Source organism: Acinetobacter sp. GFQ9D191M, assembly GCF_011174875.1.
In the GTDB taxonomy this organism is placed as follows: domain Bacteria; phylum Pseudomonadota; class Gammaproteobacteria; order Pseudomonadales; family Moraxellaceae; genus Acinetobacter.
In genome coordinates this window covers 57,672-103,858 of record NZ_JAALGV010000059.1, presented here as the reverse complement: position 1 = coordinate 103,858, position 46,187 = coordinate 57,672, and the positions used below count along the sequence as shown (strand labels likewise).

General features: G+C 42.1%; 48 protein-coding genes and 2 tRNA genes (1 of these 50 only partly in view). 25 read left to right on the top strand and 25 right to left on the bottom strand.

The window, feature by feature from the left end; genetic code table 11:
• Positions 1-132 precede the first annotated feature (132 nt).
• Together G5T77_RS09335 and lon are read left to right on the top strand one after the other, a co-directional pair.
• Positions 133-714 carry a 5-formyltetrahydrofolate cyclo-ligase gene (locus G5T77_RS09335; RefSeq protein WP_166137055.1) on the top strand — a complete coding sequence of 194 codons (582 nt, stop codon included), beginning with the start codon at positions 133-135 and terminating at the stop codon, positions 712-714.
• 147 nt (positions 715-861) lie between these two features.
• Complete coding sequence (lon, locus tag G5T77_RS09330) at positions 862-3,288, top strand: endopeptidase La (RefSeq protein WP_034703702.1); 2,427 nt, start codon at positions 862-864, stop codon at positions 3,286-3,288.
• 65 nt (positions 3,289-3,353) lie between these two features.
• On the opposite strand, the gene G5T77_RS09325 is transcribed toward lon, so the two are convergent.
• Entirely contained in the window at positions 3,354-4,313 is a 960-nt protein-coding gene (locus tag G5T77_RS09325) for a M28 family peptidase (RefSeq protein WP_166136915.1), read from the bottom strand.
• 155 nt (positions 4,314-4,468) lie between these two features.
• On the opposite strand from G5T77_RS09325, the gene rlmH reads away from it, so the two are divergent.
• The 3 genes from rlmH to G5T77_RS09310 all read left to right on the top strand — a co-directional run bounded on the left by rlmH (position 4,469) and on the right by G5T77_RS09310 (position 6,756).
• Positions 4,469-4,951, top strand: a complete 483-nt coding sequence (rlmH, locus tag G5T77_RS09320; RefSeq protein ID WP_004782895.1) for a 23S rRNA (pseudouridine(1915)-N(3))-methyltransferase RlmH — start codon at positions 4,469-4,471, stop codon at positions 4,949-4,951.
• 106 nt (positions 4,952-5,057) lie between these two features.
• Positions 5,058-5,834 carry a class III extradiol ring-cleavage dioxygenase gene (locus G5T77_RS09315; protein WP_166136918.1) on the top strand — a complete coding sequence of 259 codons (777 nt, stop codon included), beginning with the start codon at positions 5,058-5,060 and terminating at the stop codon, positions 5,832-5,834.
• Positions 5,835-5,973: 139 nt separating this feature from the next.
• On the top strand, positions 5,974-6,756 hold the full coding sequence (locus G5T77_RS09310) for an META and DUF4377 domain-containing protein (protein ID WP_166136921.1): 783 nt from the start codon (positions 5,974-5,976) through the stop codon (positions 6,754-6,756).
• Between the two features lie 70 nt (positions 6,757-6,826).
• Here G5T77_RS09310 and gdhA read toward each other — a convergent pair whose 3' ends face one another.
• The gene (gene gdhA, locus G5T77_RS09305; protein WP_159123333.1) at positions 6,827-8,170 is read right to left on the bottom strand and encodes an NADP-specific glutamate dehydrogenase; all 1,344 of its coding nucleotides are present in this window, start codon (positions 8,168-8,170) and stop codon (positions 6,827-6,829) included.
• A gap of 347 nt (positions 8,171-8,517) precedes the next feature.
• Here gdhA and G5T77_RS09300 point away from each other — a divergent pair, with 347 nt between their 5' ends.
• On the top strand, positions 8,518-9,309 hold the full coding sequence (locus G5T77_RS09300) for an RnfABCDGE type electron transport complex subunit B (protein WP_166136924.1): 792 nt from the start codon (positions 8,518-8,520) through the stop codon (positions 9,307-9,309).
• 4 nt (positions 9,310-9,313) lie between these two features.
• Positions 9,314-10,027: an endonuclease III gene (nth, locus tag G5T77_RS09295; protein WP_205683239.1), complete on the top strand. Its 714-nt coding sequence runs from the start codon at positions 9,314-9,316 to the stop codon at positions 10,025-10,027.
• A gap of 35 nt (positions 10,028-10,062) precedes the next feature.
• On the opposite strand, the gene G5T77_RS09290 is transcribed toward nth, so the two are convergent.
• The 4 genes from G5T77_RS09290 to G5T77_RS09275 all read right to left on the bottom strand — a co-directional run bounded on the left by G5T77_RS09290 (position 10,063) and on the right by G5T77_RS09275 (position 12,997).
• Positions 10,063-10,272, bottom strand: a complete 210-nt coding sequence (locus tag G5T77_RS09290) for a hypothetical protein (RefSeq protein ID WP_004782905.1) — start codon at positions 10,270-10,272, stop codon at positions 10,063-10,065.
• Positions 10,273-10,354: 82 nt separating this feature from the next.
• On the bottom strand, positions 10,355-11,014 hold the full coding sequence (adk, locus tag G5T77_RS09285; RefSeq protein WP_004782907.1) for an adenylate kinase: 660 nt from the start codon (positions 11,012-11,014) through the stop codon (positions 10,355-10,357).
• Positions 11,015-11,096: 82 nt separating this feature from the next.
• Positions 11,097-12,413, bottom strand: coding sequence for a membrane protein (locus tag G5T77_RS09280; RefSeq protein ID WP_034170491.1), 1,317 nt, complete (start codon positions 12,411-12,413; stop codon positions 11,097-11,099).
• A 65-nt stretch (positions 12,414-12,478) separates the two neighbouring features.
• Positions 12,479-12,997, bottom strand: coding sequence for a hypothetical protein (locus tag G5T77_RS09275; protein ID WP_034170492.1), 519 nt, complete (start codon positions 12,995-12,997; stop codon positions 12,479-12,481).
• A 234-nt stretch (positions 12,998-13,231) separates the two neighbouring features.
• Between G5T77_RS09275 and mrdA the strand changes: the two genes are divergently transcribed.
• Positions 13,232-15,274, top strand: coding sequence for a penicillin-binding protein 2 (mrdA, locus tag G5T77_RS09270; RefSeq protein WP_166137060.1), 2,043 nt, complete (start codon positions 13,232-13,234; stop codon positions 15,272-15,274).
• 3 nt (positions 15,275-15,277) lie between these two features.
• A complete protein-coding gene (gene rsmD, locus G5T77_RS09265) occupies positions 15,278-15,835 on the top strand; it encodes a 16S rRNA (guanine(966)-N(2))-methyltransferase RsmD (RefSeq protein ID WP_166136927.1) in 558 nt (185 codons plus the stop codon).
• A 75-nt stretch (positions 15,836-15,910) separates the two neighbouring features.
• On the opposite strand, the gene G5T77_RS09260 is transcribed toward rsmD, so the two are convergent.
• On the bottom strand, positions 15,911-16,117 hold the full coding sequence (locus tag G5T77_RS09260; protein ID WP_166136930.1) for a hypothetical protein: 207 nt from the start codon (positions 16,115-16,117) through the stop codon (positions 15,911-15,913).
• A 244-nt stretch (positions 16,118-16,361) separates the two neighbouring features.
• Here G5T77_RS09260 and G5T77_RS09255 point away from each other — a divergent pair, with 244 nt between their 5' ends.
• The 3 genes from G5T77_RS09255 (at position 16,362) to G5T77_RS09245 (ending at position 18,413) form a co-directional block, all read left to right on the top strand.
• Positions 16,362-17,111: a sulfite exporter TauE/SafE family protein gene (locus G5T77_RS09255; RefSeq protein ID WP_166136933.1), complete on the top strand. Its 750-nt coding sequence runs from the start codon at positions 16,362-16,364 to the stop codon at positions 17,109-17,111.
• Between the two features lie 84 nt (positions 17,112-17,195).
• Positions 17,196-17,957, top strand: a complete 762-nt coding sequence (locus tag G5T77_RS09250) for a 3-oxoacyl-ACP reductase (protein ID WP_166136936.1) — start codon at positions 17,196-17,198, stop codon at positions 17,955-17,957.
• Between the two features lie 132 nt (positions 17,958-18,089).
• Positions 18,090-18,413: a hypothetical protein gene (locus tag G5T77_RS09245; RefSeq protein WP_166136940.1), complete on the top strand. Its 324-nt coding sequence runs from the start codon at positions 18,090-18,092 to the stop codon at positions 18,411-18,413.
• Between the two features lie 64 nt (positions 18,414-18,477).
• Here G5T77_RS09245 and G5T77_RS09240 read toward each other — a convergent pair whose 3' ends face one another.
• On the bottom strand, positions 18,478-19,056 hold the full coding sequence (locus tag G5T77_RS09240; protein WP_125278720.1) for a 1-acyl-sn-glycerol-3-phosphate acyltransferase: 579 nt from the start codon (positions 19,054-19,056) through the stop codon (positions 18,478-18,480).
• Positions 19,057-19,365: 309 nt separating this feature from the next.
• On the opposite strand from G5T77_RS09240, the gene G5T77_RS09235 reads away from it, so the two are divergent.
• Complete coding sequence (locus G5T77_RS09235) at positions 19,366-20,550, top strand: hypothetical protein (protein ID WP_166136943.1); 1,185 nt, start codon at positions 19,366-19,368, stop codon at positions 20,548-20,550.
• A 38-nt stretch (positions 20,551-20,588) separates the two neighbouring features.
• Here G5T77_RS09235 and G5T77_RS09230 read toward each other — a convergent pair whose 3' ends face one another.
• Positions 20,589-21,743, bottom strand: a complete 1,155-nt coding sequence (locus tag G5T77_RS09230; protein ID WP_166136946.1) for a helix-turn-helix transcriptional regulator — start codon at positions 21,741-21,743, stop codon at positions 20,589-20,591.
• A 230-nt stretch (positions 21,744-21,973) separates the two neighbouring features.
• On the opposite strand from G5T77_RS09230, the gene G5T77_RS09225 reads away from it, so the two are divergent.
• Positions 21,974-22,480, top strand: a complete 507-nt coding sequence (locus G5T77_RS09225) for a copper resistance protein NlpE (RefSeq protein ID WP_125278722.1) — start codon at positions 21,974-21,976, stop codon at positions 22,478-22,480.
• 69 nt (positions 22,481-22,549) lie between these two features.
• Here the strand turns inward: G5T77_RS09225 and groL are convergent, their stop codons facing one another.
• The 4 genes from groL to G5T77_RS09205 all read right to left on the bottom strand — a co-directional run bounded on the left by groL (position 22,550) and on the right by G5T77_RS09205 (position 26,418).
• Positions 22,550-24,184 (bottom strand): chaperonin GroEL, encoded by a 1,635-nt coding sequence (groL, locus tag G5T77_RS09220; protein ID WP_005234685.1) that lies wholly within the window; start codon positions 24,182-24,184, stop codon positions 22,550-22,552.
• Between the two features lie 69 nt (positions 24,185-24,253).
• Complete coding sequence (locus G5T77_RS09215) at positions 24,254-24,544, bottom strand: co-chaperone GroES (RefSeq protein WP_004646315.1); 291 nt, start codon at positions 24,542-24,544, stop codon at positions 24,254-24,256.
• 178 nt (positions 24,545-24,722) lie between these two features.
• Positions 24,723-25,499 (bottom strand): metallophosphoesterase, encoded by a 777-nt coding sequence (locus G5T77_RS09210; protein ID WP_166136949.1) that lies wholly within the window; start codon positions 25,497-25,499, stop codon positions 24,723-24,725.
• On the bottom strand, positions 25,480-26,418 hold the full coding sequence (locus tag G5T77_RS09205; RefSeq protein ID WP_166136952.1) for a diacylglycerol kinase family protein: 939 nt from the start codon (positions 26,416-26,418) through the stop codon (positions 25,480-25,482). The genes G5T77_RS09210 and G5T77_RS09205 overlap by 20 nt, the downstream gene beginning before the upstream one ends.
• A 414-nt stretch (positions 26,419-26,832) precedes the next feature.
• On the opposite strand from G5T77_RS09205, the gene G5T77_RS09200 reads away from it, so the two are divergent.
• The 3 genes from G5T77_RS09200 to G5T77_RS09190 all read left to right on the top strand — a co-directional run bounded on the left by G5T77_RS09200 (position 26,833) and on the right by G5T77_RS09190 (position 30,929).
• Positions 26,833-28,662: a phosphoenolpyruvate carboxykinase (GTP) gene (locus G5T77_RS09200; RefSeq protein WP_034706283.1), complete on the top strand. Its 1,830-nt coding sequence runs from the start codon at positions 26,833-26,835 to the stop codon at positions 28,660-28,662.
• 388 nt (positions 28,663-29,050) lie between these two features.
• Positions 29,051-30,370: an MFS transporter gene (locus tag G5T77_RS09195; RefSeq protein WP_159123325.1), complete on the top strand. Its 1,320-nt coding sequence runs from the start codon at positions 29,051-29,053 to the stop codon at positions 30,368-30,370.
• 136 nt (positions 30,371-30,506) lie between these two features.
• A complete protein-coding gene (locus G5T77_RS09190; protein ID WP_205683240.1) occupies positions 30,507-30,929 on the top strand; it encodes a hypothetical protein in 423 nt (140 codons plus the stop codon).
• Positions 30,930-30,985: 56 nt separating this feature from the next.
• On the opposite strand, the gene G5T77_RS09185 is transcribed toward G5T77_RS09190, so the two are convergent.
• Together G5T77_RS09185 and folD are read right to left on the bottom strand one after the other, a co-directional pair.
• Complete coding sequence (locus G5T77_RS09185; RefSeq protein ID WP_034704932.1) at positions 30,986-31,654, bottom strand: 50S ribosomal protein L11 methyltransferase; 669 nt, start codon at positions 31,652-31,654, stop codon at positions 30,986-30,988.
• Positions 31,655-31,917: 263 nt separating this feature from the next.
• Complete coding sequence (folD, locus tag G5T77_RS09180) at positions 31,918-32,766, bottom strand: bifunctional methylenetetrahydrofolate dehydrogenase/methenyltetrahydrofolate cyclohydrolase FolD (RefSeq protein WP_034704935.1); 849 nt, start codon at positions 32,764-32,766, stop codon at positions 31,918-31,920.
• Between the two features lie 153 nt (positions 32,767-32,919).
• Between folD and G5T77_RS09175 the strand changes: the two genes are divergently transcribed.
• Positions 32,920-32,993, top strand: a tRNA-Cys gene (locus G5T77_RS09175).
• An 11-nt stretch (positions 32,994-33,004) separates the two neighbouring features.
• A tRNA-Leu gene (locus G5T77_RS09170) sits at positions 33,005-33,090 on the top strand.
• Positions 33,091-33,221: 131 nt separating this feature from the next.
• Here G5T77_RS09170 and G5T77_RS09165 read toward each other — a convergent pair.
• The 3 genes from G5T77_RS09165 to G5T77_RS09155 all read right to left on the bottom strand — a co-directional run bounded on the left by G5T77_RS09165 (position 33,222) and on the right by G5T77_RS09155 (position 35,697).
• Entirely contained in the window at positions 33,222-34,127 is a 906-nt protein-coding gene (locus tag G5T77_RS09165; RefSeq protein ID WP_166136958.1) for a WYL domain-containing protein, read from the bottom strand.
• Between the two features lie 139 nt (positions 34,128-34,266).
• Complete coding sequence (locus G5T77_RS09160; RefSeq protein WP_159123322.1) at positions 34,267-34,467, bottom strand: hypothetical protein; 201 nt, start codon at positions 34,465-34,467, stop codon at positions 34,267-34,269.
• Between the two features lie 237 nt (positions 34,468-34,704).
• Positions 34,705-35,697 (bottom strand): NAD(P)H-quinone oxidoreductase, encoded by a 993-nt coding sequence (locus G5T77_RS09155; protein WP_166136961.1) that lies wholly within the window; start codon positions 35,695-35,697, stop codon positions 34,705-34,707.
• 129 nt (positions 35,698-35,826) lie between these two features.
• On the opposite strand from G5T77_RS09155, the gene G5T77_RS09150 reads away from it, so the two are divergent.
• Both G5T77_RS09150 and G5T77_RS09145 read left to right on the top strand, forming a co-directional pair.
• Positions 35,827-36,267, top strand: coding sequence for an N-acetyltransferase (locus G5T77_RS09150; RefSeq protein WP_166136964.1), 441 nt, complete (start codon positions 35,827-35,829; stop codon positions 36,265-36,267).
• A gap of 24 nt (positions 36,268-36,291) precedes the next feature.
• Complete coding sequence (locus G5T77_RS09145) at positions 36,292-36,642, top strand: thioredoxin family protein (protein WP_166136967.1); 351 nt, start codon at positions 36,292-36,294, stop codon at positions 36,640-36,642.
• A gap of 17 nt (positions 36,643-36,659) precedes the next feature.
• On the opposite strand, the gene G5T77_RS09140 is transcribed toward G5T77_RS09145, so the two are convergent.
• Together G5T77_RS09140 and G5T77_RS09135 are read right to left on the bottom strand one after the other, a co-directional pair.
• Positions 36,660-36,920: a DUF2798 domain-containing protein gene (locus G5T77_RS09140; RefSeq protein ID WP_166136970.1), complete on the bottom strand. Its 261-nt coding sequence runs from the start codon at positions 36,918-36,920 to the stop codon at positions 36,660-36,662.
• 72 nt (positions 36,921-36,992) lie between these two features.
• Positions 36,993-37,508: a PadR family transcriptional regulator gene (locus tag G5T77_RS09135; protein WP_166136973.1), complete on the bottom strand. Its 516-nt coding sequence runs from the start codon at positions 37,506-37,508 to the stop codon at positions 36,993-36,995.
• 136 nt (positions 37,509-37,644) lie between these two features.
• Here G5T77_RS09135 and G5T77_RS09130 point away from each other — a divergent pair, with 136 nt between their 5' ends.
• Positions 37,645-37,842 carry a hypothetical protein gene (locus tag G5T77_RS09130; protein WP_216072703.1) on the top strand — a complete coding sequence of 66 codons (198 nt, stop codon included), beginning with the start codon at positions 37,645-37,647 and terminating at the stop codon, positions 37,840-37,842.
• Here G5T77_RS09130 and G5T77_RS09125 read toward each other — a convergent pair.
• From G5T77_RS09125 to cysD, 3 genes are all read right to left on the bottom strand, one after another.
• Complete coding sequence (locus tag G5T77_RS09125) at positions 37,825-38,304, bottom strand: hypothetical protein (protein ID WP_166136979.1); 480 nt, start codon at positions 38,302-38,304, stop codon at positions 37,825-37,827. The two genes, G5T77_RS09130 and G5T77_RS09125, sit on opposite strands and share 18 nt — an antisense overlap.
• A 145-nt stretch (positions 38,305-38,449) precedes the next feature.
• Entirely contained in the window at positions 38,450-40,063 is a 1,614-nt protein-coding gene (gene cysN / locus G5T77_RS09120; protein WP_166136982.1) for a sulfate adenylyltransferase subunit CysN, read from the bottom strand.
• 118 nt (positions 40,064-40,181) lie between these two features.
• A complete protein-coding gene (gene cysD / locus G5T77_RS09115; RefSeq protein ID WP_166136985.1) occupies positions 40,182-41,096 on the bottom strand; it encodes a sulfate adenylyltransferase subunit CysD in 915 nt (304 codons plus the stop codon).
• A gap of 317 nt (positions 41,097-41,413) precedes the next feature.
• Between cysD and G5T77_RS09110 the strand changes: the two genes are divergently transcribed.
• The 3 genes from G5T77_RS09110 to G5T77_RS09100 all read left to right on the top strand — a co-directional run bounded on the left by G5T77_RS09110 (position 41,414) and on the right by G5T77_RS09100 (position 44,646).
• Positions 41,414-41,956 carry a hypothetical protein gene (locus G5T77_RS09110; protein WP_166136988.1) on the top strand — a complete coding sequence of 181 codons (543 nt, stop codon included), beginning with the start codon at positions 41,414-41,416 and terminating at the stop codon, positions 41,954-41,956.
• A gap of 269 nt (positions 41,957-42,225) precedes the next feature.
• A complete protein-coding gene (locus tag G5T77_RS09105; protein WP_004782965.1) occupies positions 42,226-42,861 on the top strand; it encodes a YqiJ family protein in 636 nt (211 codons plus the stop codon).
• A 51-nt stretch (positions 42,862-42,912) separates the two neighbouring features.
• On the top strand, positions 42,913-44,646 hold the full coding sequence (locus G5T77_RS09100; RefSeq protein WP_166136992.1) for a flotillin family protein: 1,734 nt from the start codon (positions 42,913-42,915) through the stop codon (positions 44,644-44,646).
• A gap of 101 nt (positions 44,647-44,747) precedes the next feature.
• Here the strand turns inward: G5T77_RS09100 and sucD are convergent, their stop codons facing one another.
• On the bottom strand, positions 44,748-45,638 hold the full coding sequence (sucD, locus tag G5T77_RS09095) for a succinate--CoA ligase subunit alpha (RefSeq protein ID WP_004782969.1): 891 nt from the start codon (positions 45,636-45,638) through the stop codon (positions 44,748-44,750).
• A gap of 11 nt (positions 45,639-45,649) precedes the next feature.
• Positions 45,650-46,187: the end of an ADP-forming succinate--CoA ligase subunit beta gene (gene sucC, locus G5T77_RS09090; RefSeq protein WP_004782971.1), read on the bottom strand. 629 nt of this gene lie beyond the right edge of the window; the window shows 538 of its 1,167 coding nt (coding positions 630-1,167); the start codon falls outside the window, past its right edge; its stop codon occupies positions 45,650-45,652.

Genomic DNA, 46,187 nt, shown 5'->3' with positions numbered 1-46,187 from the left:
AGTGTCAACAGACCCTAATCAAAAATTCATACAGATGCCTATAATACTCGTTATGTTGCTACCCTCTATTTAAGTTATGGCATTTTATTAGTCTAATGCCTTAAAATCCTGAAGACCATATTTATGACGACGATGAATCTTTCCGAACTTCGCAAACAGCTACGTAAACAGCGCCGTCAACTCTCTCGATTTACCCAGAAACAGACTCAACAACGTATCTTAAATATGATTCGGACTTTGCCAGAATTTCATGCAAGCAAATCTGTGGGGGTTTATCTGGATGCTTTCAGTGAGGTTCGGACTCAGGCACTGATTGAATACTGCTTTAAGCACCATAAACGGGTTTATCTCCCCAATATTTGCAATATGAACCAGCAACTCACTTGGGTAGAAATCAGCCAGAATCAATATCGTTCCCAGCGTTTTGCTCATCATCGGTTGGGAATGCGTGAACCCATGGCTACACGTGGTCTGCATGTCTCAAAACTAGATCTTTTAGTTATGCCACTATTAGCCTGTGATCAATATGGCACCCGAATTGGTATGGGTGGTGGCTATTATGATCGTACGCTGGCAACAGCACCGCACCGTCCTTTTCGTCTGGGGTTAGCACATGACTTTCAGCTGATACCACAGCCTTTAACCAGAGAAGTTTGGGACCAGCCTCTAGATGCCCTGCTTACGCCTACACTTTTACAACGTTTTAAGCGTTAAACAATGTATTTCCAAATACATAAGTACTTTAAAATCACATAATTAGTCATTTTTTATACAATTTAGTCGCTATAGCCCTTGTAATTTTTAAATTACCCATCACTATTAAAAACATGGCAACACCGTTGTCACTCATTAGGAGTGCCCATGTCTGAAATTATTATGAATCAAGAAACCTTAGAGCCTCAGGTTCCAAGTGTATTACCACTTTTGGCGCTACGTGATGTGGTGGTGTATCCACACATGCAAATTGCGCTATTTGTCGGTCGTGAAAAATCGATCAATGCAGTTGATGTGGCTCGTAACAGTGACAATCTAGTATTTGTAGTTGCGCAAAAAGATTCGCTTACAGAAGAAATTGATCACGACAACTTATATCAATACGGTACTGTCGCGAAGATTGTGCAAGTTGTGAATCACGAAAATGATGAAAACTGTATTAAAGTCCTGATTGAAGGCCTATATCGTGCCAAGCTCAAAACCATCATTGATGAAAATGAGTATTTGACTGCTGAGCATGAACTTAGCCCAATGACTGTATCAGTCGATGAAACAACTCAAGCTACGCGCTTGCAGGAGCTGCGTGCCCTGTTCGCTCAGTATGCTGAAGCAAAACTTCGTAATGCTCGTGAGCTGATTGCAGCTGCGAATAAAATCGAAGACTTGCTGCAACTGTTATTCTTCGTAGCGACCCGTGTTCCTTTGAATATCGAAGTGAAACAGAAATTCCTGGAATACGACGAGTTCGATGCACATTTAACTGAGTTGATGACTTATTTATTGCAACAGTCTGAAGAACAGCAGATTGAACAGACTTTGCATGACTCGGTTAAACGTCAGATGGAAAAAAACCAGCGCGAATACTTCCTGAATGAAAAAATGAAAGTTATTCAGCGCGAGCTTTCCGATATGAATGGCGGTGCAGAAGATGACGTTGCGGAAATTGAAAAACGTCTGGCTGAAGCTGATCTGCCTGAGCATGTGCGCAAAAAAGCAGAATCTGAGTTCCGTAAACTCAAAGCAATGCAACCGGCCTCTAGCGAAGCTGCAGTAGTTCGTAACTATCTGGAAGTGATTCTGGATACCCCATGGAACAAAGCCAGCAAAGTTAGCATTAACCTGAATAAAGCGCAGGAAATCCTGGATGCCGATCACTATGGTCTGGACGATGTCAAAGACCGTATTGTGGAATATCTGGCGGTTCAGTCTCGCGTGAAAAAATTACGCGGTCCAATCCTGTGTCTGGTTGGTCCTCCAGGTGTAGGTAAAACTTCCTTGGGTGAATCGATTGCCAAAGCGACTGGTCGTGAGTTTGTCCGTATGGCCCTAGGTGGTGTACGTGACGAAGCAGAAATTCGTGGTCACCGTCGTACCTACATTGGTGCGATGCCAGGTAAGATCGTGCAGTCATTGACCAAAGTTGGCGTGAAAAACCCGCTGTTCTTGCTCGATGAGATTGACAAGATGGCTCAAGACTACCGCGGTGATCCAGCTTCTGCGATGCTTGAAGTACTTGATCCATCACAGAACAACAAGTTCAATGATCACTATCTTGATTTGGACCTTGACCTGTCAGAAGTGATGTTCATCTGTACTGCCAACAGCATGAATATTCCTGAAGCCCTCTTGGACCGTATGGAAGTGATTCGTCTGCCTGGCTATACCGAAGAAGAGAAAGTTAACATTGCTGACCGTTACCTTGTTCCTAAAGCAATCAAGAACAATGGTTTACGTGCTAAAGAGTTGACTGTGCATGAAGAAGCGATTCGTGACATCGTGCGTCGTTATACTCGTGAAGCCGGTGTTCGTAACCTTGAACGTGAAGTGTCTAAAATTGCACGTAAGGTAGTTAAAGAAGCAGTTAGCAAGAAAGCTAAAAATCTTCAGGTTGAAGTGAATGCGGGTAATCTTCCAGATTACTTAGGTCCACACAAATTTGACTACGGTATGGCGGAAGAAGAGGCTCAAATCGGCCGTGTAAATGGCTTGGCTTGGACTTCAGTGGGTGGTGAGTTACTGACTATTGAAGTTGCAGCAGTACCTGGTAAAGGTAAATTCATTACCACCGGTTCACTTGGTGATGTAATGAAAGAATCGATTACCGCTGCCATGACTGTCGTTCGTACCCGTGCGGCTGAGCTAGGTATCGAAGCGTCTCGCTTTGAAGAAACTGATGTGCACGTGCATTTACCAGAAGGTGCGACTCCGAAAGATGGTCCATCTGCAGGTTTGGCACTGACCACTGCTCTAGTTTCTGCATTCACCGGTATTGCGATTCGTCCAGATATTGCGATGACAGGTGAAACCAGCTTAAGTGGCCGTGCAATGCGTATCGGTGGCCTGAAAGAGAAACTGCTTGCTGCGCACCGTGGTGGCATTAAACTGGTGTTCATTCCACAGGAAAACGTTCGCGACCTTGCGGAAATTCCTGAAAATGTAAAAGAAGGCTTAGAAATCAAAGCTGTGAAATCGATTGATGAGATTTTACCTTTGGCTTTGATCGATATGCCGAAAGCACTGGTCAAACCACCAATTGTGAAAGCGAGCGAAGAAGCTAAAGCTGCACGTCATTAAGACCTAAAGGCTTTGAAAAACACCCTGCTCTGGCAGGGTGTTTTTGTATCCAAACGAAGATAATTTTAAAGACGAATCACCATATCGACCAAGCCATTCACGACCTGAGCCATCTTGGTCAGATCCAGTTTATCTAAGGTATCCTGCTCGGCATTGTAGTAAGGATTACGATAATGCGCTGTGTCTGTAATCAGCATAGTTGAATAGTTAAACTTGGCATAATTCAGATAACCAGAAAAATTCATGTCCTGAGCGAATGCCGGACTGACAAAACGCTGACAGTCCAGACGCTTGAAACGTTGCATGGACGCACAGTAATCTCCTGTCAAACCGGCTGATGCCAGATGTCCAATCGCAGCAATGAAGTTCCCATGCCGTGGATAGATCCATTTCAAACCTGTGGGATAGGTCTGCACCAGATTTTCATCATAATAGCCAATAGAATCCAGAATAATGACACCTTTCACTTTCTTTTTCTGGGTCTTTAAAGCTTTGGCATGTAGATAGCTTCCCATATGTTCAGTCTTGAAATAGGGCGGCTCCTCCAGTGTATAGAAAGCGAACTCGATATTATGTTTGAGTTTTGACTTTTGTAAGGCCAGTAATCGGGCTGTTTCCAGTACCCCTGCTACACCAGAAGCATTGTTATCTGCTCCATACAAGTCACTAAAGACATCATAATGCGCGCCAATAACCAGTTTGGTTTTGGCTTTGGCATTCAGTTGACACACCACATTTCTATAGCTTAGGCTATTTACAATATAGTTTTGGAACTGGCATGGAATGCCAAGCAGACGCATCTGTTCCTTGAGCCAGGCTGAAACTCGGTTTAATTCACTGGTATTTTTAAAATTCCGGTATTCATCTACACTGATAATCTGTTTGATAAAAAGTTCCAGATATTCTGGCTGTGCCTGTTTGGAGGAAAAATTTGCAGGCGTAGCAAAGCTCATGCCTGAACTGGTTAAACCGAGAATAATTAGTAGAAAAGTACAATATCTTTTAATAATGAAACTGGTCCGCATTTCTTATTATCCATTCCTTTATTATCAAGCGGATACTTGAATCATGTATATTAAAGCAACATTAAATTCATGATTTCAATTTCAATTTGTTTCCCTAGCTCAACTTCGTGTTGTTTGATCGTTATAATGAAGTATCTAATTATTGATCCAGTTCTATGAAAATCCGTATCTTAACCATCGGCCAGAAAATGCCGGCTTGGGTGCTGACAGGCTTTGAAGACTATTTCAAACGTATCCAGCCTTTTGTACAGACTCAGGTGGTTGAATTGCCAATGGCAAAACGGGGCAAAAACGATTCTGAAGCCGATATTCTGAAATACCGAAATATTGAAGGTGACAGTATTTTAAATGCCTTAAAACAGAATGAAGTCCTGATTGCACTAGAAGTCGGTGGCCGTGAGTTTAGTACGGAAAAACTGGCTGAAACCATGAAAGGCTGGATGCTGGAAGGTCATGATATTGCCTTGGCGATTGGTGGGCCAGATGGCCATTCTGAAGCAGTCCGAAAAGCAGCAGCCTGGCATTGGTCCCTGTCTAAACTCACCTTGCCACATCCGCTAGTCCGTGTAATGCTGATTGAACAACTGTATCGCGCCATGAGCATCAACCATAATCATCCTTATCACCGTGCAGGCTGATCTGTTGATGCGTTCTGATTATGCAACGTTTTGTTGAACAATCCCCCCTGCCTTTGCTTCTCTTTTTATTGCATGATTAAAACATTGAATTAATGTGGTTTGACTTATGAACTTACAGACTTTGCCCGGCTTATTTATTTCCCATGGTTCTCCCATGCTCGCGCTCAATCCTGAGCAGATTGGCCCGGCATTGCACCGTTTAGGCCTGAATCTGCCACGTCCAACTGCCATTATTGTTATGTCGGCACATTGGGAAAGTGAAGCTCTGGAAGTCAATACAGGTATTCGTCCTGAAACCTGGCATGACTTCCGTGGCTTTCCACCTGAGTTGTATGAGTTACGCTATCCGGCTCCCGGCAATCCAGAGCTGGCTGAGCAAGTCTTGGGCTTATTGGCCAATGCCGGTTTCTCTGCACATGCCAACAGCACCCGTCCACGTGATCATGGCGTCTGGATGCCGCTCTTACATATGTATCCAGAAGCAGACATCCCGGTAGTTGAAATTTCTTTACCAATGTCGATGAGTGCAGAAGAGATTTACAAGATTGGCCAGACCTTGGCGCCACTTCGTGATCAGCAGGTTTTCCTGATCGGGTCAGGCAGTATTACCCATAATTTACGTGAATTGTCCTGGCAGGGAAATAGCGATGAAGTTCCGGAATGGGCATCGACCTTCCGCAACTATGTGGCCAATAAATTAACCCATAGCGATTTTGATGCTGTGCTGGACTGGCAATCCATTCCTCAACTGAAACGCAACCATCCAACGCTGGAACACTTTGCGCCGCTATTCTTTGCCATGGGCACCGGCAACCGTTTCAGTATCGTGCATAGCAGTTTTACGATGGGCGCTTTGGGAATGGATATTTACCGTTTTGACTGACAGTAAACTTCAACCATTTAACATCCGACTTTTTAATTTGGATACATTTTGTTAGCAAAAGCTACGATTTGTATCCATATTTTTTGTTAATCTCTTGATTATAATCACGTTGAAACTTTAGCACATAGAATATAAACCAATGAAATTCAGTATTTTTGCGCTTGCCCTGCTCCCTTTGGCTTTAACTGCATGTCAATCTTCACATCTTCCTGCCACTTCAGGAGATCCGGCTATTTCTACTCTATCCACTACATTAAAAACGCCTACACAAATTTTGCCCGCTTATACTTGGGAACTTGATCGTGGGCTGCAACGCCCGATTGTTCTGAGCTTTGATCAGCAAGGCAGACTGAGTGTAGCTTCTGGCTGTAATGGCCTTGGCACGAGTTGGACTGTTAAAGATAATACCCTGAGTACGGGTGACATGATGGGCACCATGATGGCGTGTGATGCACCATTAATGGAACAGGAACGTTTTATCAGCCAGCTTCTGCAAAAGCGTGATATTCCGTTTAGTCTGGATCTAAGTGATGCCAATCAGCCGAAACTGAGTATTACTGCAGCTGATAGTCAAAAATATGTCTTTACCGGAAAAATGACACCGGAAACCAAATACCAAGGTCAGGCAGAAACCATTTTCCTGGAAGTTTCGCCGCAGACTAAAGCTTGTACGGGTGTAGCTCAACAAACCTGCTTGCAGGTGAAAGAAATTAAGTATGATGAAAAAGGTTTAAAGACTCAGGTCGATAAAGACTGGACTTTATTTTACGATCAGATTGAAGGTTTTCAGCATACACCGAATGAGCGTCAGATTATTCGGGTAAAACGTTATGAAATTAAAAATCCGGCAGCTGACCAGTCTAAATATGCCTATGTATTCGACATGGCGGTAGAGCGTGAAACAGTTAAAGGCGCTCTTTAAAGATAAAATCTGAACATAAAAAAACCGAGGCATTCACCTCGGTTTTTTTTAAGCTTAAACTAAGTCAGACTTAGAATACGCCTTGAGAAAGCATTGCATCAGCAACTTTTACGAAGCCAGCGATGTTTGCGCCGTCTACATAGTTTACAGTACCGTCTTCTTTAGTACCGTATTTCACACAGTTGCGGTGAATTTCTTTCATGATCGCATGTAGACGTTCGTCAACTTCTTCGAAAGTCCAGCCTAAACGCAATGCGTTTTGAGACATTTCAAGACCAGAAGTTGCTACACCACCGGCGTTAGATGCTTTACCTGGAGCATAAAGGATTTTCGCTTCAACGAATTTCTCAACTGCTTCAAGTGTAGAAGGCATGTTCGCGCCTTCAGCAACACAGATTACGCCGTTTGCAAGAAGAGCTGCTGCATCATTCGCATCAAGTTCGTTTTGAGTCGCACATGGAAGCGCGATATCACATTTGATACCCCAAGGACGTTGACCTTCAAGGTATTCAAAACCGTGTTTAGATGCAAATTCAGAGATACGGCCACGTTTAACGTTTTTCAGTTCCATTACTTCAGCAAGAAGTTCTTCAGTGAAACCGTCTTTAACGTAAACAGTACCTGCAGAGTCAGATAGAGAAACAACTTTAGCACCCAAGAACATTGCTTTTTCAGCAGCGTACTGCGCAACGTTACCAGAACCAGAGATTGTTACCACTTTATCTTTGAAGCTTTCGCCACGAGTTTTCAGCATCTCTTCAGCGAAATACACTGTACCGTAACCAGTTGCTTCTGGACGAGCCAGAGAACCACCGAAAGTCAGGCCCTTACCAGTGAATACACATGAAGTGTCATTGCTGAGTTTTTTCATCATACCAGCCATGTAACCAACTTCACGGCCACCCACACCGATATCACCCGCTGGGATATCTGTATTAGAACCAAGATGACGATAAAGCTCGATGATTAACGCTTGGCAGAAACGCATGATTTCGCCTTCTGATTTGCCTTTAGGGTCAAAATCAGAACCGCCTTTACCACCACCCATAGGCAATGTAGTCAGGGCATTTTTGAAAGTTTGCTCGAAACCGAGGAATTTCAAAATAGAAAGGTTCACTGACGGGTGGAAACGCATACCACCTTTGAATGGACCAATCGCTGAGTTGTACTGTACGCGGAACGCACGGTTAACCTGTGTTTGACCTTGGTCATCTACCCAAGCAACACGGAACTGGATCGCACGCTCAGGTTCAACTAGACGTTCTAGTAAACCATGTGCTGCGTATTGTGGATTCTTTTCAATGAATGGCCACAAACTGGTCATCACTTCTTCTACAGCTTGAAGAAATTCGGGTTGATGTGCATCACGTGATTTTACGTAATCTAGGAACTCATTAAGTGTGTTGTATTTCAACGCTTAATCCTCAGCAGAAAATGGATCAAAATTGGTCAAATTTACAATCAATGTTAAATTTTGGCGCAAAATATTAAATATCTTTTGTAACTAATCTACAATACTTTTTTGAAAAATAGTTTAAATTTAATTTGATAACAATTATTTATATTGATTATGAATATTTTTTCTGTGTGCTTAAATGCCAATTGAATCAATGCTTAATTGTTAATTTATGCCTGATAATAATGCACAAAGTGACCTTTAATCGTGCACAACTTAGTTCCTTAAAAACATGTTAAAATTGTTAAATTGACATATTTTGTTTCATTCACTCTAAGGCTCAGCCCGAGCAGCCTAGGTTATTCATGAATTCGCAGATCTCTCTAGTCCAGTCTATTGATGCTTTATTGCCCCAAACCCAGTGCGGTTTATGTGGTCATCGTGATGGCTGCTTGCCCTATGCTCAATCCATTGCTGAGGGCGAAGATGCCAATAAATGTGTACCGGGTGGACAGCCCGTCGCTGATGCTCTGGCAACATTGTTAAATCGTTCTAAACTGCCCGCTGAAGAAAGTGTCTGGCCCATTCAGACGAATGGTCGTCCTCAGCGCATGAAAGCCATCATTCGTGAAGATGAATGTATTGGTTGTACCAAATGCATCAGTGCCTGTCCGGTCGATGCGATTATTGGCTCAGGTAAATTAATGCATACTGTGCTCACTGACTTGTGTACCGGCTGTGAACTCTGCATTTCGCCTTGCCCGGTAGACTGTATTGATCTGGTCGAAGATCTTCAGCCTTTGCCAACTGAAGCTCAGCGTATTGCTGAACAGGATGACTTGCGTAAACGTTACTATGCGCATATTCAACGCGAAGAAAAACGTCGCATTGACCGTAAGGGCCCTGTCGTTCGTGCCGAGATTAATACTGCCCTATTTGCCCAGTTCTCTGCTCAGGTCGATCAGGTTCCAGCCATTGAAATCGTGAAAAAACCAGCCGATGAAGTGGTTACACTTGATGCCAAAACCACGATTGAACTTGCAAAATTACGTACACAAATCAAAAAGTTAGAAAAACAGCTTTCGGTCCGTGAGGATGCACGCAAACGTCTGCAACTTGAAGAACTGATGCAGCAATTACAGGCTTTACAGGGATAAGATCATGACTACAGTAACAGCTAAGCCTGTAAAAAACATGACTAAAAAACAGATTCAGACTTTCTTTGAGCGCCTGCGTGAGCAGCGTCCGAATCCAAAAACTGAATTGAATTATTCCAGTCCATTTGAATTACTGGTTGCAGTGACCCTGTCTGCCCAAGCTACGGATGTGAGCGTCAATAAAGCCACCGATAAACTGTTTCCGGTCGCCAATACACCGGAAGCGATTTATGCACTCGGTGTGGATGGGCTGAAGGAATATATTAAAACGATTGGCCTGTATAATTCCAAAGCTGTGAACGTTATTAAAGCCTGTGAAATGTTAATCAATAAGCATAACAGCGTAGTACCGGACAATCGTGCAGATCTGGAAGCTTTACCGGGTGTAGGACGCAAAACAGCGAATGTGGTACTGAATACCGCCTTTGGCCAACCGACCATGGCTGTGGATACGCATATCTTTCGTGTTGGTAACCGTACCGGGTTGGCGGTGGGTAAAAACGTGCTTGAGGTCGAGCATCGTCTGGTCAAAGTGATTCCAAAAGAATTTATTATTGATTCACATCACTGGCTGATTTTACATGGCCGCTATTGCTGCATCGCACGTAAACCGAAGTGTCATGAATGTGTGGTCGCCGATGTCTGCAATTGGCCCGACCGTTTTGAATTTGGCGCAGGTCGCGCAATTCCGGTGAAAAATATTGAAGCTGAACGCTAGGTTCAGCTTTTTAATTTAAGTACTCGAAAAGTTTTTTATTTTTTATTTTGCTCAGCCTGTTCTTGCTTGCGCTTTTGCTCAAGCTCGGCCTGTAATTTGGGATGCAGCTGACGCTCAGGCACCTTACCCACATTCTCAGCACGTTCTTCCTGACGTACTTTTTTCAGCATCTTGAAGCTGACATAGAACAGCGCAAACAGTACTGCCAGAAATACAATCATCAATCCCAATACAGCAAATTTCACAGCAGATCCTTTTGAACAATACAATAAAAAGAGCCCTAATATGACTTAGGGCTCTTTGAAAGTCAAAATGATCGGAAACCGATTATTTTGCTTGATCCAGAATCGCGAAAAGATCTTTTTGAACTTCTTCGATTGGACGTAGACCGTTTAACTTGTCATAAGTCGGTGCATTTTCGCCTGAAGCTGCACGGCCTTGATAGAAGCCAACCAGCTGTTCAGTTTCAGTGTGGTATGAACCTAAACGGCGACGAATAGTTTCTTCCTGGTCATCTGGACGTTGTACCAGATCTTCACCAGTTTCATCATCTTTACCTTCCACTTTTGGCGGGTTGTAAACGATGTGATAAACGCGACCAGACGCCGGGTGTTGACGACGACCAGATAGACGTTGAACGATTTCTTCATCCGGCACATCAATTTCAATCACATGATCAATTGCAATGCCTTCTTTTTCCAGCGCTTCAGCTTGAGGAATCGTACGTGGGAAACCATCAAAGATGCAGCCATTTGCACAGTCAGGTTGTGCAATACGCTCTTTGACCAGACCAATGATCAATTCATCAGAAACCAAACCGCCATTGTCCATGACGCTTTTAGCTTGTAGACCTAATTCAGTTCCTTCACGAATTGCAGCACGGAGCATATCACCGGTTGAAATTTGTGGGATATTGTAGCGCTTACAGATCAACTGAGCTTGTGTACCTTTACCTGCTCCAGGTGGTCCGAGTAAGATAATGCGCATATATAAACATCCTCATTTTTTAACTATGTATAAGATACCCAGCTGCACACGACCAAAACGTGTGCTGCTCTTTGGCATCTAATTATAAGAAAGCCACAAACAAATGGATTAAACCCGCAACAAAACCGGTAACTCCCCCCAGGACAATCAAGATCCATTCATCTTCCTGAAAAGCAGGACGTAATAGATTCTGAAACTCGTTAGGCGTCAAATCACGTATGCGGTCTCTAAACATTTGGTAGATCTTCTGTGCACGGCTCGCATTAAACGCAGGGTCGCTTACAGGCACCATCGTAATTTCAATCGAGCGATCGATCAAGTCTGTCTTGAGTTTTGCATACTCTTTTGGTCCTAAAGACAACTGTAAAGAGGTCCGAACCAGCGGTGTTTCCATAATTTCGTTAATATGACGTTTGACAATACGGCGGGTTTTATCTTTTTTACCACCATACATCATTTCTGTCATGATCGATTTTAGCGTAATCAGATCTTCTGTGACCACACTTGCAAATACGTCAGAAACTTCCTCCTGACGTTTCATAAATGCGCCTTGTATGTTATAGGTGCCAATTCTTGGAATTACCGGCTTAATCCAAGGGAATCTGTGATCGGCTGTACGCTTAAAGAATTGCGGGTATTTAATATAATGCGGTTCTACCGGATTAAATACCATCCAGATCGCAATCCAGTTAGTCAGGAAGCCCCAGATAGCAGCCCAGAACGGTACGGTCCAGTGCCATGGCACCACAAACCAGACCACCATCTGGAACAGGCCAAAGAACATCCCGATCAGGGCACTGATATGCCAGATAAAGTTGATTTCTTTCTGTCCGACTTTCAGGAACATGCGCACCATTAAACGGCGATCGCCTTCCATTTGACTGACCACCATATCGCGCATATCGACCAGTGACTCGACGTTCATGGTCAGTTCAGTCACCAATTCTTTTAATACCTGTGGCAGCTGTTTATGGGCTTGGGCATAAATACGGCGCTTGATTGAATAAGGCAAGTTTTCCCATAACACCGCATTTCGGTCCATCATGACTTCATCAATCAGATGTTCCAGTTCAAAACCGACCTGTTCCCCGATAATACGTGCCATATCATCCGGATCCATTGCCTGCAAGAACTCTTGGATAGAACCCAATTTAGACAAGGTATTATCCGTGATAATTCCTGAGATTCTTCCAGCTTTACGCGGCACAATACCTTGCCAGCCAACAGGAACAGGCCCGACATGAAAACCCCAAAAATTAATTGGATAAAACACCATTTTTAGCGCCATCCACACGTGAGCCCATGTTACGAATGCGGTCACCGGGATAATGCTGAGCACTGCCCAAAAATCTGGGCGATTCAAGAAGGCTTGCCACAATTCATTGACGTACTCAAGCATGCATAAATTCCATATTTAATTTTTTGTTCACAGAATACAGGTATTAATAAAGTTGAATATTTTGTCTATAAACCGATACTTAAAGTATAGGAGAATTGTAGTCTGGGTTCAGTTTTGGCTACAACGCGACCATTACTGTCCTGTAATTTCTCCCCCGCCCCAATACCGATACTAAAACTGCTGATCCGTTCTGAACTAAGCAAAACATACGCCAGATCAATGCCCCCACCTAAACGGCTTTCGTATTTGCCATCAACCTGTTTGCTATCGATATGACCGGCATAAGCCCCTACATAATAACCATTTTTGTCCTTGCCGGTGAGGTGTGCAGGATAACGAAAGCCAACTTGTGCTCCAACTGTACGATCATCGTTGAGAAAAGCACCACCTTTCACATAAGCAATCCCATAAGGATTCACCCATTCAGTGTTTAGATGGATAAGTTTCTGGGTAAAACCGACCCCAACATTAAATGCTTTAGGCTCACGATCCTCAGTTCTGTTTGTCGTATTATTCACTTGATCATGTGCATATACCCCATTTGCAAAGAATGCAAATGCCAACAAAGGGTAAACTTTGTTCATTCCTTCACCATCTTCCTTAATTATAGTTTTTGGTAGAGTCCTATTTTTATTTAATTTTGACTTTATCAGAATTATTAAAACTCTTGTACACAGCACTTTACAATTTTCATGTCTGCAAAGTCAAAGTTTAAACACAGGAATTGCTATAGCCAGTTTTCCATTATCAAATCCCGTACAGTTGCGCTAGAATACTCCACTTTGATTCCTTTCCCTCTGGTCTTAAGTCGATCGCGTATGAAGCAGCACTTTCCTTTAAAAAATGCACAACAAGAAAAGCGCATCTATAGCAGTCGGGTCTGGATCTCTGTCGGTATTGTGGTTTTCTTTATGCTGCTGCTGGTCAGCCGCTATGCCTATTTGCAAATTTTTAATTTTGAAACCTTCTCTACGGCTTCTGACCAGAACCGTATTCGTCTGCAGCCTTTAGCGCCAGCACGCGGTTATATTTACGATCGTAACGGTATTTTACTTGCCGATAATTATCCTGTTTTCACAGCTACCTTAAGCCGCGCCGATGTGCAGGATATTGATGATACGCTGAAACGTCTTACACCTATTCTGGAATTAACCGAAGAAGATATTGAACGTTTTCAGGCACGAATCAAGACGGCGCGTAAAACTGAGCGTGTGTCAATCAAGCTGAATCTGAATGAAAATGATATTGCCCGTTTTAGTGAAGTAAAATATCTATTTCCAGGCGTCAATATTGAAACCCAGATGACGCGTTACTATCCACATGGTGAACTCTTCGCGCATGTGATTGGTTATGTCGGCCGTATTAATGACAAAGAACTCAAAGAAATTGATAAGGATCTCTATGCCGGGTCTAACCTGATCGGGAAAATCGGGGTAGAAAAATACTATGAAGATTTATTGCATGGTGTGCCGGGTAATGAATCTGTTGAGGCTGATGCTTTCGGTAATGTTCTGCGTCACTTAGGCCGTAAAGAGCCGGTACGCGGTAATGATCTGTATTTATCACTGGATTATGGTCTACAAACCATTGCCACTGAACAACTGGCCGGTCGTCGTGGTGCTATTGTCGCGATTGACCCACGTACAGGTGAAATTCTGGCGCTGGTTTCCAGTCCAAGTTTTAACCCTAATTTATTTGTCACTGGGATTAGTAGCAAAGATTATTCAGGTCTTCGTGACAGTTTAGATCAACCACTCTATAACCGTGCTGTTCAAGGGGCCTATCCTCCAGGTTCGACCATTAAACCGATGTTTGGTATGGGCGGTCTGCATTATGGTCTGGTCGATTGGGATACAGCAATTTCCGATCCCGGCTATTTCACACTTCCGGGCGATTCGCATAAATTCCGCGACTGGAAAAAGTCAGGACACGGCGTAGTCAACTTGCATAAATCGCAAGTGGTCTCGTGCGATACCTTCTTCTACATTTTGTCGTTCCGTATGGGCATTGAAAAAATGAACACATGGATGCGCCAGTTTGGCTTTGGTGAAAAAACTGGTGTGGATTTACCAAGTGAAAGCTCTGGTCTATACCCAAGTCCTGAATGGAAAATGCGTACCCGTAAATCCAAATGGTCACGTGGTGAAACCATTTCGGTGAGTATTGGTCAGGGTGCCTTTACCGCCACACCATTACAGCTCGCTATGGCAACTGCTATTACAGCAAATCAAGGCTCACATGTTACGCCTCACGTACTGCGTGAAAGTAAAGGTGCCAAACCTTTTACAGTACATAATGCCCCTAATGGTAAAATCGACTTTAATGGTCAACCAGATGACTGGATCAAAATGCGTGATGCGATGATCGATGTGGTTCAGTCAGGGACAGGTCGCGGAATCCGCACGCCGATGTATCAAATCGCAGGTAAAACCGGTACGGCACAGGTGAAAAGTATTGCCCAAGGTAAGCGCTATAATGAAGCCCTACTGACTGAACGCCAGCTGGATCATGGTCTGTTTGTTGGTTTTGCTCCTGCTGAAACCCCTGAAATTGCAGTAGTCGTTGTCTGGGAAAATGGCCGACATGGGGGTTCTGCTGCACAACTGGCTAAACCGTTATTCGACTACTGGTTACTGTCTCGCGATAAAAATCCGATCCATCCTGCCGGCCATCAAATCAGTGGCGGTCTCATGACAGCAGGTATTAAACCAGGCGAATTGCCAAGTGGACCAAACCTGTTAAGTGCAGACCCGAATGCTACCCCAACTCAAGAAGGCAGTCAGGCGACCCATGCACAGCCAAACAATCCGCAACCTGCAACTTCTCGCTCTGCTCCTGCAGCCAATGACGATCAGGAATAATTCATGAAAAACCAACTTAGAATTATTGGTGGTGACTGGAAACGCCGTCAATTGGCTTTTGCCAGTATCGAAGGATTACGCCCCACACCTGATCGTGTGCGTGAAACTTTATTTAACTGGCTGATGTGGGATGTCCAGAATGCCTGTGTCTTGGATCTGTGTACCGGTTCAGGTGCTTTATCTTTTGAAGCATTATCACGTGGTGCAGCTTCAGTGGTGATGATTGAGCCGGATCGTACTCAGGCGCAATTCCTCACCCAAAATCTGGAATTACTCAAAGTCACCAAAGCACGTGCGCAACTTAAAATTGCGACAGCACAACAAGCATTAACCAGCCTGAAACAGCAGTTTGATCTGGTCTTTCTAGACCCACCGTATAGTCTGGACCTATGGGAAACTTTGGCCACTCAAGCTGATCCACTGATCAAAGAAGATGGTTTTATCTATGTAGAAGCCGATCGTGAACTGAGTACATTGAAGTTACCAAGTTCATGGCGTTTAGTTAAAAATACCAAAGCCGGTACAGTACGCGCAGGGCTGTATCAAAAAAAAGCAGCTTAAGACCTACTTATATTAAATACTCAAATAAAAAAGGACTCCTTAAAGGAATCCTTTTTTATAAATAGAAGGTAACGGTTAACGATTACGACGCCAGTCCCGATCGCCTCTGTCACGTTTCCAGTCACGATGATCTTTATGTTTTTTCCAGTCCTTATCACCACGATCCCGATCATAATGTCCATTACGATCATGATGATCGCGATAACCTTCATCCCAAGGATCAACCACACAGCCTGTTAGCGCTACTGCCAATACAGATGACAGTAATATCATTTTTTTCATGTTCATCACCTCTATACCGCACTCAATTAGTATCAAGTGATTTCATGAAGAGTACGCGGAGCCATTGTTGCACTCTTGTATGATTTTGTTCATTTTCCATACTTAATTAAAGGATTTGTCTCGGATTTAATAAAAATCATTTATGCATATTTACACTTAGATCCGCATAAATACAGCTAAGGATCTGCTTGGTTTTTCTAGCCATATTTTGAATACTACAAACTTTTCCAATATCCTGATTTTTATGACCTGGCTACTCTTTATTCTTGGTGCAATTATCGCAGGATTTGTACAGGGACTTACCGGTTTTGCTTTTGCATTAATTGCCATGTCATTCTGGGTATGGGGATTAAGTCCTCAACTTGCTGCGCCCTTAGTAGTTTTTGCCTCGGTGTGGAGTCACCTCATTTCATTATCCAATGAACCTAGACTTCCTCATCTGCACCGAACCTTATATCTACCTTATTTAATTGCTGGTCTGATCGGTGTCCCACTCGGCACCTGGTTACTGAATATCGTTGAAGCGAGTACTTTTCGTATTTTGCTTGGTATATTTCTCGTGATCTGGTGTCCACTGATGTTGCTTAATCCACAGGTTAAATTGATTCAGCATTCAGGCAAAACTGCGGACGTAGGCATTGGTTTGATCGGTGGTATTTTAGGAGGTTTAGGGGGATTCTGCGGTTCTGTGCCATCTGCCTGGCTGATGCTGAAACAGCTGCCGAAAGAACAGCAGCGCTATATATTGCGTCATTTTAATTTTGCCATACAGGTGTTTACCTTAGCCGCCTATTTACTGCAAGGGACCTTAAATCAGACTCACCTCCCCTATATGGCGGTACTCATTCTGGCTGTAAGTATTCCCGCTATTTTAGGCGCACGTCTGTTTCATCAAATTTCAGAATTACGTTTTAAACAGATTGTCTTAGGCTTGCTCTTCAGCTCGGGCTGCTTTCTCCTGATCAAAGAAGGCATTGACTCATTTGCGCGATAGAGCAGCTCTAAAACCTTACATCACTTTGCTTTCAGCCCTATTACTGTTATGTTAGCCCAAATGATTCTCAGGCGGATATAAGCAATGCAAATTCGTGATCAAATTATCCTTGTGACTGGTGGTGCTCGTGGATTGGGACTAGCCATTACCCAGCTCCTGATTCAGGAAGGTGCACGTGTGGTAGTAAATTACCATAGCAGCAAAACCCAAGCTGAAGCTTTGCAAAATCAGTATCCTGATCAGGTCTTTGCCTGTCAGGCAGATGTAACACAAGCTGATCAGGTAAAAGCTTTATTCACTGCCAGCAAGGCCCATTTTGGAGAAGCCATCCATTCCGTCATTAATAATGCGCTGGTGCAGTTTGAGTTTAATGGCGATGAGCGACCTAAAGTTGAAGATCTGACCTGGGAAAGCATGGCCCGTCAGTTTAGTGGAGCAGTTCAGGCCTGTTTAAATACGACGCAAGCTGCATTAGAAGATATGAAACAGGCACATTTTGGTCGTATCGTGAATATTGGGACTAACCTGGTTCAAAACCCTGTCGTTCCTTATCATGATTATACGACTGCGAAAGCGGCACTATTGGCCTTTACCCGAACTACTGCGCAAGACCTGGGTCAGTATGGGATTAATGTGAACATGCTTTCAGGCGGATTACTGCAAACCACGGATGCAAGTAAAGCAACGCCTGACTTTGTCTTTGATCTGATTGCTCAATCCACTCCTCTACGTCGCGTGATTACACCTGAGGAATTTGCGTCTGCTATTTTAATGTTCCTGTCACCTTATTCACGTGCAGTGACAGGTCAAAACCTGATTGTCGATGGCGGACTGGTTAAAGGTTAAAGATCGCCAAGGAAGAATGAGATTCTGAATTTTATTCTTCTATTTTTTGACCAGTTGTTGAATAAAACTACTTTTGCATAGCGCATTTACTTCTACAATAGTGCGCTCCCCATCAAAGTTCATCTATTTTCTATGAAACTCCTAACGGCATTGCTCAGTAGCATGTTACTGGCAGGTTGTATGTCCAATGATCTTAAAAAGTCAGAACAGCTTCTGCGAAACTTCAATTGTGCCAAGATTGATACAGCGCAAATGCCACACAGTAGTATGACGGATTATTATCAACACATGCTATACAGCAGCAAAACCAAGGTCGAATCTTATATTGAGCAATATCATCAAGGAGAAGAGCTTTTTGACCTGGGTTTATATGAAGTGGTAGAACAGCAATACAATCTTTATAAAGATGCCTGCCAGAATCTGGGGGGAATTTTATCTGAAGAGAATCAAAATTAAATTCGGTATTTATATATCGTACAGAAAAGCAGAGTCCATCCCTCTGCTTTTATTTTTCCTGAAATTAAAAATAGCGTTGATCAATACTGAATTTTTCAGGAAATTTAGGTTCAATATTGGCATAGAACGTCATGATCTCAGCCATATCCTGTTCATAATTTCCTGTTGGATAAATGATTTTACCTACGCCCGCTTCTTTTTTTGCATAATCCATATAAGCCAGCGCAATTGGCACACCCGCATTGATCGCCACATGATAAAAACCAGTTTTCCATTGTTCCTGACGGGCGCGTGTGCCTTCCGGCGTAACCAGCATGACTAGTTTAGGATGCTCTTTAAATAGACCTGTCATGACCTGAACCATGCTTGGACGTGGCTCACCCGGTTGTTTGGGACGACGGTCAATACCAATTCCACCCATTGCACGTACAAAAGGCCCAAATGGAAATTTCATATAGCTGTCTTTAATGGTCAGACGCACATTCACTTTTAATGCCTTTAAGGCCAAACGTGCATATAGTGCATCCCAGTTACTGGTATGTGGCGCTGCAATCATCACACATTGATCAAGGTCTTCGGGCCATTGGTCATCGGTTTTCCAGCCCATTAAATTTAAAGTTTTCTCAGCTAAATTTTCAAACACAGCTACATCACAATCATTATCAAAATTTCGCCACAGTCTAACAATGCAGCAGAATATAGATAGTGTATCCTGATCAATAAATCACCAATTAATATATATTTGTATTTTTAAACTTTAGGAAGAATTTTCAATTTATTGTTATTTGAATCTTCCTTCTTTCACTTCCTATTGCAAGCTCACTCTTTTAAGCAAATAGTGAGTTCAATTTATTTTACTGATTTATATATTTTTCCATCCTAATTTTAGGATATGTCGATTTTAGCTTTCTTTCTATACTTCGCTGACATAATAAATTTCAGGAAGATTTTCATGAAAAAGACTTTAATTTGTCTTGCCTTAGCGGGGTTACTTACAGCATGTGGCGGTTCAGATAATGATCGTACAGAGGGTTCATCACCTGTTCCACCTACAGCTCCGGTCGGAACCGAAACTGGTGTACTGACAGATGGAATTATCTCAGGGGTAACATATATCACCAGCAGTGGTGCGGAAGGGGTTACCAATGAAAAAGGTGAATTTAGATTTAATGACGGAGAAAAGGTTAAATTCCTGATTGGTGACGTACAACTAGGTCAAGAAATTGAAGCTAAAGAACGTGTTACGCCTTTAGATTTAGCACAAACTGAAATTGCACGTACCAACCTGATGGTGCTTTTACAGTCTTTAGATACAGATAGTAATCATGACAATGGGATTAGTATCAGTACTGAAGCTGCTAATGCCCTTCTTAATAAAAGTTTAGATTTTTCTAAGGCCCCTACAGCATTTGCTACAGACGTGGTATCAACAGGCGTAGTTACCACAGAAAAATTGATTACACCTGAAAAAGCTGCAGAAAACTTCCAGTCAACTTTCTATAAAGATATTGCCGGTACTTGGGAAATTGGCCGTAATGCAAACAGCGCTGTTCTAATCCATATTTTAGAAGATGGTCGTTATGCCTTAGGTCAAGCAGAAGCTGCTGACGGTGATGGAACGCCTGGCATTGAAACTGGAGAGTTAAACTGGAACGCAACTACAAGCGTGATTTCACCGCGCATTATTCAAGACAGTAATGGTGAATGGGGACTCTCAGATCCTGCAGAAGGCAAACCTTATACTTTAAACTATGATGGAACAACCTTAATCCTGACAGAACCGGGGATCAATACCGAATACCGTTTAAGCCGCGTCAAACAGTCTGCTAATGGTCTGGTAGGTGCTTGGAGATTTAGTGACACCCATTTATTTGCCTTCTTTGACACAAACTATTATTTCTTCCTGGACACTGAAGGCGGAGATGATTGTGGCTGGCCTGGAATTGAATATGGCAAATTTACTCTTTCAGGTAATACACTCACAACCACTGAAGTTTTATTCGATACCAATGAATGTGGCGGATTACAAGACAGTTCCGATGGCAGCAAGACCATTGCAAACATCAATGTATCGGCTGAGACTCTGATCTTGCATCCACAAGGTGAAGGTCCTGTAACATTACAGCGCGTTAGATAATGAGCACTGCCTACCTAAAGAATTATCTTTAGGTAGGTTTAATTAATATGTTCAAAATGAATCGTACATCCCATCAATAAGTGCATCAGCTCAATTTGTGAAGTGCAGTCAGTTTTTTCATAAATATTCTTAAAATAAGTGCGTACTGAACTTAAAGTGATCCCACATTTCACTGCAATTTCTTCTAATTTATAGCCATTGATTAAAAGTTCACACAAATCAAATTCACGTTTTGACAGTTGATATGCTTGCTGCAAATAAGCTCTAGATAATGAATAATGCCGGTTTTTGTCTGTCATAAATACAGCAATCTGATGCTGAGCTTCAGAAAATTGCTGCATTTTTCTCAACCTTTTAAAAGGCACAACAGTGAGCATCAATTGCTGTCCTTTAGAATCCTGCAGAGCCAGGACCCCACCTATTTCACTCGACATATTGGTATCTTCCAGCAAAGCACTCGATAGCAATCTTTCCAGACGTTCCTGATCACCTACCGGTGTTTTCAGCCGGTTATGCATATCCATTTCCAGACATGTTGAAGCTTCAATCATGCTTTGTGCTAGTGGATTTGAATAAGATAACTTGAGATCCTGATCCAGCAAAATAATACCGATTTTTAAACAGTCTAATACGGTATATAAGCTGATATTGTCTTGTTGTACCAAACTGATTTGCCGATGAATCTGTAAAGAGCGACGCAAATGTATGCCGATCCGTTTGAGAAAATTCAGTTCAGCTGCTTCAAAACCTTGAGTGTGTGGAGCACGATGTAGTCCCATGACTGCCCATCGATAATTTCCTCTGTCCAGTAACACTCCTGCCATATACCCTATCCCTGTAGGCTTAAGGCATTTTTCATAAAAAATATACTGCTCTGTTCCAGGTTTATCCGCATAATGACGGCAGTCCTGATTAAGTGCCTCCCCCATATCAATTTCATTCCATAGAGGCATGTGCAGCTTCATGTCAATAACCCGAATCCGTTCCTCCTGATAAGCAGCCAGACTTTCTTCCGGGATATTGTAAGTATAAACAAAGTCATAGGCTGGATTGAATTGATCAAGGCCGGTAAAAATTGCACTATGACTCTGGGTATATTGCACAATATCCTGAATGACCTCCAGCCATAAAGCAGGCAATAAAGCAGCATCATATATTTTCGCGATGATATTATTTTCCTGTTCTGCTTTCATGACCGCTCTTATTAATAATTATTTCTATCAAATCATAACCTTAAGGTTTATAAAATAAAACTAAAGAAAACCTATCGCTTATTTTGTATTTTAATTATCTTAGTTTCTCATCTACATATATTTAATCCGTTTCACTTAACGAATCAATTTTTAACAAGATCTCTCTGTATATTGATAGCTCATACTTTTAATGTAAATCCTAATACAGAAGAACAAGAGGATGATCTTCAATGAAAAAAATACTATGGCCTGCTTTATTGGTAGTAACAGTTACTAGTTTAAGTGCATGTTCTAAACAGAATGACCGCGATATGGCCAGTGCAGATACTCAATCTAATACCACAAATGCTCCTGTTACTACAGAGACTACAAATAGTCAAAGCAATATGAGTACTGAGATGAGCAGTAATGCCACTGCCAACTCAAACTGGGCAGGTGAATATGAAGGTGTTTTCCCGTGTGCTGACTGCGAAGGTATTAAAGTTGAACTAGATCTTAATCCTGACAAAACTTATGAATTGAGTGAGGAATATTTAGGTAAAACTGGAAATAATGAAACTGAAACCAAAGGTAGCTTCACTTTCGATCCTCAACAACCTTCTATTATCGTCCTAGATGGAAAAGCTGAAAACCGGAAGTTTTATGTAGGTGATAATTTCGTTGAAGCTCGTGATATAGAAACAGGTAAGGAAATACAGAGTAATCTGAATTATAAATTAGTTAAAAAATCACCTTAATCATTTTGTAACTTAATAAAAAATCCCCGCAAAAGCGGGGATTTTTTGAGCATATAATCGGGTAATGAATTACATCATACCGCCCATACCACCCATGCCGCCCATATCAGGCATAGCTGGTTTTTCTTCTGGAATTTCAGTAATCATACATTCTGTTGTTAACATCAAGCCAGCAACAGAAGCTGCATGCTCAAGTGCAGAACGAGTTACTTTAGCAGGGTCAAGAATACCCATTTCCAGCATGTCACCGTATTCGCCTGTCGCAGCGTTATAGCCATAGTTACCTTCACCGTTCTTCACAGCATTGATCACTACAGATGGCTCATCACCAGCATTGGCTACGATTTGACGAAGAGGAGCTTCGATTGCACGACGAAGAATGTTGATACCTACGTTTTGGTCATCGTTAGCACCAGTCAAACCATCAAGTGCAGATGCAGCACGTACCAGTGCAACACCACCACCTGCAACAACACCTTCTTCAACTGCAGCACGAGTTGCATGAAGTGCGTCGTCTACACGGTCTTTCTTTTCTTTCATTTCAACTTCAGTTGCAGCACCGATTTTAATCACTGCTACACCGCCTGCCAATTTAGCAACGCGTTCTTGAAGTTTTTCTTTGTCGTATTCAGAAGTAGATTCTTCGATTTGTGCACGGATTTGCTGAACACGCTCAGAAATCTGATTTGCATCACCAGCACCATCAACAATCACTGTATTTTCTTTAGATACAGTTACTTTATGTGCAGTACCTAAGTGTTCAAGTGAAGTTTGATCTAACTGCATACCGATTTCTTCAGAAATTACAGTACCACCAGTCAGGATCGCGATATCTTGAAGCATCGCTTTACGACGGTCACCGAAGCCAGGTGCTTTAACCGCACATACTTTGATAATGCCGCGCATGTTGTTCACTACAAGTGTAGCCAATGCTTCGCCTTCAACATCTTCAGCGATGATAAGAAGAGGCTTACCAGTTTTCGCAACAGCTTCTAGAACAGTGATCAATTCACGGATGTTACTGATTTTCTTGTCAACCAACAGGATGTATGGGTTTTCAAGTTCAGCAGTTAAAGTGTCTTGTTTATTTGCAAAGTATGGAGAGATATAACCGCGGTCAAACTGCATACCTTCTACAACATCAAGCGAGTCTTCGAAGCCTGAACCTTCTTCAACAGTGATTACGCCTTCTTTGCCCACTTTTTCCATTGCTTGTGCAATCAGAGAACCAACAGTGGTGTCAGAGTTTGCAGAGATCGAACCGACTTGCTCAATCGCTTTAGAATCAGAAGCTGGTTTTGCAGTTTGTTTAATATTTTCAACAACAGTTTTCACTGCAAGGTCGATACCGCGTTTCAGATCCATTGGGTTCATACCCGCAGTTACTGACTTGATCCCTTCGTTCAGGATTGCTTGAGCCAATACAGTTGCAGTTGTTGTACCGTCACCTGCGATATCATTGGTTTTTGAAGAAACTTCACGAACCAGTTGCGCACCCATGTTTTCGAATTTGTCTTTCAGGGTAATTTCTTTCGCAACAGATACACCATCTTTAGTAATGTGCGGTGCACCGAAAGAACGGTCGATTACAACGTTACGGCCTTTAGGACCTAAAGTCACTTTCACCGCATCTGCAAGGATGTTCACACCAGCGATCATTTTTGAACGAGCTGAATCACCAAATTTTACGTCTTTAGCTGACATATTTGACTCCGAATATTGTTATATCTTTACAAAATCTGAATTGGAATGAGTAAAACGATCTGGCGCAGATTAAGCTTCTAATACTGCCAGAATGTCAGACTCTTTCATGATTAAAAGTTCTTCGCCGTTTACTTTTACAGTTGTACCTGCATAAGTACCGAACAATACTTTGTCGCCAACTTTTACGTCTAACGCGCGTACACCATTGTCAGTGATTTGACCATTACCAACTGCAATGATTTCACCTTGTGCAGGTTTTTCAGCAGCAGAACCTGGAAGTAAGATGCCCCCAGCTGTTTTTGTTTCTTCTTCAACACGACGAATAACAACGCGGTCATGTAATGGACGAATGTTGCTCATAAATAACTCCATCAGACTAAGTCTTTTTTAGATCACCGATGACGACTTATTTATTCCATTGGTCATCATCAAAATTTTTTGATGTCCTTTTTATGGAGATGGAATAAAACGCTTCAAGGGCAAAAATGAAAAAAAATTGGTTTTTTTTTAATTTTTTGATGGATTGCGTATTTTTTGTCTATTTATTTATGGGACCAGGCTGTGGAACAAAGGTTTTTAACTGTTCATCAAAACAATATTGCGTAATTTTTCCTGTTGCATCAATTGCATTAAAGCTATTCGGCTGATTCTTATCGAGCCGATGTGACGCAGAAGTCCCGGCATGTACATCATAAACCGGATGATCTCCTCCCAATTCGAATATATGGTTCAAATCATAGACTGCGGTATGATGCAAATGCCCATGCAATACAGCAAACAGACCATGTTGCGACCAAGACTCCAATGCAATTTTGGCCATCAGGGGAATATCCTTAAACCCCCGCCTATTCTGAAATGGCACATAAAAAGGTTGATGACTGACAATAATCTTAATTTTGGAAGCAGGTGCCTGCTGTAGTTTTAGGTCAATCCTTTGAATCTGCTCAAGTGATAAATGGCCTTTGGTATGATATCGACGTCTAATTGAATTTACCCCAATCAGATAAAAATGTTCAGTTTCTAAAACAGGCTCGAGTTCACCGAAAAATAATTGATAACGGGTAAATGGAGTAAATAGCCGATTCCATAAATGATAAAGCGGAATGTCATGATTCCCCGGGATCACCAGATAAGGCGTATTCAACTGATCCAGAAACCGTTTACATGCAAAGAACTGCCCTAAACGTGCTCGCTGGGTGAGATCGCCGCTGACTACCACCGCTTCCAGTGCATGATCCCGACAAAATTGCTGGATGGCTTCCAAACATTCAGGTCTTTCTGTACCAAAATGCAGATCAGAGAGATGTAGAATCATGCGGCACCATTACACTTAAACTATTTTTTAAAACTGAAATATTTAAAGGTGGTATCATTTCTACCGTTTCTCCATCTATAGCCACCATTAATTTCTTACGTTTAGACTCAATTCGCACCTGATCCGCAGCAAAACTATAGACATTGGAGGCTTCATCAATTTTGCCCCGAATTAACTGATATACCAGCTTGAATAACGTCAGCTTGTCACTTTTAGAGACCACAACCCCAGCCACCTTCCCTTGCTCAGCAGCTTGGGCAATCCGCATTTTCATGTCTGCCAGTTGAAGTGGATTATTACCAAAGAAAATCAGTGGAGTTTTGACCGGATATTTCTTCTGACCTACCCAAATTTCCAGTTTTAATTCTTTACGGTCACGAATCAAAACATCGAGTGCTGAGGTATAGGCATGTAAAGGTAGTCGACCAAAAATACGGTTATAGTCTTCACGTTTTTTAATAAATAAAGGATATAAGCCCAGACTAGCATTGTTCAGGTAGATTTCCTGATTAATGCGCGCTACATGGATACGCTTGGTTTGACCCGTTGCAATGACCTGTGCGGCTTCAACCAAATCTAAGGGAATATCCAGCAATCTTGCCGCATAGTTAAAAGTCCCTAAAGGCAATATTCCGACTGGAATATCAGTTTCAAGCAGGTGTTTGGCGACTGAATTGAGCGTACCATCTCCTCCAGCCGCCACGACTACACCATGATCTGGCGATTGTTGATGCCGTTGCAGCACTTCAGCAATAACTTTTTTGAACTGTTCTGGATCTTTGATTTCAAAGGCTTTAGTCTCAAAATCATGCGCTGCAAAAATATCTAGTAATTGCCCATATTTTTCTTGCTGGTCGAATAGACGAAAACCAGAATTATGATTATAAATAATAGATAAGGGTTTAGATCGATTAGACATTTTTTACACAGATTGATGCATACCTATTGGCATTTTGTCCAATTCATAAACAATTAGTAGTTGCTTTATGTAAAATTCGAATGGTGACCATTTATTTAATCAATAACAAATATAACTGAACAATTTTAATTAAATATTTGATTTAAATAGAAATAATTAGAATAAATACCACACATAAATCTAATAAATACATATTTAAGATTTTGAATTTATTTATATATTATTGTTTTATATAAATTTAAACAGAAAATAGCATAATATTCCAAATAAAATCCAGCACTTCTTTAGTCTTATTTTTTTGATGATTTTATGCTTTAATACAGCCACTTTTTTTCATATTTCATCTGGCCAGTATTTTATTGACCAGATTGTACTTTGTACAAAATTTTGTACACATTTGAGATAGGCCTCACCATGACCCAAGTGAACGCACCAGAATTCGTTCGTCACCCTAAGCTTATTGCATGGGTGGAAGAAATTGCTAAATTAACAAAACCAGCAAAAATTGAATGGTGTGACGGTAGCGCAGAAGAATATCAACGTTATATCGACTTGATGATCGCTAACGGCACAATGCAAGCGCTTAACCAAGAGAAACATCCTGGTTCTTATCTTGCAAATTCTGATCCTTCTGACGTTGCTCGTGTTGAAGACCGTACTTTTATCTGTTCTGCAAATAAAGAAGATGCTGGCGCGACCAATAACTGGGAAGATCCAGCAGTTATGCGCGAAAAATTGAATGGTCTGTTTGACGGTTCAATGAAAGGTCGCACCCTGTATGTGGTTCCATTCTCTATGGGTCCTTTGGGTTCACACATTGCGCACATCGGTATCGAATTAACTGACTCTCCTTATGTAGCAGTCAGCATGTCTAAAATGGCTCGTATGGGTAAAGCTGTTTATGACGTTCTAGGCACAGATGGCGAATTTGTTCCTTGCGTACACACTGTGGGTGCACCACTTGAAGAAGGTCAAAAAGATGTTGCTTGGCCTTGCAACAAAGAAAAATACATCGTGCACTACCCAGAAACTCGTGAAATCTGGTCATTTGGTTCTGGTTACGGCGGTAACGCATTGTTAGGTAAAAAATGCCTGGCTTTACGTATTGCATCTTATATGGGTCGTCAACAAGGCTGGTTAGCTGAACACATGCTGATTCTTGGCGTAACTAGTCCTAAAGGTGAAAAACACTACATCGCAGCTGCATTCCCATCTGCTTGTGGTAAAACAAACTTCGCAATGCTGATTCCACCAGCAGGTTATGAAGGTTGGAAAATTGAAACTGTAGGTGACGATATTGCCTGGATCAAACCAGGTGAAGATGGTCGCTTATATGCAATCAACCCTGAAGCTGGTTTCTTCGGTGTAGCTCCTGGTACAAATACCAAAACGAATCCGAACTGTATGGCAACGCTTCATAAAGACGTGATCTATACAAACGTTGCTGTGACTGACAACGGTGAAGTTTGGTGGGAAGGTCTGACTAAAGAAGCACCTGCGAATCTGACTAACTGGAAAGGTCAACCACACACTGGCGAAGAAAAAGCAGCTCATCCGAATGCTCGTTTCACAGTCTCTGCTGGTCAATGCCCTTCTATTGATGCTGACTGGGAAAATCCAGCGGGTGTTCCAATTTCAGCGTTCATCTTCGGTGGTCGCCGTGCAGACACAGTGCCTCTGATTTCAGAAGCATTTGACTGGGTTGATGGTGTTTATAAAGCTGCAACCATGGGTTCTGAAACAACTGCTGCTGCTGTTGGTCAACAAGGTATCGTTCGTCGCGACCCATTTGCGATGCTTCCATTTGCTGGCTACAACATGGCTGACTACTTCACTCACTGGTTAGAAATGGGTGAGAAAGTTGGCGAGAAAGCTGCTGCTGCTGGTAACAAGCTTCCTGGTATCTACAACGTGAACTGGTTCCGTCGTGATGCTGAAGGTAACTTCGTATGGCCTGGTTTCGGTCAAAACATGCGTGTTCTTGAGTGGATCATCGATCGTTGTGAAGGTCGTGCTGATGCTGTTGAAACTCCAATCGGCCGTGTACCTACTTACGAACAGCTAAACTGGACTGGTTCTGATTTCACTAAAGAACAATTTGACCTGGTAACTTCTCAAGACAAAGATCAATGGATCAAAGAACTTGAAAGCCACACTGAATTGTTCAACAAATTGGGTGATCGTCTGCCAGAAGCGTTGAAAAAACGCCAAGCTGAACTTCTTGAAGCGGTTAAATCTGCTTAATTGCTGATTTAATTTTAAAAAGGTCGCGTAAGCGGCCTTTTTTATTACCTTAAGATAAGGTTAAAGCCAATCGTTTAATCTGTTTTACATCTAAATAAAAACCACATTTACTGTTCATTAATCTCCTTAAAGAACAGCATTTAACCAGTTAATCCAATGTAAAAATCAAGCAATTACTCTAAACAAATGGTAAATTTATGTTTTATAAAAATATTTGAAAACTACATTATTTATTAAGACTAAAGTCCTATAAAAAGAGAAAACTTGGAGGCGTATAAGTATATGAAATTTCCTCACTTTCTCTCTCACTAAAACATAACTTTTTAGATTTTATAGCAATGAAAATTTAAAAAAGATGTGTTTTACAGCATTCCTTTGGAGCAATGTTGTGAATCAGCCACTTCCTGAAGCTGCTACACCGCAGCTTGATCGTAAAACACGGGTTAAATCTATTCTCGGTGGTTCTGCAGGTAACCTGGTCGAATGGTACGACTGGTATGTTTATGCAGCCTTTACCTTATATTTCGCTTCACAGTTCTTCCCTGATGGCGACAATACCGTCAAACTTCTTCAGGCTGCTGCTGTATTCGCACTTGGTTTCTTGATGCGTCCGATTGGCGCATGGATTATGGGGATTTACGCTGACCGTAAGGGTCGTAAAGCCGGTTTAACACTTTCTGTATCTTTGATGTGTGTCGGTTCCCTGATTATTGCCTGTGCACCCACCTATGATTCAGTGGGCATGCTCGCCCCTGCGCTGCTGTTATTTGCTCGTTTATTACAAGGTTTGAGTGTAGGTGGTGAATACGGTTCAAGTGCCACTTACTTGACTGAAATGGCAGGTAAAAATCATCGTGGTTTCTACTCAAGCTTCCAGTATGTGACCCTGATCTCAGGTCAACTATTGGCACTCTGTGTCTTGATCTTCCTACAACGCACTTTGACTGAAGCACAACTCACTGAATGGGGCTGGCGTATTCCCTTCCTGATTGGTGCATTCTTAGCGATTGTGGTGTTCTGGATCCGTCGCGGTCTGGTAGAAACACAATCTTCAAAACAGGCTGTTGAACAGGCGAAAAAAGGTGGCCCTAAATCCGGTGCCTTAGCTTTATTCACTAAATATCCTAAACAGGCATTTACCGTGATCATGCTAACTGCAGGTGGTACTTTAGCTTTCAATACTTTCACTACCTATCTGCAGAAATATCTGGTGAACACCTCAGGATTTGAAAAAACCACAGCGACTGAAATCACGACTCTTGCGATCTTTGTATTCATGCTCTTGCAACCTGTGATTGGTGCACTCTCTGACAAGATCGGCCGCAAGCCAATCATGATTGCCTTTGGTGTGCTTGGTGTACTATTTACCATTCCTATCTTTAATGGCTTAGGCTCAACTACCAACCCAACTACAGCATTCATGCTGTGTATGAGTGGTATGGTGATTGTGACTGGTTATACAGCGATTAACGCAGTGGTAAAAGCTGAACTATTCCCTGCCCATATCCGTGCCCTAGGTGTAGCTTTGCCTTATGCAATTGCTAATACCCTGTTTGGTGGTACAGCAGAACTGGTGGCTTTAAGCTTTAAAAATGCCGGCCATGAAAACTACTTCTTCTATTACATTACTTTTATGATTGGCCTGTCGCTGCTCACTTATGTCTTTATGAAAGACACTAAAAAGCACAGCATGATTACTGATGACTAAGTAACTGTATTGCTTTAGGAGCTTTCCGGATGGAAACATTCGGAAAGCTTTTTTATTGGAATTTTATGTTTACTGCCATTCCGCTATTTCGTTGCTATGGCATACTTGTCTGATAAAAATACGGGAAATCATCATGATGAAAAAAACAGTTTTTTTACTCGGTTTAACTATCGGCACTTTAGGCCTGACAGCATGTCAGACGGCGCCTCAACAATTTAACGGTCAGACCGGTTATGAAATTCTGGAACGTTCAGAAAATTCTGCAACCTTAAGCTATACATTAGCAGGACGACCAAGTCAGGATGAAAACAGATTACAGGCTGCTTGCAGACAAGTCCTTGGAACCACTAGAAGCTATAATATCCAGATTATCAATAGTCAGGAAATAGTTAACCCAACTCCAGAACAGGTTCAGTATGGCCGTCAACTCGGGGATAGTCGTACCCAGATCAGCTTGAGTAATACACCTGATTTATATAACAGTGAAAATCCAGGTGCCCGAGAGGCATTAGATGCCCGCCCTACCACTGTGCGTGTGATTCGCTATACCTGCTCATAAAAACAGAGCATAAAAAAGGGCTTGATGCCCTTTTTTTCTTTTTCAATTCTTGGATGTTATTTAGTTCGATAGAAGCTGACATTACGGAATTCTGGTGATTCATCCAGATCTGGCCAGGTAGTCGCACTACGTTCATCCAGTTTGAGATATTGCGGATGACTAAAATTTTTCACCCGACTATCTGCGACCCAGACTTCTGGTGCAAATTTCAGGAATTCATCCAGGAAGAAACGGTTACACTGATCATAAAGCACATCTGCCGCTAGCAGTATATCCACCTGTTCTGCTTTATAGAGATCATCCAGATATTCCAGCTCAACATCATTTAACTCAGCATTGGCACGACAGGCATTCAGACTGACCTGATCGATATCACAACAGATCACACGTTTGGCTCCTGCCATTTTCGCTGCAATAGCAACAACACCTGATCCTGCACCAAAATCTAGTACCACTTTGTCTTTGACATGATGCGGTTCAGCCAGCAACCACTGTGCCATGGCCAATCCTGATGCCCAGCAGAAGATCCAGTACGGCGTATCATTCCAGATACGACGAATCACTTCATCATCTAGTTTGTCTGTCGGAAAGACTGGTGGAATCAGCCAGAGTGAAATCGGTGTTTCTGGTAGCTGCTGTGCCATCAGTTCACAATTAGGAATAACTTGGTGTAAGGCTTGAAGTAAATGCTCAGGGGCTTTAGGAAATTGGAAAGTACAGCTCATGAAGAAAGCCTTGATGCGAAAATATCTTTATTGGAATTTATACATTAATCGGATACATGACCACGTCATTCGCAGCTGTTCGAGGCAGACTGAAATCTAATTCGTCCTGTTTTTGCGACACATCAACCACGCAAAAGAAATATGACGAGTTCTGCGAATGACAAATGGTTTTGGTTACTTTTGCCGAAACAAAAGTAACGAATGAGCTTCTTACATCTATAGTCACAACGATACAACTCCGCCGTAACTAATTAAAATTTCAATTAACCCAAAGCCTTCTCAGCAGCTTCTACAGTTTGACGAATCAGCGTAGTGATTGTCATAGGACCTACACCACCCGGAACTGGGGTATAAGCAGAAGCGATTTCTTCGATACCGACTAATTGAATATCACCCACACCACCGCCATCACGTGGGTGGAAGCCAGCATCAACAACCACTGCACCTGGTTTAATCCAGTCTTTCTGGATCAGTTCAGCTTTACCCACCGCACCCACGATAATGTCAGCTTGTTTTACAAATTCTGGAAGGTTTTGAGTACGTGAATGGCAAATAGTCACTGTAGCATTCGCTTCAAGCAACATTGCTGCCATTGGTTTACCTAGAATCGCAGAACGACCAACCACTACCGCATGTTTACCTGCGATTTCAATATTGTTTTCTTTCAGGATGGTCATGATACCTGCAGGAGTAGCAGAACCATAAGCTGCTTCACCCATCGCCATACGACCATAGCCCAGACAAGTCACACCATCGACGTCTTTTTCAAGCGAGATAGCATCAAAACAAGCACGTTCATCAATTTGTGCAGGAACCGGATGTTGTAACAGAATACCGTGAACATCCGGATTTGCATTCAATTTTTCAATTTCAGCCAGCAATTCTTCAGTAGTCGTTTCTTTTGGAAGCTCAACTTTTAATGAATCCATACCAACACGGCGGCAAGCATTGCCTTTCATGCGTACATAAGTTGCAGATGCGCCATCGTCACCCACCAAAATAGTCGCAAGAATTGGAGTACGACCTGACTTTGCTTTCAGCGCTTCTACGCGAGTTAACAAGTCAGCTTCAATTTGCTTCGCCAATGCACGACCGTCTAGAACTAATGCCACGGCACTTCTCCCAAGTGTTGATATGAATCAATTTTGCACATTCTACATGATAATTCTGAATATTTTCCGCCATATGCTGTTTTTATGCGCATACAAATGAATATCCTATTGTTTTTTTTTCAGAGCTTGATAATATACGCATCAACAAGACGCGGCGGGGTGGCAGAGTGGTCATGCAGCGGACTGCAACTCCGTGGACGCCGGTTCGATTCCGACCTCCGCCTCCAATCTTGTTAAAGCCCGAGTGGTGAAATCGGTAGACACAGGGGATTTAAAATCCCCCGCCCACAAAGCGTGCCAGTTCGAGTCTGGCCTCGGGCACCATTCTTCTACTACTGAAGATGGTGCAAATAAAGAACCCAGCGAAAGCTGGTTTTTTTATGCCTGTAATTTGCTAAATCTAATTCTCAATAGAATTCTATAAGCATTCGCCAACCTGCTCTGCTTTCAAAATATTATCCAGCAGAGCGTAAATAACCTTCCAGATCCTGTTCCAGTTTTTCCTGAAAATGAATCGGCTCAATGATCTTTACATACGGTAGCCAGTAACGTACCAGTGGCAATAACTGCATTTCATGACGAATCTGACAACTAATTAACAATTCTCCAGACTCTGATTCCTGTTCGATCTGCTGTTCCGGAAATAAACGGCGCTCTTTAAAAAATACCGTGACTTCAGGTTGCACCTTCATCAAAACCTGCTGTTTTTGCTGACCAAACCAGATGCTGTCTTCATCTGCCAGCATTTTCAGAACTTCAGGATCATGCTCAAAGCTTTCATTTTCAAAAACCAGTTTGACTTCCTGCAACTGACTTAAACGATAAGTTTTAAGTTCAGCTTCAGTGACACCAGCCAGATACCAGATGCCATGATGATGAATCAACCGGTATGGCTGGATGATTCGTGCTTGATCGGAATATTGCAGCTCAACCTGCTGCCGTTTATAGATCGCCCCTGCAAGCAGCTTGAAATGCTCGGCAAACTGTTTGGCATCTTCAAAATAATAGCCTTTTGCCGAAAATACCTGATTTGCCCGCTCATCCAGCAATTCACGAATAAAAGACATATCCAGTGCCGGATACAGCTCACTGATTCCGGACAACTGTGCAAAATTCTGGATATCCTGCAACTTGAAACGCCCTAAATATGAAGGCTCAAGATAATAGCGTTTGGTATTTTGATCCTGTATGAGCGGTAAATACGCATTCAGACGAACAAAATCACGCTCAATGGTACGGGTGCTGACCTGAAATTCTCGTGCCAGCTCCTGTACACTTAACTGATGCCCTATATTAAGTTTGGTTAAAATATTTGCCAAACGGTCTGCGAGGCGCTCATGCGTTGACGCATTGCCCTTCATAAATACCCTCTTCGTGCCGCTTGTGCAGCACAATGAATCATTTGCTTAGAATTTTTAAATTATGGGAAAATTATACAGCCAAATAAAAACAAGATTAGAGTTATTCACTTCAACTTAAGGCTAATAGGCAAGATGTTTTTTAAGATTTTTTACGACGTTTGTAGTGAGGTTTTGGTGCTGAGTGGCTCAGCCGTTCCATATAGCGTTCCAGATGCAACATGGCTTGATACAGCTTGTGTAAATCGGAACGAAGTAACTGATTACGGATAATCGCTTTATGCAAACGCTTCAATGCACGAAAGCCATGTTCATGCGTATAAGGGGCCGACACTATCTTCATAATATACTTCCTTTTAATACGTGACATTTCATCAAATACCAAACAATTTAGTCAGATTATATTTAAGCGCTAATTTACTCCTCAGTTTTGACAGGTTGTGTCGAACAATCGACACTTTTTACCGTTTTTTAAAATTTATACTCCTATTTCAAGCAATTAATTTAAATTATTTATCGTTTTTTATGCAAAATAAAAGCCAACAAAAGTTGGCTTTTAGTATTTCTATCACAAGAATAATTAGATGATTTCCACCACAATCTTACCGATATGTTCACCTGTATCCATCGCTGCATGCGCATCCTGAATCTGGTCAAACTTGAAGGTTTTATAAATCATCGGTAAACATTCACCTTTTGCCCAGAGTGGCGCCACATGCTCTTTCAGGCCTTGGGCAATTTCAGCTTTCTCAGCCGTATTGCGTGCACGCATAGTAGAGCCGGTAATGGTCAAACGCTTCATCATGATTTGACCCAATTTTACCTCCTTAGCCTTAGCACCGCCCAGGAATGCGATATACACCAGACGACCATCACGACGCAGCAGATTCAGATTTTTCTCTAGGTACGGCGCACCCACCATATCCAGAATCACATCTACACCGGCATTATCCGTAGCTTCATTGATGACCTGCTCAAAGTCTTGGGTCTTGTAATTGATTCCTGTGGTCAGGTGTGAAATCGCCTGGATTTTTTCATCACTGCCTGCTGTCGCAAAGGTTTTGATGCCTAGAGATTTGCACAGCATTAAGGCCGTGGTTCCGATTCCGCTAGTTCCGCCATGAATCAGCACAGTCTCTCCTGCCTTAGCCTTACCCATCTGGAACACATTTACCCATACAGTGAAAAAGGTTTCAGGAATCGCTGCAGCCTGTACAAAGCTCACGCCTTCAGGAATGTTTAAAGTCTGACTCTCCGGCACGACGCAATATTCTGCATAACCACCGCCATTGGTCAGACCACAGACTTTGTCACCTACTTTAAACTGGCTTACTTCACTCCCGACTGCGACCACTTCACCGGTAACTTCCAGACCCGGTACAGGAGTCACGCCCTTAGGCATTGGATACAAGCCCTGACGCTGCAAGATATCCGGACGGTTAATCCCGAAAGCATGTACCTTAACCAGCACTTCGTCTGCTTTAGGTTCAGGGATGGCAACCGTTTCATAAGCGAGTTTCTCTACACCACCCGGTTCTGTAATGATGACTTGTTGCATGCTTTGTTGCGTCATGGATTCTTTCCCTAATATTCACGTTTCATATTTTTCGAACTTATTTGAACATAGAAATGCTATGGATTGAAGCAGCATGGACTTATGTATAATCAGCTGCCTATTTAATAAATTGATATAAGACCACTGATGACAATAATTACAAAAGCGAAAACCGAGGATATCGACGCTATTCTTGAAATCTGGTTCCAGGCTTCTTTAAAGGCGCATGATTTTATTCCTGCTAGTTATTGGGAAAATCAGCTACTTCCAATGCGAGATGTATATTTACCCTTAGCAGAAAACTATGTCCTTAAAGAAAATCATACGGTGCTTGGCTTTGTTTCATTATTAAAATCGGAAAATGTATTAGCTGCACTTTTCATTGATCCTGAGCAGCAAGGTGCTGGCTATGGCCGCCGTTTAGTTGATTTCTTAAAACGGCAATGTGATCAGCTGCATTTAAGTGTCTATGCTGCAAATACATCAGCAGTTCATTTTTACCAAAAGCAGGGTTTTAAGATGATCACTCAGGGAGTTGATGAAAATACCGGTCAGGCTGAACTCACTATGAGCTGGTTTAAATCTTAATTTTGAAATGATGAGAGCAAATTCATGTCAGCAGTCATCGCCTACAATGAAGATAATTACAGTGACTTCGAATGGTTTGAAGGCTTTGCTGTAATCCGTTTCTATGCTGACTGGTGCAAGCCTTGCGTACAGAATTTTCCGGTTTTTGAGGAACTGGCAGCACAATATGCTGGGCATAACCCAGAAATTAAGTTCGGCAAGGTCAATGTCGATCAATCACCGATTCTGACCTTACGCTATAACGTCTATGGCTTGCCCTCTACCCTGATCTTTAAAAATGGGCAGATCATTCAACGCATTGCTGGTGTGAAAAGCCTGACTGAAATGAAATCTATTTTGTCTCAAGTTCTGAATAAGTCATCCGATTCCGACTGATTCGAATAAGCAATTTCTTATTTAGCAGATTGATCTGACATCTGCACAAACTGCATCAGAAATTTGCGTACCAGCGGCAATACAAGCAGAATCAGTGGAAATGCCACCAGCCATGACAGCCCCCAAGCATGTAACCATAGCGAGATAAACGCATCGCTCCAACCTTTATTCAGCAGCATATTAAAGCAGGAAATCGCGCCACTCATAATGCCAGATAGAATCAGTGGCATCAGCCAATTCAGATGTTTCGGGTGGAATTTTGGGAGATTATTGCTCATAGATGACCTTCTTACTTACTTCTCTTCTTTAAGTTGATTTTGTGCTTTCACGGTTTGCTTCATATCGCACTTTTATAAATGGATGATCTTAGCTGCAGCCTGTTCGATCTGATCGGCGATTTCTTTGATCTGTTCAACACTCATGTTTGTTTGCAGTTTTAAACGTAGAGACGCTTTCAGGCTCTCCATCGCTTGGTTGATATCACTATAACGCTCATCAGTCTGAATACGTCGACGGGTTTCAAAGCGACTCAGGATCAGCTCAATAGCGTCTTTATGAGCTGCGAGATGTTCAATGCCTTGAGAGGAAATGCTGTAGCGTTTACGTTCATCTGTCGTGATTTTTGAGGTGATGAACTGCTGTTCTTCCAGATAATTAATAGTTGGGCAAATCGTACCTGTACTCGGCTTATAGTTTCCGCCTACGAGCGCTGCCACGTCTTTGATAATGTCATAGCTATATTTAGGGTTCTGCGCCACAAAATGCAGTACCAATAGCTTCATCTGCCCTGCTTCAAAGAGGCGTTTACGTGGCTTGGGAGAGTTTTCTCGTTCTTCTGAAATGACAGAATCAGGAATACTTGACATAACAAAGATATATCTTAAATTTAATTAAGATATATCTTATCACCATTAAAATAATTATCAAATCATGTAACATTCAATCATATTTTCTTTTTGAGTTGTTTTTATGGGGAAAATAAGAGACATGCTCCTAACAGGCATGACACAAGCAGAGCGTAAAGAAGTACAACAAGCACTTGGACAATTAAGTGAATTACATAGAAAACTTTCAACCACTTATACACTAGCAGATAATTTAGAACATATTACTGATGGACGTGATGCAGCTGCAAAATTAATTAAAGGTGAAATTGATTTACTGCAGCTAGAAATTCAAATCTTAATTAACAAATTCTAAATCTACCCTCTTTCTGTTGTGCTCCAGATTTGTATTTATACATCCTCGCTTATATACCTCTGTCATATTCAAGCTACTATATTTTCTCATTATAGATGTGATATCAGTGTCTTTTGTTTCCAACATATAATTGATAGCTTCACTGAATCCATAGTTAAAACCTTTCATCCGGCTTTCTTCTTCTTTTCTAATTTCCACTTGCTCTTCTGCGGTTAAATCGCCCTGCTCAAGTTTATTTCTTGATGTAAAACTACGCCCAAACGTTTCATACAAATCTAAATTTGGCTCAGTTATGCCTTTTTTAATTGAAGCGACTGCACCATACCACCCCCAAAAAGCAGCGTCTGAGAAGTCAAAACAATGCGATTCAACATCCCTATTGAGTTCATCTAATACTTGCTGTTTTGTTTTACCACAAGATACCAATACACAGAATATTAGTAAAAATATAACCATTTTCATTTTATTCTCAATTTTTAAACTTATATTTTGTCTTTAATATTTAAATTATCACTTTAGACTCATTCAAAAACCCTATCAACATAATTTTCTTTTAATGCATTGAAAAACCCGCCTTTCAGCGGGTTTTTCTTAAAATCAGCCAGTCTTATAGACGAACCAATTCCACAATTTTCTCAGCCAGTTCTTCAACTGCATCGGCTGTGTAAGTTACATCTGTACCTTCTGCAAGGTCAGTAATCACCACCACACCTGTTTCACGTACAAGTGCAACCTGTACATCAGTCAGACCCGCTTTCGCAATTGCAACTACACCTTGCTGAATCAACAGGCTTTCAAGTGCTTGAGCATTTTCCAGTGCTTTCGCAGTTACAGTGACCGCAGCAGGTTTTTGACCTAAACGTGCAGCACGTGCTTCGGCAGTCACAGGCTCGTTGTGTGCAGTCCATTCCACTGCAGCTTCAACCATACCCGCACCAACAGTCACGTTGCTTAGACGGTCGATGAAGATGAATGAACCTGTGTAACGGCTATCTTGGTAACGGTCGAATACCACTGGCGCATCAAATTCAATCGTTACGTCAGCAATCGCATTCAGATCAAGCTGCTCAACCTGCATTTTTTCCAATGTATTTACATTGGTACGGTAGTTAATTTTCGCAACTTTCGCAGGAATGGTTTGCGTACCAAACTTCACGTTATAAAGTTTGCCAACCACTAATGGCTGATCGTTCATCCAGACCACAGATGCGCGAGCAGAACGTGAAATCAGCGGTTGTTCGCCAGCTTTCACCAACACGTTACCACGTGAAATATCGATCTCATCGTTCAGTGTTAAAGTAACAGCTTGACCCGCAACAGCATGATCCAGATTACCGTCAAAAGTGACAATTTCTTTCACTGTTGATTTCTTGCCAGATGGCAGAGCAATAATTTCATCGCCAACTTTCACTTCACCCAATGCGATGGTGCCGCAGAAACCACGGAAGTCGAGGTTAGGACGGTTAACGTACTGAACTGGGAAACGGAATTCGTCTTTGCTGGTATTACGTGTAATTTCTACAGTTTCCAAAGTCTCCATTAAGGTCTGACCTTGGTACCACGGCGTATTTGGTGATTTGTTTACAACATTATCACCGTTCAATGCAGAAATTGGCGTGAACACAATATTTTCAGGTTTACGATCGCCCAACTGGTTCACGAACTCGTTGTATTCAGCCTGAATTCCATTGAAGCGTGCTTCAGAGAATTCAACCAGGTCCATTTTGTTCACTGCAACCACGATATTACGAATACCTAATAGGCTCGCAATAAATGAGTGACGACGTGTTTGAGTCTGAACACCGTAACGCGCATCGATCAGGATAATTGCAAGATCCGCAGTAGACGCACCAGTTGCCATGTTACGAGTGTACTGTTCGTGCCCTGGGGTGTCGGCAATGATGAACTTACGTTTTTCAGTAGAGAAATAACGGTAAGCTACGTCAATGGTAATACCCTGCTCACGTTCAGCTTGCAGACCATCGACAAGCAGTGCCAAGTCAGGAGCATCACCAGTAGTACCGACTTTTTTAGAGTCACGGGTAACCGCTTGCAGCTGATCTTCATAAATCAGTTTTGAATCATAAAGCAGACGGCCGATCAGGGTTGATTTACCATCATCCACGTTACCGCAAGTCAGGAAACGCAATAAGTCTTTATTTTCGTGCTGTTTCAAATAAGCCAAAATATCTTGGCTAATAAGTTCTGATTGGTGAGACATCGCTCATAGCTCCACAAATACGTTGAAATCGGTTTCTTTTAATCCCTCTAAATCTCCCTTTGTTAAGGGAGACTTTTTTCTCCCCTCTTTGAAAAAGAGGGGCCGGGGGAGATTTCTCTTAGAAGTAACCTTCCTGCTTTTTCTTTTCCATCGAACCTGCTTCGTCATGGTCGATCATACGGCCTTGACGTTCAGATGTGGTCGCTAAAAGCATTTCCTGGATAATTTCCGGTAAAGTTGTTGCAGTTGATTCAACCGCACCTGTTAATGGGTAACAACCTAAAGTACGGAAACGAACCGATTTCATTTGTGGCACTTCGCCTGGATTCAGGCGCATACGCTCATCATCAACCATGATTAGCGTACCATTATGCTCAACGACTGGACGTTCAGCAGCTAAGTACAATGGAACAAGTTTGATATTTTCAAGGTAGATATATTGCCAGATGTCTAGCTCAGTCCAGTTAGACAATGGAAATACACGAATACTTTCGCCTTTGTTCACTTTACCGTTATAAAGATTCCAAAGTTCTGGACGCTGGTTTTTCGGATCCCAACGGTGTTTAGAGTCACGGAATGAATAAACACGTTCTTTGGCACGTGATTTTTCTTCGTCACGACGTGCACCACCGAAAGCAGCATCAAACTGATATTTATCCAGTGCCTGTTTCAGACCTTGGGTTTTCATAATGTCAGTATATTTAGAGCTACCATAGTCGAATGGGTTTACGCCCGCATCACGACCTTCTTTGTTCTGATGCACGATCAGATCAAAGCCATGTTCTTTGGCCATGTTATCACGGAACTTGATCATGTCTTTGAATTTCCAGCCGGTATCTACATGAAGTAGCGGGAATGGAAGTTTTGCAGGATAAAACGCTTTCAGTGCTAAATGCAGCATAACTGCTGAATCTTTACCGATTGAATAAAGCATAACCGGATTTTCAAACTCGGCAGCAACTTCGCGAATGATGTGAATACTCTCAGCTTCAAGCTGTTTAAGATGAGTAAGTCTTTCCTCATTTAATGACATGGACAACCTGCGTATTACACGTGTACTTATTACACTTTATAAAATTTATATTCATTATAGTGATTAACTTTTCATAACGATTGCTTGTTTTGTGATATTCATATATTAAAACGTCATATAAAAATTCACTAATATCAACTATCAGTTTTTATGAATCTGATAGCTTAGCTAAATAAAGACAATTGATTGTTTAGTCAAAGCACTCTGGAAGATTACTTTTAGCAATGAAATGATATATTAATCATCTAAACGGACAGTTCACATCGTGGTGAAAAAAAATTAGAGTAGGATTAGTTCTTCCAATTTATAAACTATGTATGCCTTATAACGAATTTGATTTAGATACTTTAAAATCTCGTCTGGAACAGGCAAAACTTGCCGGTTTTATTTACCAGCACCAGCAACATATTTTGGTTCTTCAGGAACCCTATACTGAAGATGGCAGTCCTTTAAACATTTATATCCAGCATGAATTGACCGCGGATCAGATTGGCCTGCAGTTTGGCCTGCGTAAGCTGAACGGTCAATGGGAATACCTGCTCGGTATGACTTATAGCAACCAGCAGGCAGGTTACGAAATAGGTGCCGGCAATCTGAGAAGTGATCAAAAAGCTTTCAATCTGCTTTATGCTTTCTATAACTATCCTAAAGCCTTTTTCTTGGTGGCCCTTCCTTTGTCTGCAAATACTCAGGCATTGGAACAGGCTCTCGATGAACAACTATTTAATCAGCCTGAACTTAAATTTCTGGAGACTGCAGTAAAAACCAATCCAATGGGCGAACAGGTGCAATGGATGAAGAACTATATCCTGCAACAAGCCCTAGAAATGAAAGTCCGTATCCAGACCGCCATCCTTTAATGCTTTTATACATCTACCTAGGGACAGAAAAGCAAATGTACACAATTGCTTTTCTATTCTTGAGATAAAACCTCAGATTCGCCCACCTATAAAATAGTCGACATTTATTTGCAGCTAAGAAAAGCTCATCACATATTGTTAAATTTTGGATTTTATCAAGCTATCCCGATTGGGATTTTTGTTGTTTTTTGCTTACAATTTTATTAATAACTGTTATCTTTAACAGGGTCATAAAATTTCTATAAAACCATAATTAGAGACAGAAACTCATGTGGGAACTGTTCATTCATCCTTCCAACATTGTATTTAGTATCAGTTTAAGCCTGATGCTGATGTTTGCTGCCTTGGAATGTGTCTTGCTGATGCTAGGAGGTGGTTCCCAGAATATGTTCGAACAATTTCTGCCTGAAGAACCGCTTCATCCGGAAGTAGGTATTGATCAGCAGACCGGCCTGTTCAATAAAGTATTCGACTGGCTTTATCTGGGTCGCCTGCCTCTCTTTATCTGGCTCATTATTTTCCTGACCAGTTATGGTCTGAGCGGTTTATTGATCCAAGGCCTGTTCGAACGATTTACCAGTCAGCTTTTAAATGCATGGATTATTTCCCCTGCCTGTTTATTTTTATGCATGCCGATTGTACGTGGGCTGTCCGTGCTTGCTGCCAAAATTCTGCCTCAGGATGAAACCATCGCGATCTATAGCGATGAACTGATCGGACGAACCGCCACGATTATTCTGGGAGATGCCAAAGCTAACTCCCCTGCTCAGGCCAAAGTTCAGGATCAGCATGGTAAGACCCATTATGTGCTGGTCGAACCTGAACGCAATGAAATATTTAATCAAGGTCAGACAGTGGTTTTGACTCAAAAAACTAAAAATGGCTTTCAGGCTATTGAACTTTAATTAAACCAATTTCCTATAAAAATTAAGCTTGCCCAAAGAGACTTTATAACAATGCTAAATTTTGATTTATATAATGTTTTGATTATTGCGGGGATTATATTCGTTGGCCTAGTCACCTTCGGATTAATCATTGCGCGTTTATACCGTCGTTCCAGTAAAGAGATTTCCTTTGTACGTACCGGTTGGGGTGGTGAAAAAGTGATTCTAGGTGGCGGAGCTTTGGTGCTACCAGTGCTACATGAAATCATTCCCGTCAATATGAATACCCTACGGCTGGAAGTCCGTCGTGCCGATGATCAGGCGCTGATTACCCGTGATCGCATGCGTGTCGATGTGATGGCTGAATTCTATGTACGTGTGAAACCAACGGCTGATTCGATTGCTACGGCAGAACAAACTCTTGGTCAAAAGACCATGTCGCCAAATGAATTAAAGAATCTGGTTGAAGGGAAATTTGTCGACTCTTTACGCGCCGTTGCCGCTGAAATGGCCATGGAAGAATTACATGAAAAACGGGTCGACTTCGTACAAAAAGTACAGCAAGTGGTATCTGAAGATCTGCACAAAAATGGTCTGGAACTGGAAACTGTTTCTTTAACTGGCTTAGATCAAACTGGCTTTAAATATTTCAATCCACAACAGGCTAAACAACAAAATGCTTTCGATGCTGAAGGTTTGACCAAACTCACTGAAACGATTGAAGATCGTCGCCGTAAGCGTAATCATATTGAACAGGATACAGATCTGGCCATTAAAGCCAAAAATCTGGAAGCCGAGCAAGCACGTCTACAAATTATCCGTGAAGAAGAATATGCCAAGCTGCAACAGGAACGTGAAATTTCGATTCGCCGCGCTGAACAGTTAGCTGAAATTGCAGCTCAGGAAGCTGCAAAAAAACGTGAAGCGGAAGAAGCTCGCATTGCTGCTGAACGTGAAGTAGAACTGAAACGTATTCTGGCAGCTCGTGATGTTGAAAATGAAAACATTCAGAAAGCCCAGCTCATTCAAAAAGCTCAAGTTGAACAGAAGAAAACCATTGAGCTGGCTGAACAGGATCGTGCGATTGCGATTGCAGAAAAATCTCGTGCTGAATCTGAAGCCAAAGCTTTAGCTGATCAGGCACGTGCTCAAGCGGTTAAAGCGGAAGAAGAAGTCGTTACTGTCCGTCAGATCCAGCAAGCAGAACGTCAAAAAGCGGTTGAACTTGTGGCTGCGAAAGAACAGGCTGAGAAAGATGCAATTGCCATTACCGTTGCAGCAGAGGCTGGCAAACAGGCAGCAGCTGATGATGCAGAAGCGGTTCGTATTGCCGCTGAAGCCGAAGCTGAAAAAGTTCGCCTAAAAGCTAAAGGTGAAGCGGATGCCAAAGTATTACTTGCTCAAGCAATGGAGAAACAGTATCAGGTCGATGCTGAAGGTACCCGTGCAGTGAATGAAGCAAATAATGTACTGTCATCTGAACAGGTGGAAATGCAAATCCGGCTAGCCATGCTGAAATACCTGCCTGAAATCATTCGTGAAAGTGTTAAGCCTATGGAAAACATTGATGACATCAAGATTTTGCAAGTCAATGGTTTACATGGCACACATGCGGGTTCTTGTCAGGCAGATGCCCATCATGAAGGCAGCAATGTTGCTCTCTCCGATCAGGTGGTGAATAGTGCTTTGCGTTATCGTAGCCAGGCACCTTTAATTGATAGCCTGATGAGTGAATTAGGCATTCAGGGTGGTGACATCAATGGGATGACTCAAAGCCTGAAAGCTAAAGCTGGTATAGATAACTAAATACTCAATTTTCGAATTATCATTTAGTTAGACTTTAATCTCCTTTTGCAGCAATTATAAAAAAGCCCTCAATATTGAGGGCTTTTTATCAGCTTAATAAATTAAGCCAAACCTTTTTCTTTCAAAACCTCAAGCATGGTTGAACCCAACTCTGCAGGACTACGTGTATACGCCATTCCCGCGCGTTCAAAAGCTGCAAACTTCTCTTCAGCAGTTCCTTTACCGCCAGAAATGATGGCACCTGCGTGACCCATACGCTTACCTTTCGGCGCTGTTACACCAGCGATATAACCTACCACCGGCTTGGTCACATGCGACTGGATATACTCAGCTGCTTCTTCTTCCGCAGTACCGCCAATTTCACCAATCATGATAATGGCTTCAGTTTGCGGGTCTTCCTGGAACAGTTTCAAGCAATCAATCTGGTTCATGCCTGGAATCGGATCACCACCGATTCCGATACAGGTTGACTGTCCAAGACCTAATTTAGTGGTTTGTGCAACCGCTTCATAAGTCAAAGTACCTGAACGTGAGATAATGCCGATCTTACCTGGCTGATGAATATGACCCGGCATAATCCCGATCTTACACTCGCCTGGCGTAATGATACCCGGACAGTTTGGACCGATCAGACGCGTACCATTACCATTGGTTTCCAGATAACGTTTAGCTTTTAGCATATCCAATGTTGGTACGCCTTCAGTAATCACAACAATCAGCTCAATACCTGAGTCAACAGCTTCTACAATAGAATCGAGGACAAAAGGTGCAGGCACATAAATCACAGAAGCATCAGCTTGAGTTTCTTGCACCGCTTCACGCATAGTATTAAATACTGGCAGATCCAGATGTGATTGACCACCTTTACCCGGTGTTACTCCACCAACAACTTTAGTGCCGTAGGCAATAGCCTGTTCAGAGTGGAATGTACCGTTCTTGCCTGTAAAGCCTTGGACTAAAACTTTGGTGTCTTTATTAATTAATACGCTCATTGTGATACTCCTTAAGCTTTTACTGCAGCAACAATTTTTTCTGCAGCATCGGCCAAGCCATTTGCAGAAATCAATTTCAAACCAGATTCATCCAGTAACTTGGCACCAAGCTCTGCATTGTTCCCTTCAAGACGAACGACTACAGGTACAGTGACATTTACCTCCTGAACCGCTGCAATAATTGCCTCAGCAATCATGTCACAACGTACAATTCCACCAAAAATATTAATCAAGACACCTTGTACAGAAGAATCTGCCAAGATAATTTTAAATGCTTCGATGACACGCTCTTTGGTTGCACCACCACCTACATCCAGGAAGTTAGCTGGTTGACCACCATAAAGCTTGATAATGTCCATGGTTGCCATCGCAAGACCGGCACCATTGACCATACAACCAATATTACCCTCTAAAGCAACATAGTTCAGGTCAAATTCAGATGCTTTCAGCTCACGCTCATTTTCTTGTGATTTATCACGTAAAGCAGCAACTTCAGGCAGACGGTATAGCGCATTTGAATCAATACCGACTTTGGCATCGACACAGAGA

Bases quoted from the DNA above. Each gene is read 5' to 3' on its own strand.
- sucD (WP_004782969.1), bottom strand. From the start codon at position 45,638: ATGAGCGTATTAATTAATAAAGACACCAAAGTTTTAGTCCAAGGCTTT.
- G5T77_RS09165 (WP_166136958.1), bottom strand. From the start codon at position 34,127: ATGAAGGGCAATGCGTCAACGCATGAGCGCCTCGCAGACCGTTTGGCA.
- G5T77_RS09210 (WP_166136949.1), bottom strand. From the start codon at position 25,499: ATGATTCTACATCTCTCTGATCTGCATTTTGGTACAGAAAGACCTGAA.
- G5T77_RS09140 (WP_166136970.1), bottom strand. From the start codon at position 36,920: ATGAGCAATAATCTCCCAAAATTCCACCCGAAACATCTGAATTGGCTG.
- G5T77_RS09280 (WP_034170491.1), bottom strand. From the start codon at position 12,413: ATGCTTGAGTACGTCAATGAATTGTGGCAAGCCTTCTTGAATCGCCCA.
- G5T77_RS09275 (WP_034170492.1), bottom strand. From the start codon at position 12,997: ATGAACAAAGTTTACCCTTTGTTGGCATTTGCATTCTTTGCAAATGGG.
- G5T77_RS09200 (WP_034706283.1), top strand. From the start codon at position 26,833: ATGACCCAAGTGAACGCACCAGAATTCGTTCGTCACCCTAAGCTTATT.
- G5T77_RS09225 (WP_125278722.1), top strand. From the start codon at position 21,974: ATGAAAAAAATACTATGGCCTGCTTTATTGGTAGTAACAGTTACTAGT.
- groL (WP_005234685.1), bottom strand. From the start codon at position 24,184: ATGTCAGCTAAAGACGTAAAATTTGGTGATTCAGCTCGTTCAAAAATG.
- G5T77_RS09110 (WP_166136988.1), top strand. From the start codon at position 41,414: ATGCCTTATAACGAATTTGATTTAGATACTTTAAAATCTCGTCTGGAA.
- G5T77_RS09105 (WP_004782965.1), top strand. From the start codon at position 42,226: ATGTGGGAACTGTTCATTCATCCTTCCAACATTGTATTTAGTATCAGT.
- mrdA (WP_166137060.1), top strand. From the start codon at position 13,232: ATGAAGCAGCACTTTCCTTTAAAAAATGCACAACAAGAAAAGCGCATC.
- G5T77_RS09160 (WP_159123322.1), bottom strand. From the start codon at position 34,467: ATGAAGATAGTGTCGGCCCCTTATACGCATGAACATGGCTTTCGTGCA.
- G5T77_RS09300 (WP_166136924.1), top strand. From the start codon at position 8,518: ATGAATTCGCAGATCTCTCTAGTCCAGTCTATTGATGCTTTATTGCCC.
- G5T77_RS09325 (WP_166136915.1), bottom strand. From the start codon at position 4,313: ATGCGGACCAGTTTCATTATTAAAAGATATTGTACTTTTCTACTAATT.
- G5T77_RS09125 (WP_166136979.1), bottom strand. From the start codon at position 38,304: ATGAAAATGGTTATATTTTTACTAATATTCTGTGTATTGGTATCTTGT.
- lon (WP_034703702.1), top strand. From the start codon at position 862: ATGTCTGAAATTATTATGAATCAAGAAACCTTAGAGCCTCAGGTTCCA.
- rlmH (WP_004782895.1), top strand. From the start codon at position 4,469: ATGAAAATCCGTATCTTAACCATCGGCCAGAAAATGCCGGCTTGGGTG.
- G5T77_RS09235 (WP_166136943.1), top strand. From the start codon at position 19,366: ATGAAAAAGACTTTAATTTGTCTTGCCTTAGCGGGGTTACTTACAGCA.
- rsmD (WP_166136927.1), top strand. From the start codon at position 15,278: ATGAAAAACCAACTTAGAATTATTGGTGGTGACTGGAAACGCCGTCAA.
- G5T77_RS09155 (WP_166136961.1), bottom strand. From the start codon at position 35,697: ATGACGCAACAAAGCATGCAACAAGTCATCATTACAGAACCGGGTGGT.
- G5T77_RS09260 (WP_166136930.1), bottom strand. From the start codon at position 16,117: ATGAAAAAAATGATATTACTGTCATCTGTATTGGCAGTAGCGCTAACA.
- G5T77_RS09245 (WP_166136940.1), top strand. From the start codon at position 18,090: ATGAAACTCCTAACGGCATTGCTCAGTAGCATGTTACTGGCAGGTTGT.
- G5T77_RS09185 (WP_034704932.1), bottom strand. From the start codon at position 31,654: ATGAGCTGTACTTTCCAATTTCCTAAAGCCCCTGAGCATTTACTTCAA.
- G5T77_RS09130 (WP_216072703.1), top strand. From the start codon at position 37,645: ATGACACAAGCAGAGCGTAAAGAAGTACAACAAGCACTTGGACAATTA.
- G5T77_RS09205 (WP_166136952.1), bottom strand. From the start codon at position 26,418: ATGTCTAATCGATCTAAACCCTTATCTATTATTTATAATCATAATTCT.
- G5T77_RS09230 (WP_166136946.1), bottom strand. From the start codon at position 21,743: ATGAAAGCAGAACAGGAAAATAATATCATCGCGAAAATATATGATGCT.
- G5T77_RS09255 (WP_166136933.1), top strand. From the start codon at position 16,362: ATGACCTGGCTACTCTTTATTCTTGGTGCAATTATCGCAGGATTTGTA.
- cysN (WP_166136982.1), bottom strand. From the start codon at position 40,063: ATGTCTCACCAATCAGAACTTATTAGCCAAGATATTTTGGCTTATTTG.
- cysD (WP_166136985.1), bottom strand. From the start codon at position 41,096: ATGTCATTAAATGAGGAAAGACTTACTCATCTTAAACAGCTTGAAGCT.
- nth (WP_205683239.1), top strand. From the start codon at position 9,314: ATGACTACAGTAACAGCTAAGCCTGTAAAAAACATGACTAAAAAACAG.
- G5T77_RS09310 (WP_166136921.1), top strand. From the start codon at position 5,974: ATGAAATTCAGTATTTTTGCGCTTGCCCTGCTCCCTTTGGCTTTAACT.
- G5T77_RS09250 (WP_166136936.1), top strand. From the start codon at position 17,196: ATGCAAATTCGTGATCAAATTATCCTTGTGACTGGTGGTGCTCGTGGA.
- G5T77_RS09150 (WP_166136964.1), top strand. From the start codon at position 35,827: ATGACAATAATTACAAAAGCGAAAACCGAGGATATCGACGCTATTCTT.
- G5T77_RS09135 (WP_166136973.1), bottom strand. From the start codon at position 37,508: ATGTCAAGTATTCCTGATTCTGTCATTTCAGAAGAACGAGAAAACTCT.
- G5T77_RS09315 (WP_166136918.1), top strand. From the start codon at position 5,058: ATGAACTTACAGACTTTGCCCGGCTTATTTATTTCCCATGGTTCTCCC.
- adk (WP_004782907.1), bottom strand. From the start codon at position 11,014: ATGCGCATTATCTTACTCGGACCACCTGGAGCAGGTAAAGGTACACAA.
- G5T77_RS09145 (WP_166136967.1), top strand. From the start codon at position 36,292: ATGTCAGCAGTCATCGCCTACAATGAAGATAATTACAGTGACTTCGAA.
- G5T77_RS09100 (WP_166136992.1), top strand. From the start codon at position 42,913: ATGCTAAATTTTGATTTATATAATGTTTTGATTATTGCGGGGATTATA.
- G5T77_RS09335 (WP_166137055.1), top strand. From the start codon at position 133: ATGAATCTTTCCGAACTTCGCAAACAGCTACGTAAACAGCGCCGTCAA.
- G5T77_RS09215 (WP_004646315.1), bottom strand. From the start codon at position 24,544: ATGAGCAACATTCGTCCATTACATGACCGCGTTGTTATTCGTCGTGTT.
- G5T77_RS09190 (WP_205683240.1), top strand. From the start codon at position 30,507: ATGAAAAAAACAGTTTTTTTACTCGGTTTAACTATCGGCACTTTAGGC.